The sequence below is a fragment of the Janibacter terrae genome, from assembly GCF_039636765.1.
Taxonomy (GTDB): Bacteria; Actinomycetota; Actinomycetes; order Actinomycetales; family Dermatophilaceae; genus Janibacter; species Janibacter terrae.
The window spans coordinates 1,972,581-2,028,220 of record NZ_CP144167.1; the positions used below are offsets into that span (position 1 = coordinate 1,972,581).

At 72.9% G+C, this 55,640-nt stretch carries 56 protein-coding genes (2 of these 56 cut by a window edge); 38 read left to right on the forward strand and 18 right to left on the reverse strand.

The genetic code is table 11. The annotated features are described in order from the left end of the window. The 4 genes in view from qcrB to ctaE are tightly spaced (at most 50 nt apart) and all read right to left on the reverse strand, a layout consistent with a single transcriptional unit that may run on beyond the window. On the reverse strand, positions 1-394 hold the 5' portion of the coding sequence (qcrB, locus tag V3C34_RS09605; protein WP_068324768.1) for a cytochrome bc1 complex cytochrome b subunit. 1,310 nt of this gene lie to the left of the window's left edge; the window shows 394 of its 1,704 coding nt (coding positions 1-394); it begins with the start codon at positions 392-394; its stop codon lies beyond the left edge, outside the window. Next, complete coding sequence (gene qcrA / locus V3C34_RS09610) at positions 394-1,521, reverse strand: cytochrome bc1 complex Rieske iron-sulfur subunit (RefSeq protein WP_068324766.1); 1,128 nt, start codon at positions 1,519-1,521, stop codon at positions 394-396. Before qcrA ends, qcrB begins: the two co-directional genes overlap by 1 nt. A 37-nt stretch (positions 1,522-1,558) precedes the next feature. Further along, positions 1,559-2,347 (reverse strand): cytochrome bc1 complex diheme cytochrome c subunit, encoded by a 789-nt coding sequence (qcrC, locus tag V3C34_RS09615; protein ID WP_346006888.1) that lies wholly within the window; start codon positions 2,345-2,347, stop codon positions 1,559-1,561. A 50-nt stretch (positions 2,348-2,397) separates the two neighbouring features. Then, positions 2,398-3,000, reverse strand: a complete 603-nt coding sequence (gene ctaE / locus V3C34_RS09620; protein WP_068325427.1) for an aa3-type cytochrome oxidase subunit III — start codon at positions 2,998-3,000, stop codon at positions 2,398-2,400. Between the two features lie 147 nt (positions 3,001-3,147). On the opposite strand from ctaE, the gene V3C34_RS09625 reads away from it, so the two are divergent. Next, positions 3,148-3,606: a response regulator gene (locus tag V3C34_RS09625; RefSeq protein WP_068324760.1), complete on the forward strand. Its 459-nt coding sequence runs from the start codon at positions 3,148-3,150 to the stop codon at positions 3,604-3,606. Beyond that, positions 3,603-4,664 carry an anthranilate phosphoribosyltransferase gene (gene trpD / locus V3C34_RS09630; protein WP_068324758.1) on the forward strand — a complete coding sequence of 354 codons (1,062 nt, stop codon included), beginning with the start codon at positions 3,603-3,605 and terminating at the stop codon, positions 4,662-4,664. Before V3C34_RS09625 ends, trpD begins: the two co-directional genes overlap by 4 nt. Positions 4,665-4,692: 28 nt before the next feature. On the opposite strand, the gene V3C34_RS09635 is transcribed toward trpD, so the two are convergent. After that, the gene (locus V3C34_RS09635; protein ID WP_068325425.1) at positions 4,693-4,971 is read right to left on the reverse strand and encodes an Lrp/AsnC family transcriptional regulator; all 279 of its coding nucleotides are present in this window, start codon (positions 4,969-4,971) and stop codon (positions 4,693-4,695) included. Beyond that, entirely contained in the window at positions 4,968-6,659 is a 1,692-nt protein-coding gene (locus tag V3C34_RS09640) for a DEDD exonuclease domain-containing protein (RefSeq protein WP_346006891.1), read from the reverse strand. Before V3C34_RS09640 ends, V3C34_RS09635 begins: the two co-directional genes overlap by 4 nt. A gap of 63 nt (positions 6,660-6,722) precedes the next feature. Here V3C34_RS09640 and V3C34_RS09645 point away from each other — a divergent pair, with 63 nt between their 5' ends. Next, positions 6,723-7,754, forward strand: a complete 1,032-nt coding sequence (locus V3C34_RS09645) for a DUF2332 domain-containing protein (protein ID WP_082807506.1) — start codon at positions 6,723-6,725, stop codon at positions 7,752-7,754. Positions 7,755-7,828: 74 nt separating this feature from the next. Further along, entirely contained in the window at positions 7,829-8,101 is a 273-nt protein-coding gene (locus V3C34_RS09650) for a hypothetical protein (protein WP_245634694.1), read from the forward strand. A gap of 28 nt (positions 8,102-8,129) precedes the next feature. On the opposite strand, the gene V3C34_RS09655 is transcribed toward V3C34_RS09650, so the two are convergent. Further along, the gene (locus V3C34_RS09655; protein WP_082817026.1) at positions 8,130-9,920 is read right to left on the reverse strand and encodes an AMP-dependent synthetase/ligase; all 1,791 of its coding nucleotides are present in this window, start codon (positions 9,918-9,920) and stop codon (positions 8,130-8,132) included. A gap of 119 nt (positions 9,921-10,039) precedes the next feature. Between V3C34_RS09655 and V3C34_RS09660 the strand changes: the two genes are divergently transcribed. Genes V3C34_RS09660 through V3C34_RS09690 form a run of 7 tightly spaced genes read left to right on the forward strand, consistent with a single transcriptional unit; the run spans position 10,040 to position 14,728 of the window. Continuing rightward, complete coding sequence (locus V3C34_RS09660; RefSeq protein ID WP_068421894.1) at positions 10,040-10,393, forward strand: hypothetical protein; 354 nt, start codon at positions 10,040-10,042, stop codon at positions 10,391-10,393. Positions 10,394-10,403: 10 nt separating this feature from the next. Beyond that, positions 10,404-10,850: an SRPBCC family protein gene (locus V3C34_RS09665; RefSeq protein ID WP_068324748.1), complete on the forward strand. Its 447-nt coding sequence runs from the start codon at positions 10,404-10,406 to the stop codon at positions 10,848-10,850. Positions 10,851-10,857: 7 nt separating this feature from the next. Further along, positions 10,858-11,769 carry a hypothetical protein gene (locus V3C34_RS09670; RefSeq protein WP_346006894.1) on the forward strand — a complete coding sequence of 304 codons (912 nt, stop codon included), beginning with the start codon at positions 10,858-10,860 and terminating at the stop codon, positions 11,767-11,769. Beyond that, the gene (locus V3C34_RS09675) at positions 11,762-12,097 is read left to right on the forward strand and encodes a hypothetical protein (protein ID WP_346006896.1); all 336 of its coding nucleotides are present in this window, start codon (positions 11,762-11,764) and stop codon (positions 12,095-12,097) included. Before V3C34_RS09670 ends, V3C34_RS09675 begins: the two co-directional genes overlap by 8 nt. Then, the gene (locus tag V3C34_RS09680; RefSeq protein WP_346006898.1) at positions 12,094-13,053 is read left to right on the forward strand and encodes an ROK family protein; all 960 of its coding nucleotides are present in this window, start codon (positions 12,094-12,096) and stop codon (positions 13,051-13,053) included. Before V3C34_RS09675 ends, V3C34_RS09680 begins: the two co-directional genes overlap by 4 nt. Further along, positions 13,050-14,024, forward strand: a complete 975-nt coding sequence (locus tag V3C34_RS09685; RefSeq protein ID WP_346006899.1) for an ROK family glucokinase — start codon at positions 13,050-13,052, stop codon at positions 14,022-14,024. Before V3C34_RS09680 ends, V3C34_RS09685 begins: the two co-directional genes overlap by 4 nt. Beyond that, complete coding sequence (locus V3C34_RS09690; RefSeq protein WP_346006901.1) at positions 14,021-14,728, forward strand: endonuclease/exonuclease/phosphatase family protein; 708 nt, start codon at positions 14,021-14,023, stop codon at positions 14,726-14,728. Before V3C34_RS09685 ends, V3C34_RS09690 begins: the two co-directional genes overlap by 4 nt. Before the next feature lie 9 nt (positions 14,729-14,737). Here the strand turns inward: V3C34_RS09690 and V3C34_RS09695 are convergent, their stop codons facing one another. Next, positions 14,738-15,313, reverse strand: coding sequence for a hypothetical protein (locus tag V3C34_RS09695; RefSeq protein WP_068324736.1), 576 nt, complete (start codon positions 15,311-15,313; stop codon positions 14,738-14,740). Positions 15,314-15,377: 64 nt separating this feature from the next. Here V3C34_RS09695 and V3C34_RS09700 point away from each other — a divergent pair, with 64 nt between their 5' ends. The 4 genes from V3C34_RS09700 (at position 15,378) to V3C34_RS09715 (ending at position 19,496) form a co-directional block, all read left to right on the forward strand. Then, entirely contained in the window at positions 15,378-16,193 is an 816-nt protein-coding gene (locus V3C34_RS09700; RefSeq protein WP_346008556.1) for a lysophospholipid acyltransferase family protein, read from the forward strand. A gap of 3 nt (positions 16,194-16,196) precedes the next feature. Next, positions 16,197-17,381, forward strand: a complete 1,185-nt coding sequence (gene macS / locus V3C34_RS09705) for a MacS family sensor histidine kinase (RefSeq protein WP_346006903.1) — start codon at positions 16,197-16,199, stop codon at positions 17,379-17,381. Beyond that, the gene (locus V3C34_RS09710) at positions 17,378-18,061 is read left to right on the forward strand and encodes a response regulator (protein ID WP_068324732.1); all 684 of its coding nucleotides are present in this window, start codon (positions 17,378-17,380) and stop codon (positions 18,059-18,061) included. The genes macS and V3C34_RS09710 overlap by 4 nt, the downstream gene beginning before the upstream one ends. A gap of 109 nt (positions 18,062-18,170) precedes the next feature. Further along, positions 18,171-19,496 (forward strand): class II 3-deoxy-7-phosphoheptulonate synthase, encoded by a 1,326-nt coding sequence (locus V3C34_RS09715; RefSeq protein WP_346008557.1) that lies wholly within the window; start codon positions 18,171-18,173, stop codon positions 19,494-19,496. 33 nt (positions 19,497-19,529) lie between these two features. Here V3C34_RS09715 and V3C34_RS09720 read toward each other — a convergent pair whose 3' ends face one another. Genes V3C34_RS09720 through V3C34_RS09730 form a run of 3 tightly spaced genes read right to left on the reverse strand, consistent with a single transcriptional unit; the run spans position 19,530 to position 23,067 of the window. Next, positions 19,530-19,979 (reverse strand): DUF2177 family protein, encoded by a 450-nt coding sequence (locus V3C34_RS09720; protein WP_346006905.1) that lies wholly within the window; start codon positions 19,977-19,979, stop codon positions 19,530-19,532. Further along, positions 19,979-21,892, reverse strand: coding sequence for a Stk1 family PASTA domain-containing Ser/Thr kinase (gene pknB / locus V3C34_RS09725; protein WP_346006907.1), 1,914 nt, complete (start codon positions 21,890-21,892; stop codon positions 19,979-19,981). Before pknB ends, V3C34_RS09720 begins: the two co-directional genes overlap by 1 nt. A gap of 35 nt (positions 21,893-21,927) precedes the next feature. After that, positions 21,928-23,067, reverse strand: a complete 1,140-nt coding sequence (locus V3C34_RS09730) for a LysM peptidoglycan-binding domain-containing protein (protein WP_346006909.1) — start codon at positions 23,065-23,067, stop codon at positions 21,928-21,930. 160 nt (positions 23,068-23,227) lie between these two features. Between V3C34_RS09730 and V3C34_RS09735 the strand changes: the two genes are divergently transcribed. Continuing rightward, entirely contained in the window at positions 23,228-23,584 is a 357-nt protein-coding gene (locus V3C34_RS09735) for an Rv2175c family DNA-binding protein (protein WP_082807505.1), read from the forward strand. 4 nt (positions 23,585-23,588) lie between these two features. Here V3C34_RS09735 and V3C34_RS09740 read toward each other — a convergent pair whose 3' ends face one another. After that, positions 23,589-24,674 (reverse strand): polyprenyl synthetase family protein, encoded by a 1,086-nt coding sequence (locus V3C34_RS09740; protein WP_068324712.1) that lies wholly within the window; start codon positions 24,672-24,674, stop codon positions 23,589-23,591. Between the two features lie 119 nt (positions 24,675-24,793). On the opposite strand from V3C34_RS09740, the gene V3C34_RS09745 reads away from it, so the two are divergent. The 6 genes from V3C34_RS09745 to V3C34_RS09770 all read left to right on the forward strand — a co-directional run bounded on the left by V3C34_RS09745 (position 24,794) and on the right by V3C34_RS09770 (position 31,901). Beyond that, entirely contained in the window at positions 24,794-25,102 is a 309-nt protein-coding gene (locus tag V3C34_RS09745) for a DUF6504 family protein (protein WP_068324710.1), read from the forward strand. A 10-nt stretch (positions 25,103-25,112) separates the two neighbouring features. Next, the gene (locus V3C34_RS09750) at positions 25,113-25,523 is read left to right on the forward strand and encodes an SAV_6107 family HEPN domain-containing protein (protein WP_346006912.1); all 411 of its coding nucleotides are present in this window, start codon (positions 25,113-25,115) and stop codon (positions 25,521-25,523) included. Further along, positions 25,523-29,266 (forward strand): DNA polymerase III subunit alpha, encoded by a 3,744-nt coding sequence (locus V3C34_RS09755; RefSeq protein WP_346006913.1) that lies wholly within the window; start codon positions 25,523-25,525, stop codon positions 29,264-29,266. Before V3C34_RS09750 ends, V3C34_RS09755 begins: the two co-directional genes overlap by 1 nt. A gap of 68 nt (positions 29,267-29,334) precedes the next feature. Beyond that, positions 29,335-30,114 carry a class I SAM-dependent methyltransferase gene (locus V3C34_RS09760; protein ID WP_068324703.1) on the forward strand — a complete coding sequence of 260 codons (780 nt, stop codon included), beginning with the start codon at positions 29,335-29,337 and terminating at the stop codon, positions 30,112-30,114. A gap of 6 nt (positions 30,115-30,120) precedes the next feature. Further along, on the forward strand, positions 30,121-31,389 hold the full coding sequence (dinB, locus tag V3C34_RS09765; RefSeq protein ID WP_068324701.1) for a DNA polymerase IV: 1,269 nt from the start codon (positions 30,121-30,123) through the stop codon (positions 31,387-31,389). Between the two features lie 80 nt (positions 31,390-31,469). After that, on the forward strand, positions 31,470-31,901 hold the full coding sequence (locus V3C34_RS09770) for a DUF3040 domain-containing protein (protein WP_068421870.1): 432 nt from the start codon (positions 31,470-31,472) through the stop codon (positions 31,899-31,901). Positions 31,902-31,952: 51 nt separating this feature from the next. Here the strand turns inward: V3C34_RS09770 and V3C34_RS09775 are convergent, their stop codons facing one another. Both V3C34_RS09775 and V3C34_RS09780 read right to left on the reverse strand, forming a co-directional pair. After that, positions 31,953-32,468, reverse strand: a complete 516-nt coding sequence (locus V3C34_RS09775; protein ID WP_068421867.1) for a DUF456 domain-containing protein — start codon at positions 32,466-32,468, stop codon at positions 31,953-31,955. Between the two features lie 13 nt (positions 32,469-32,481). Then, positions 32,482-32,706 (reverse strand): DUF7455 domain-containing protein, encoded by a 225-nt coding sequence (locus V3C34_RS09780; protein WP_068324695.1) that lies wholly within the window; start codon positions 32,704-32,706, stop codon positions 32,482-32,484. A gap of 193 nt (positions 32,707-32,899) precedes the next feature. Between V3C34_RS09780 and V3C34_RS09785 the strand changes: the two genes are divergently transcribed. Together V3C34_RS09785 and V3C34_RS09790 are read left to right on the forward strand one after the other, a co-directional pair. Continuing rightward, positions 32,900-35,035 carry a DNA gyrase/topoisomerase IV subunit B gene (locus V3C34_RS09785; protein ID WP_068421864.1) on the forward strand — a complete coding sequence of 712 codons (2,136 nt, stop codon included), beginning with the start codon at positions 32,900-32,902 and terminating at the stop codon, positions 35,033-35,035. 142 nt (positions 35,036-35,177) lie between these two features. Beyond that, entirely contained in the window at positions 35,178-36,620 is a 1,443-nt protein-coding gene (locus V3C34_RS09790) for an APC family permease (RefSeq protein ID WP_068324690.1), read from the forward strand. 147 nt (positions 36,621-36,767) lie between these two features. On the opposite strand, the gene V3C34_RS09795 is transcribed toward V3C34_RS09790, so the two are convergent. Then, a complete protein-coding gene (locus V3C34_RS09795) occupies positions 36,768-39,203 on the reverse strand; it encodes a DNA topoisomerase IV subunit A (protein ID WP_346006918.1) in 2,436 nt (811 codons plus the stop codon). A 131-nt stretch (positions 39,204-39,334) separates the two neighbouring features. Here V3C34_RS09795 and V3C34_RS09800 point away from each other — a divergent pair, with 131 nt between their 5' ends. The 4 genes from V3C34_RS09800 to V3C34_RS09815 are packed head-to-tail and all read left to right on the forward strand — an operon-like array spanning position 39,335 to position 44,475. Then, entirely contained in the window at positions 39,335-42,016 is a 2,682-nt protein-coding gene (locus V3C34_RS09800; RefSeq protein ID WP_068324685.1) for a bifunctional GNAT family N-acetyltransferase/acetate--CoA ligase family protein, read from the forward strand. A gap of 12 nt (positions 42,017-42,028) precedes the next feature. Next, a complete protein-coding gene (locus V3C34_RS09805; RefSeq protein WP_068421860.1) occupies positions 42,029-42,634 on the forward strand; it encodes a DUF5998 family protein in 606 nt (201 codons plus the stop codon). A gap of 4 nt (positions 42,635-42,638) precedes the next feature. After that, positions 42,639-43,784 carry a nucleotide pyrophosphatase/phosphodiesterase family protein gene (locus V3C34_RS09810; RefSeq protein WP_346006920.1) on the forward strand — a complete coding sequence of 382 codons (1,146 nt, stop codon included), beginning with the start codon at positions 42,639-42,641 and terminating at the stop codon, positions 43,782-43,784. 1 nt (position 43,785) lies between these two features. Beyond that, positions 43,786-44,475, forward strand: coding sequence for a thymidine kinase (locus tag V3C34_RS09815; RefSeq protein WP_346006922.1), 690 nt, complete (start codon positions 43,786-43,788; stop codon positions 44,473-44,475). 10 nt (positions 44,476-44,485) lie between these two features. On the opposite strand, the gene sepH is transcribed toward V3C34_RS09815, so the two are convergent. Beyond that, positions 44,486-45,763: a septation protein SepH gene (sepH, locus tag V3C34_RS09820; RefSeq protein ID WP_346006923.1), complete on the reverse strand. Its 1,278-nt coding sequence runs from the start codon at positions 45,761-45,763 to the stop codon at positions 44,486-44,488. A 92-nt stretch (positions 45,764-45,855) separates the two neighbouring features. Between sepH and V3C34_RS09825 the strand changes: the two genes are divergently transcribed. From V3C34_RS09825 to V3C34_RS09855, 7 genes are all read left to right on the forward strand, one after another. Further along, positions 45,856-46,965, forward strand: coding sequence for a ferrochelatase (locus V3C34_RS09825; RefSeq protein ID WP_346006925.1), 1,110 nt, complete (start codon positions 45,856-45,858; stop codon positions 46,963-46,965). 1 nt (position 46,966) lies between these two features. After that, positions 46,967-47,827, forward strand: a complete 861-nt coding sequence (locus V3C34_RS09830) for an inositol monophosphatase family protein (protein ID WP_082817024.1) — start codon at positions 46,967-46,969, stop codon at positions 47,825-47,827. A gap of 131 nt (positions 47,828-47,958) precedes the next feature. Continuing rightward, positions 47,959-48,258 (forward strand): DUF4193 domain-containing protein, encoded by a 300-nt coding sequence (locus tag V3C34_RS09835; RefSeq protein ID WP_068317285.1) that lies wholly within the window; start codon positions 47,959-47,961, stop codon positions 48,256-48,258. 3 nt (positions 48,259-48,261) lie between these two features. Next, positions 48,262-48,744, forward strand: a complete 483-nt coding sequence (gene dut / locus V3C34_RS09840; RefSeq protein ID WP_068324665.1) for a dUTP diphosphatase — start codon at positions 48,262-48,264, stop codon at positions 48,742-48,744. Next, positions 48,744-49,481, forward strand: a complete 738-nt coding sequence (locus V3C34_RS09845; RefSeq protein ID WP_346006928.1) for a DUF3710 domain-containing protein — start codon at positions 48,744-48,746, stop codon at positions 49,479-49,481. The genes dut and V3C34_RS09845 overlap by 1 nt, the downstream gene beginning before the upstream one ends. Next, complete coding sequence (locus V3C34_RS09850; RefSeq protein WP_346006929.1) at positions 49,481-49,846, forward strand: OB-fold nucleic acid binding domain-containing protein; 366 nt, start codon at positions 49,481-49,483, stop codon at positions 49,844-49,846. Before V3C34_RS09845 ends, V3C34_RS09850 begins: the two co-directional genes overlap by 1 nt. Next, the gene (locus tag V3C34_RS09855) at positions 49,839-50,546 is read left to right on the forward strand and encodes a DUF3159 domain-containing protein (RefSeq protein ID WP_346006931.1); all 708 of its coding nucleotides are present in this window, start codon (positions 49,839-49,841) and stop codon (positions 50,544-50,546) included. Before V3C34_RS09850 ends, V3C34_RS09855 begins: the two co-directional genes overlap by 8 nt. 3 nt (positions 50,547-50,549) lie before the next feature. Here the strand turns inward: V3C34_RS09855 and V3C34_RS09860 are convergent, their stop codons facing one another. Both V3C34_RS09860 and V3C34_RS09865 read right to left on the reverse strand, forming a co-directional pair. Continuing rightward, positions 50,550-51,236 carry a potassium channel family protein gene (locus V3C34_RS09860; protein ID WP_068324654.1) on the reverse strand — a complete coding sequence of 229 codons (687 nt, stop codon included), beginning with the start codon at positions 51,234-51,236 and terminating at the stop codon, positions 50,550-50,552. Then, positions 51,236-51,901: a potassium channel family protein gene (locus V3C34_RS09865; RefSeq protein ID WP_068324651.1), complete on the reverse strand. Its 666-nt coding sequence runs from the start codon at positions 51,899-51,901 to the stop codon at positions 51,236-51,238. The genes V3C34_RS09860 and V3C34_RS09865 overlap by 1 nt, the downstream gene beginning before the upstream one ends. Positions 51,902-51,986: 85 nt before the next feature. Here V3C34_RS09865 and V3C34_RS09870 point away from each other — a divergent pair, with 85 nt between their 5' ends. From V3C34_RS09870 to V3C34_RS09880, 3 genes are all read left to right on the forward strand, one after another. Beyond that, on the forward strand, positions 51,987-53,948 hold the full coding sequence (locus V3C34_RS09870; protein ID WP_068423076.1) for an APC family permease: 1,962 nt from the start codon (positions 51,987-51,989) through the stop codon (positions 53,946-53,948). Continuing rightward, complete coding sequence (locus V3C34_RS09875) at positions 53,945-55,246, forward strand: class I SAM-dependent RNA methyltransferase (RefSeq protein ID WP_068324648.1); 1,302 nt, start codon at positions 53,945-53,947, stop codon at positions 55,244-55,246. Before V3C34_RS09870 ends, V3C34_RS09875 begins: the two co-directional genes overlap by 4 nt. 114 nt (positions 55,247-55,360) lie before the next feature. Further along, on the forward strand, positions 55,361-55,640 hold the beginning of the coding sequence (locus tag V3C34_RS09880) for an aconitate hydratase (RefSeq protein WP_068324646.1). It continues 2,528 nt past the right edge of the window; the window shows 280 of its 2,808 coding nt (coding positions 1-280); the start codon lies at positions 55,361-55,363; the stop codon falls past the right edge of the window.

Consider the following 55,640-nt stretch of genomic DNA (forward strand, 5'->3'; position numbering starts at 1 on the left):
CCGCCCAGTGGTGGATCTGGCGGATCAGCAGACCGCCCTTGACGTCGAAGGAGATGTCGAGCGTCGAGGCGTAGGCGCGGGACATGCCGACGCCGTTGAGCGGCGCGTAGCTGCCCTCGTAGACCGTGTGGGCCATGGACGGGTCGAACCAGAAGGTGAGGAAGACACCCGTCAGCATGCAGACGATCATCGAGTACATCGCGATCTCGCCGAGCATGAAGGACCAGTGGTCCGGGAAGACCTTGCGCATGAGGTAGCCGACGCCCTTGGCGGAGCCGGTGCGGTCGTCGATCCATCCGGCGACGCCGCCGACCTTCTTCATGCCGGGGGAGAGGGGGGCCGTGACCGGCGCGTCATCTGCGCGCAGGGCGTCGGCGGGGCGAGTGGTGCTCATCAGGACTCACGCTCCCAGAAGCTCGGGCCAACCGGTTCCTGGAAGGGCTGGTCGGCGATGAGGTAGCCCTCGCTGTCAACGGTGATCTTCAGCTGCGGCAGCGGGCGGCCGGCGGGGCCGAAGATGACCTCGCAGTCGTTGGTGACGTCGAAGGTGGACTGGTGGCAGGGGCAGAGCAGGTGGTGCGTGGTCTGCTCGTAGAGGCCGACCGGGCAGCCGACGTGGGTGCAGACCTTGGAGTAGGCGACGATCCCCTGGTAGCCCCAGTCACGGGCCTTGCGGCCCTGGTCGGTGTTCTGGAAGTCCTGGGGGTCCAGGCGCATGAGCAGGACGGAGGACTTGCTCATCTCGTCGAGCTTGTCGTCCTCGAGCTCGAGCAGACCCTCGGGCTGGATGTGGAAGACCGAGCCGATGGTGACGTCGCCGGGCTTGATCGGGGTGTCCTCCGGGTCGCGGTGCAGGCGGCGCTTCTTGGCCGTCCAGTGCCCGTCCTCGCCCTTCTCGCCGTTCCAGAACGTGACCGACAGGTCGTTCTTGGGCAACGGGCCGAGGGAGCCGACGAGCTGCACGAGCAGCGGCACGGCGAAGAGGCCCATGGCGGCACCGAAGGTGGCCTTGAGCAGCGGACGGCGCGTCAGCTGCGAGGACTCACCACCATCGAGCATCGTGTCGACGAAGCCCTGACGGTCCTCGGCCTGCGAGCGAAGGGGGTGGCGCATCTCGACGGACTCGGCGTCCGGCATGAGCGTCTTGGCCCAGTGCACGGCGCCGAGGCCGATGCCGAGCAGGGAGAAGGCCAGACCGAGGCCCAGGAACAGGTTGGTCGCGCTCATCTCGCCGGTGATCGGGACCCAGACGGTGTCCTCGACGTCGAAGAGGAAGTAGGCGACGACGAAGAGGACCGTGCCGAGGATCGACAGGAGGAACAGGACCGAGACCTGTCGCTCGGCTCGCTTCGCCGCCTTGTCGTCACGGTCGGCGTTGCGCAGCACGTGGGGCGGCAGCCCCGGGTTCGTGAACCGCTCCGGGATACCACCGGAGCCCTGCACGTGGCCCTGGTCGAGGCGCACCGGGTCGGAACCCGTGGGCTCCTCCGGCTGTGCCCCTGTCGGGGTGTGCTCACTCATCTGTTGTCGGTCCTGTCTGTGTGGCGAGTTGTCAGGGTCAGGCGGACTTCTGGCCGAGCCAGACGGCGAAGCCCACGAGGAGGCCGAGGCCGATCGTCCAGGCGAAGAGGCCTTCGGGCACCGGGCCGAGGCTGCCGAGCGGGTTGCCACCGGGGTTGCCGGCCTCCTGTTGGGCCTCGATGTACGCGATGACGTCGCGCTTGTTGTCGGGGGTGAGGTTGGTGTCGTTGAAGACGGGCATGCTCTGCGGGCCGGTGACCATGGCCTCGTAGATGTGCTTGCCGGAGACGCCGGTCACTGCGGGAGCGTCCTTGCCGCGGGTGAGGGCGCCACCGGCGCCGGCGCTGTTGTGGCACATGGCGCAGTTGACGCGGAAGATCTGGCCACCCTTGCCGGGGTCGCCCTGGGAGCCGTCGGTGTACTCGCTGTCGGGGATAGCCGGGCCGGGGCCGAGGGTGGCGACGTAGGCGGCCACGTCGGAGATCTCCTCCTCGGTGAACTTCACCTGCAGGTCGGGCTGGGCCTGGACACCGGGCTCGGTCATCGGCATGCGCCCGGTGCCCATCTGGAAGTCGACGGAGGCGGCGCCGACGCCGGCGAGGCTCGGGCCGACCTGGTCGACGCCCAGGCCGTTCGCGCCGTGACAGGTCGCGCAGTTGGCGACGAAGAGCTTCTTGCCGTTGGCGACGTCGTCAGCGGTGGCGCTGGAGACGGTGGCCTCGGCGTCCTGCGGGGCGACGGCGGCGTAGGCGGTGCCGGTCACGAAGAGCCCCAGCATGATCAGCAGGGCGATCGCCGCGGGGTGGCGACGAGAGAGGGTGGGCATGGAGAGTCCTGTCCTCGTGGTGCGGTTGGGGCGGGGCTGACGCATCGGGATCACCCGAGGAGGTAGATCGCGGCGAAGAGCGCGATCCACACGACGTCGACGAAGTGCCAGTAGTACGAGGTGACGACTGCACCGGTCTGCTGGGCGTGGCTGTAGTTGCGGGTGGTGTACGTGCGGCCGATGATCAGCAGGAAGGCGATCAGACCGCCCGTCACGTGGATGCCGTGGAGGCCGGTCGTCAGGTAGAAGATCGAGGCCCAGGCGTCGGTGTCGATCGACACGCCCTCGCTGACGAGGGTGGCGTACTCGAGAATCTGACCGGAGACGAAGACGGCGCCGAAGATGTAGGTGAGGACGTACCACTCACGCATGCCCCAGCCGGCGACGTTGAGGATCGAGCCGGTCCGCGACTTCTGCCCGTGCTCCGCCCGCAGCACGCCGAGCTGGCACCACACCGACGAGACCACGAGGATCAGGGTGTTGGCGGCCGCGAAGGGGACGTTGAGCAGCTCGCCGTTCTGCTGCCACAGGTCCGGACGCATCCCCCGGACCGTGAAGAAGATGGCGAAGAGCCCGGCGAAGAACATCAGCTCGCTGGACAGCCAGACGATGGTGCCGACGGACACCATGTTGGGGCGGCTGACCGGACCCATCGTGGGGTCGGCGGGCACGTGCCCGGACACGTTTGAAGGCAGAGAAGTTGCAGTGGCCACGGAGCCATTATGTCCCCCTCCCTCCCGGGGTGTGCGCCACCCCCCTCCGCGAGTCTCGTGAGGCACCTCACCGCTACGATCTGGGGCATGACCGGTACCTCCCAGGAGACTCCCTTCGCCCGCGCACAGGACGGCACCGCCGCCGCCACGGGCGTCGTCTCGGTGCAGGTCCTCCTGCACAGCGACAACATCACCACCCGCGACGCCGTGCGCGCCGCGCTCGGGCGCCGCCCGGCCAAGGACGTCGAGATCGCGGGGTGGCGCGAGTGCGCCACGGCCGACGCGGTGATCGAGGCCGTGGAGGCCGGGGGCATCGACCTGCTGATCCTCGACGGCGAGGCAGCCAAGCTCGGCGGACTCGGCCTGTGCCGTCAGCTGAAGTCCGAGGTCCTCGGCTGCCCTCCGGTCCTCGTGCTCACCGGTCGCCCCCAGGACGGCTGGCTCGCGACCTGGTCGATGGCCGACGCCCACGTGCCCCACCCCGTGGACCCGATCGTCCTCGCCGACGCGGTCGCCGGCCTGGCCCGGGGCGTGGCGGCCCGATGACGGGTGCGGGCACCCACACCTGGCCCGTCCTGCTCACGCAGCTCCTCTCCGGTGGTGACCTGAGCTCCGACCAGACCTCGTGGGCCATGAGGGAGATGATGTCCGGCGACGCGGCCCCCGCGCAGATCGCCGGCTTCCTCGTCGCGCTGCGGGCGAAGGGGGAGACCGTCACCGAGCTGCGCGCGCTGGCCGACGTCATGCTCGAGCACGCGCTGCCGATCCAGGTCTCGGGCCCCACGCTCGACATCGTCGGCACCGGCGGCGACATGGTCGGCACGGTCAACATCTCGACGATGTCCTCGATCTGCATCGCCGCGACCGGCGTCCGCGTCGTCAAGCACGGCAACCGCGCCTCGTCCTCCAAGTCCGGCTCGGCGGACGTCCTCGAGGCCCTCGGCGTCAACCTGACGCTGCCCGCGGACGAGGTGGCCGCGATCGCGGGCACGGCCGGGATCACCTTCTGCTTCGCGCAGACCTTCCACCCCTCCTTCCGGCACACCGCGGCCCCGCGCCGCGACCTCGGGGTGGGGACGGCGCTCAACGTCCTGGGCCCGATGACCAACCCCTCGCGCCCGACGTACTCCGTCGTCGGCGTCGCGGACTCGTCCGTGGCGCCGCTCATGGCCGGCGTCTTCGCGCAGCGGGGGACCGATGCCCTCGTCTTCCGCGGGGACGACGGGCTGGACGAGCTGACCGTCGCCGACGGCTCGCACGTGTGGTGGGTCGCCGGGCAGGAGATCCGCGAGCTGCACCTCACCCCGGAGCAGGTCGGGCTGCCCCGCAGCCCGCTCGAGTCGCTCAAGGGCGGTCTGGCGGAGGACAACGCGCAGGTCGCGCGTGATCTCTTCGCCGGGGCACGCGGCCCGGTCCGTGACGCCGTGGTCCTCAACTCCGGGGCCGCGGTCGCCCTCTCTCGGGCCGGCGGGCGGGTCCCGCAGGACCCCGTCGCGGCGATCCGCGCCGGCATGGACGTCGTCGAGGAGGTCCTCGACTCCGGTGCGGCCGCCACCCAGCTCGATCGCTGGGTCGAGGCGACCGCCCGCCCCGCGTCGTCCTAGGGCGACGCGGGGCAGCGGTCGGTCGGGGTCACTCCAGGCCGATGCTGAAGGCCGCGTCGAGGTCGTGCCGGCTGTAGGCGCGGAAGGCGATGTGCGTCGAGGTGTCGACGATCCCCTCGACCTTGTTGAGCCGGCCGGCGATGACCTCGTTGAGCTGCTCGTGCTGGTGGACGCGCACCATCGCGATGAGGTCGGCGTCCCCGGCCACCGAGTAGACCTCGCTGACGCCCTCGAGCTCGGCGACGGTCTCGGCGACCTCGGGGATCCTGGCGGTGTCGGCGTGGATGAGGACGATGGCAGTGATCACGAGGCCCACCCTAGAGCAGGCGCCAGCTCGCCGTGGGCGGCCGCTGCGCCTCCCACGGGGCAGGTCCACTCGCCCTCGATGTCGACCAGGCGGGTGCCCTCGGCCTCGAGCCAGCGCAGGACCAGCTCGGTCTCCTCGGCGAGCGCCCCGGTCCCGGGTGCGGTCGGTGCGGCGACGACCTCGGCGCTGGCCCGCAGCGCCGCGACGTAGGGCATCGGGTCGGCGCCGACGGGGGAGTGCGAGCTGCCGGCGAGCCGGCCGTGGCGCACGCACACGAGGTCCCAGCCGCCGCGCGGGGTACGGCGGGCCGCGACGATCTCCGCCGCCTGCCGCACCGGCGCGGCGCGCTGGGTGCGCGACGCGGCGCGGACGAGGGCCGCGAGCCGGTCGCGCAGCGCGGCCGCCTCCTCGTAGCGCTCGTCCCCGGAGAGCGTGGTCATCCGCTGCCGCACCGCCGCCACGGCCGCGCGGGAGTCGCCGACGAGCACGTCGACGGCCTCGCCGACGGTGACGGCGTACTCGTCGACGCCCACCGCGCCCGTGCACGGGGCCGCGCACCGACCCATGTCAGCCAGGGCGCACGCCGACGTCGGGCGGCGCGGGGAGATGCGCGTCAGGCACTGGCGCAGCGGCACCGCGTCGTGCAGGGCGGCCATCGCGTCCTCGGCGCCGCTCCGCGAGCCGAAGGGTCCGGCGTAGGCCAGGTCGTCCGGCCCGACGCTGCGCACGATCGACAACCGGGGGAAGGCCTCGTCGGTCAGCTTCAGCCACCACACCTTCTCCGGGTGGCGCGAGCGGCGGTTGTAGCGGGGTTTGTGGGCGGCGATGAGCCGCAGCTCGCGCACCTGGGCCTCGAGGGTGGTCGCGCAGACGATCGGCGTCACCTCGGTCGCCAGACGCACCATCTCACCCATGCGTCGGCGCTGCTCGGAGGCGGTGAAGTACGAGCGCACGCGCGAGCGGATGTCGACGGAGGTCCCCACGTAGAGGGCCTCGCCCCGGTCGTCCTTGAAGACGTAGACCCCCGGGGCCGAGGGCAGGCCGTCGGCGAGCACCCGCTTGCGCCGCACCTCGTCGCTCACCCTCGAGGTGTAGGAGCCGAGCTCCTCGAGCGTGTCGACGCCGACGGAGCCGAGCCGTCCGATGAGGCCGTGGAGGACGTCGACCGTCGCGCGGGCGTCGTGCAGCGCCCGGTGGTCCGGCGTCGTCGTCGCCCCGAAGACACGTGCCAGCGTCGCCAGCTTGTGGTTGGGGACCTCGTCCCGGGAGACCACCTGTCGCGCCAGCCGTACCGTGTCGAGCACCTGCGGGGCCGGCCACCGCAGGTCGTGGGCGGCGCACGCGGCCTTGAGGAAGCCGATGTCGAAGCCCGCGTTGTGCGCGACGAGCACCGCTCCCTTCGCGAACTCGAGGAAGCTGGCCACCGCCTCCCCGGTGCGCGGTGCGTCGCGGACCATGGCGTCGGTGATGCCGGTGAGCGACTGGATGAAGGCGGGGATCGGCTCACCCGGGTTGACGAAGGTCTGCAGCTCGCCCAGCTCCACGCCACCGCGGACCTTGACCGCGCCGATCTCGGTGATCCCGCAGTCGCGCGGTGACCCGCCCGTCGTCTCGAGGTCGACGACGACGAAGGTGACCTCGGCCAGTGGTGTGCCGAGATCACCGAGCCTGTCCTGGACGACCTCCATGCCGACGACCGTAGGTGGGGCCACCGACAACCCGGGGGATGCGCGCCGTGGCAGGCTCGTCGCATGCGCACGATGGACGACCTGGAGGACGTGGCCGGGTACTACACGTACTTCGCGCGGCAGGAGGCGAAGGGGGAGTCACCCACCTTCGAGAGGTGGGCGGCGGGCGTGGCCGAGGACCCGACGGTCCTCGACCTGCTGTCCGGGCTGCCGGTGCCCAAGCGCCAGCCCAACCTCGTCTTCGCGGCCGCCCGGTGGCACGGCGCGGTGACGCCCTCGGACTACCCGGTGCTGCGTGAGGTCCTGCTGACCCGCTGGGAGCAGGTGCGGGCCACCGTCCTGGAGCACTCGACGCAGACCAACGAGGTGGGGCGCAGCGCGACGCTGCTGCCCGTGCTCGCCGGGCTGCCCGGCCCGCTCGCCCTCGTCGAGGTGGGCTCGAGCGCCGGGCTGTGCCTCCACCCCGACCGTTGGTCCTACCGGTACGTCGACGAGGCGGGTACCGAGATGGCCCGGCTCGACCCGGCCGAGGGCGTCTCGCCGGTCGTCCTCCGGTGCACCGTGCGCGGACCGGTGCCGCTGCCCCCTTCGCTCCCGCAGGTCGTGCACCGCGGTGGCGTCGACCTCAACCCGCTCGACCCGTCCGACGAGGAGACCGCGGCCTGGCTCGGGACGCTCGTGTGGCCCGAGCACGAGGACCGGCGCGCTCGTCTGGCGGCGGCCTGCCGGGTGGCCGCGGGAGCGCCCGTCGACGTGGTCCGCGGCGACCTGCTCGTCGGGGTGGACGAGGCGGTCGCCCGCGCCCGGGCAGCGGCGCCGGACGCGACCCTGGTGCTCTTCCACTCCGCGGTCATCGCCTACCTCGACGCCGCCGGCCGTCGCCGGTGGTCCGAGGTCGCCACGGCCACGCTCGAGCGGGTGCGGGCGGAGGGCGGCCGGGCGCACTGGGTGAGCAACGAGGGGCCGGGTGTGCTCCCGGAGGTGGCCGCGGGCGCGGGGTGCGGGCCGGCGACGTCGGCCGACTTCTGCCTCGGTCTCGACGGTCGCGGCATGGGCTGGACCCACGGTCACGGTCGTCACCTGACATGGTGCTGAGGAGCGTTGTCGGGGGTCGCTCCTAGCGTGGTCGGTGCCGGGATGGACCCGGTGACGACGAGGAGGTGACGGACATGGCCCGTCGACCCGGAGCACCCCTGACGATCGACTGCGGTACCTGCCCCGTCCAGCACGTCGGCTGCGCCGACTGCATGGTCACGGTGCTCTACTCGCCCGAGGTGCCGGTGGCCGGCGAGGGGGAGGAGATGCCTCTGGACCGCCGTGAGCGGGAGGTGCTCTCCCGGCTCGTCGCGTCGGGGCTCGTCGCGCCGCAGACGGCGACCGGGGCCCGCGCCGTGCGCGAACCCCGGTCCCGGTACGACGACCTGCGCAGCGCCGCGGGCTGAGCCCGGGCCCCCGCGGCCGTGAGGCCGGTCAGCTGCCGTAGAGGCTCTCCACCTCGTCCTCGAAGTCGCGCATGATGATGTTGCGCTTGAGCTTCAGCGACGGGGTGAGGGTGCCGTTCTCCTCGGTGAAGTCCTCGGCGAGGACGGAGAACTTTCGGATCGACTCGGCCTTGGACACGGCCTTGTTGGCCTCGTCGACGGCGCCCTGGATCTCGGCGAGCACGGTCTCGTCGGTGCGGGCCTGCTCGAGCGTGAGCGTGCCCAGGCCGTGGTTGGCGGCCCATCCCGGCAGCATCTCCTCGTCGAGCGTGACGAGCGCGGCGATGAAGGGCTTGCCGTCGCCGACGACGAGGCACTGGCTGATGATCGGGTGCGCGCGCAGCCGGTCCTCGAGCACCGCTGGGGCGACGTTCTTGCCGCCCGCCGTGACGAGGATCTCCTTCTTGCGGCCGGTGATCTTGAGGTAGCCGTCCTCGTCGAGCTCACCGAGGTCGCCGGTGTGGAACCAGCCGTCCTTGATGGCCTCGAGGGTGGCCCCCTCGTTGCCGTGGTAGCCGGCGAGGATGTTCAGACCCTGGATGAGCACCTCGCCGTCATCGGCGATGCGCACGCTCACGCCCGGCAGCGGCGGGCCGACGGTGCCGATCTTGACCTTGTCCGGGACGTTGACCGTCGCGGGGGCGGTGGTCTCGGTGAGGCCGTAGCCCTCGAGGATCGTCACGCCGATGCCGCGGAAGAAGTGGCCCAGGCGCGTGCCGAGCGGCGCGCCGCCGGACACGGCGTACTCGACCTTGTCGCCCATCTTGGCGCGCAGCTTGCTGTAGACGAGCTTGTCGAAGACGGCGTGCTGGACCTTGACCTTGAGCGGGATGCTCCCGGTGTCCTGGCCCTCGGACCAGGCGATGGCCACGTCGGCGGCCCGGGCGAAGATCTTGCCCTTGCCGTCGGCCGTGGCGGTCTCGTTGGCCTTGTTGAAGATCTTCTCGAAGACCCGCGGCACGGCGAGGATGAAGGTCGGTCGGAAGGACTGGAAGTCCTCGAGGATGTTGGCGATGTCGGCGCTGTGGCCCATCCGGCGGTTGGCGACGACGGCGAGGACCTCGATGAACCGGGCGAAGACGTGCGCGAGCGGCAGGAAGAGCAACGTCGACGCGTCGTCCTTGCCCAGCACGGCATCGAGCTTGGCGACCGTGTTCTCCGCCAGGCCGAGGAAGTTGTCGTGCGTCAGCTCGCAGCCCTTGGGCCGACCGGTCGTGCCGGAGGTGTAGATGATCGTGGCGATGGAGGAGCGGCCGCGACCGGCGATGCGCTCGTCGAGCTGCGCGTCGTCCACCCGGGCGCCCTCGACGGTGATCGACTCGAGGTCGCTGTGGTCGATGACCCAGACCTGCTCGATGCCGGGCACCGCGGCGCGGGCCTCCTCGGCGACCGAGGCGTGGTGGGCGGTCTCGACGACGAGGAAGCGCACCCCGGCGTCCTGGGTGATCCACTCGACCTGCTCGGGGGAGCTGGTCTCGTAGATCGGCACGGGCACGCCGCCGGCCATCCAGGTCGCGAAGTCGAGGAGGGTCCACTCGTAGCGCGTGCGGGCCATGATCGCGAGCCGGTCACCCTCGTCAAGGCCCTTGGCGATGAGTCCCTTGGCGAGCGCGCGGGCCTCGTGGTTGAACTGGGAGGTCGTGACGTCGCGCCACGCACCGGACTCCTTGATGGTGAAGGCGACCCGCTGCGGGTCCGTCGCCGCGTTGCGACCCGGCAGGTCCGCCAGGGAGTCGGTGGGGTCGCCCTCGATGAGTCGGGGCATGGAGCTGTCGATCACGGGATCTCCTTCGTTCGGCATCGGTGCACGGACCGGGCACGTGCGGGCCTGCGGCGAGCCTACCCATGCGCCCGGCCGCCCCCGGGGAGAACGGTCGTGACCGTGGCCATACTGGTCCCATGCCCGTCCGCCGCCGCACCGTCGACGTCGTCGACGAGACCTTCGTGCGCGCCGCGCCCGACGTCGTGCGCGCCGCGCTCGACGTCCCCGGCCTCCTCGACGGGTTGTGGCCCGGGCTGCAGCGGGAGGTCGTGCAGGACCGCGGGACGAAGGGGGTGCGCTGGCGGACCGGGGGAGAGGTCGAGGGCCGTCTGGAGATCTGGCTCGAGGAGGGCCACGGCGGCACGATCATCCACCACTACGTCCACGGCGAGCAGCGGGGCGGCCCGTGGCGCTGGACCAGGGCGCACCGCCGCCGGTGGAAGGCCGGCGTCCACGACATCAAGGACCGTCTCGAAGGGCGTACGCGCTAGTCTCCCCACCATGGCCGACAGCACCCGCTCCAGCATCGTCATCGACTCCGCGCCCGGCGAGGTGCTCGACATCATCGCCGACCTCGAGGCGTACCCGGAGTGGGCCAAGGAGATCAAGAACGTCGAGATCCTCACCGAGGACGGCGACGGCTGGCCGGACCAGGCGGTCTTCACCCTGGACGCCGGCGCGATCAAGGACACCTACACGCTGGACTACGCCTGGGAGGTCGACGAGGACGGTGTCGGCGTCGCCTCGTGGACGCTCGTCGAGGCCACGGTGCTCAAGGCGATGGACGGGTCATACACGCTCGCCGCGACCGAGGGCGGCGGCACAGAGGTCAGCTACGCCCTGACCGTCGACGTCAAGATCCCGATGCTCGGCATGCTCAAGCGCAAGGCCGAGAAGGTCATCGTCGACACGGCCCTGCGGGACCTCAAGAAGCGCGCCGAGGGCTGAGGGGGACGTGCGCGCCCACCTCGTCGTCGGCGGGGGCGACCACGGTCCCGCGGTCAGAGACGGGGTGCTCGCCGCCCTTCGCCCCCACCACCACGTCGTCCGGCCCGGTCCGGTCGACCGCCCGGACGACCCCGTGACGACGGCGATCGAGAGCCACCTCGACCGCCTGCTGTCCGCGCTCGACCTGCCCGCCCCGGTCGTCGGGGACCTCGTCGCGGCCGTCCTGCCGTCCGAGCTCTCGGCGCTGCTGCGCCTCGCCCGCGGCATCGAGCAGGCCGGCCTCGCCGGGCACGAGCTCGTCGTCGACCTCGACATCGAGGTGGCCCGGGTCCTCGACGTGCCCCAGCGCGTCGCACGCGCGTGCGCGGCCTTCGTCCCCGTCGTCGCCCGGTGGGAGGTGCTCGTCGCCCCCGAGGGCATCGGCGCCCTGCCGCACCCCGACCGACCGGTGCTCGTGGCTCTACGGGAGGCCGCCCGGCTCCTCGAGCTGCTCGACGCCGCCCTGGCCGACCCGACCGACACGACGATCCACCTCGCACCACCCGAGGGCCCGGTCGGTGCCGCCCGCCGCGCCGACGCCGAGGTGCTCCTGGCCCTCATGGGGCGCACCCTCACCGCCGTGCACCCCAGCGGAGGAGCCGGCGTCGAGCACCTGCCCTCCCCACCGGCCGAGCACGGCGCACGAGTCGAGCGTGGGGCCGGCTGCTGGTACCTGCACCTCGACGTCCCGGGCGTGCGCGCGAGCGACCTCGACCTCGTGCGGCACGAGGACGAGATCGTCCTCGGGTGCGCCGGACGCACCCGCCGCGTGCGGCTGCCCTCGGTGCTGCGCCGCTGCGACATCGACCGCGCCGGGGTCGCCGGCGGTGTCCTCACGCTGACGATGACCCCCGACGAGGCGGTGTGGCCGCGTGGTTGACGACCCGGACCCCTTCGGCGAGGCCCAGGCCGTCGTCGTCCAGCTCCTGCGCGTGCTCGCCGAGGTCGACCTCGACGGGCTCGGCGAGGACCTGCGCCGGCTCGACAACGCGACGAGCCGCCGGGCAGTCACCGGCGCCACGCTCCTCGCCGAGGCCATCACACGCGCCACCCTGGGCGCAGGGCCCGTGGCCGACGCCCTCGGCGTCGAGCTCGGCGCGCCGCCGGAGCACGTGCCCCTGCGCGCCCGGGGTGTGAGGATTCAGGTCCACGACGACGAGCTCACCGCCGGCCGCGCCCGCGCCACCGACCCACGAGGGGACAGATGACCTCCACCACCGCCATCGGCATCGACATCGGCGGGACCAAGATCGCCGGGGCGCTCGTCGGCCCCGACGGGCTCGTCACGCACCGCGTACGGGTCGCCACCCCCGACGACACCGCCGCGATCGTCGACGTGACGGCCGAGCTCGTCGAGACCCTCTCCGCCGCGGCGGACGGAGAGGTCGCCGGCACCGGCGTCGCGTGCGCGGGCCTGGTCGACGGACGCACCGGGAAGGTCTGGTACGCCCCCAACCTGCCCTGGCGCGACCTCGACCTCGGTCAGGAGGTCGGCCGCCGGGTCGGCCGCGCGGTCCTCGTCGAGAACGACGCGAGCGCGGCGGCGTGGGGCGAGTACCGCTACGGCGCCGGCCGCGACTGCGACGACATGGTGCTCGCCACCGTCGGCACCGGCGTGGGGGGTGGCTGCATCATCGGCGACCGGCTGCTGCGCGGGGCCTTCGGCATCAGCGGCGAGATCGGGCACGTGACCCTCGACCCGCGCGGTCCGCGGTGCGGGTGCGGCAACGACGGCTGCCTCGAGGCCTTCGCCTCCGGCACCGCGCTGGAGCGGCGGGCTCGTGAGGTCCTCGCCTCGGGGGTCCCGCAGGCCGCCGCCCTGCGCGAGCGGTGCCGCGGCGACGTCGAGGCACTCACCGGCCAGGACGTCACCGAGCTCGCCCAGCAGGGCGACCCGGCCTGCGTCGAGCTCCTCGCCGAGCTGGGGACGCACCTGGGCCACGGGCTCGCCTCCGTCTGCGCGGTGCTCGACCCCTCTCTGGTCGTCGTCGGCGGCGGGGTCGCCGACGCGGGCGACCTCCTCCTGCGGCCGACCGCGGAGGCCGTGGCCAGCCGGCTCGTCGGGCGGGGTCACCGCCCTTCGCCCCGGGTCGTGCCCGCCACCCTCGGCAACGACGCCGGTCTCGTCGGAGCCGCCACGCTCGCCCGGGAGGCGAACGCATGAGCACGAGCATCGGCATCGACATCGGCGGGACCAAGGTCTCCGGCGGCGTCCTCGACGCGGACGGGCGCATCCTCGTGCGCACCCGCAGGGACACCCCGGACCGCTCCAACGCCCCGGCCGTCGTCGAGGACACGATCGTCGAGGTCATCGAGGAGCTGCTCGGCCTCGCCGACGAGCAGGGGGTCGAGCGCCCCACGACCGTCGGCGTCGGTGCCGCCGGCTTCGTCGCCGCCGACCGGTCGACGGTGGTCTTCGCGCCGCACCTGTCCTGGCGCAACGAGCCCCTGCGCGAGGCCCTCGGCCAGCGCATCGACCTGCCGATCTCCATCGACAACGACGCCAACGCGGCCCTGTGGGCCGAGCACCGCTTCGGCGCCGCCCGGGGCGCCACGCACGCGGTGATGATCACCCTGGGCACGGGCATCGGCGGCGCCATCATCGTCGGCGGGCACCTCGTGCGCGGCCGCTACGGCATCGCCGGCGAGTTCGGCCACATGCAGGTCGTGCCCGGCGGCCAACGCTGCGAGTGCGGCAACCGCGGGTGCTGGGAGCAGTACTCCTCGGGCAACGCGCTCGTGCGCGAGGCCCGCGGCCTCGCGATGGCCAACTCGCCGATGGCCACGGACCTGCTCGCGCACGCCGGCGGTGACCCGGCCTCGCTCACGGGCCCCATGATCACCGAGGCGGCCAAGCAGGGCGATGCGACCGCGACCGAGCTGCTCACCGAGATCGGCCACTGGCTCGGCGTCGGCATCGCCAACCTCGCCGCAGCGCTCGACCCGGAGGTCTTCGTCATCGGCGGCGGCGTGAGCGCGGCCGGGGACCTGCTGCTCGCGCCGGCCCGCGACACCTTCGCGCGCCAGCTCACCGGTCGCGGGTACCGCCCCGCGGCGACGATCGTCGCCGCGCGCTTCGGACCCGACGCCGGGCTCATCGGGGCCGCCGCGCTGGGGGCCGAGGAGCAGGTGTGAGCCTGCGCGTCGCCTCGTACAACCTGCGGGCCCTCCAGGACGACGTCGCGGCCCTGGCCCGGACGGTGCGGGCCATCGACCCGGACGTGCTGTGCCTCCAGGAGGTCCCGTGGATCGGGCCGGTCAACCACCGGATCAGCGACTTCGCCCGGCGCTGCGGCCTCGTCTGGTCCGGGCGCAGCCAGCGCGCGGGGCAGACGAGCGTCCTGACCAACCTGCGCACCAACGTGCTCTCGGTGACCCACCACCCCCTCCCCGCGAGCTCCTGGCGCGACCGGCGCGGCTTCGCGGTCACCCGGGTCGCCCCCTTCGGCCACACCTCCGTCTCGGTCGCGAGCGTCCACCTGGGTCTCGACGCGCAGGAGCGCCTGCGGCACGCCCGGCAGATCATGGAGACGCTCGCGGCGGTCCCCGGGCCGGCGCTGCTCGCCGGCGACCTCAACGAGCAGTCGGACGGTGCCGCCTGGCAGCTCTTCGGCGGGCCGATGCGGCCGGTGAGCCAGCTCGTGCCGACCTATCCGTCGGCCTCGCCCGACCGGGTCCTCGACGTCGTCTTCGCCACGCCGGACGTCACCGTGCTGCCGCACACGGAGGTGCCGTGGGTGTGGGAGGACCTCAAGGCCGGGACCGACCACCGACCCGTCTGGGTCGACATCGAGACCACGCAGCTGCCCGGGGGCGCGAGGACCAGCTCGGGGGAGTGAGCCGCCGGCTCAGACCTGTGCGCCGCGGGTCGGGTCGTCGTCCCGGTCCGGCGGCTGGCGCACGACGAGGCAGGCGAAGCCGCCCACGGTCAGCCCGAGCACGACCCACATCGCCCAGGCGCCGACGTCCGGGCGCACGACGACGAGCCAGATGAGGCCGAGCGGGCCGAGGACGAGACCGAGGATCGCGCCCCAGAAGAGTCGGTCGGTCGTCGGCGGCAGCGGCCGCGGCGGGGGCGGCGTGTAGCCCTCGTCGTCGCCGGCCGAGCCGGGGTCCTCGTCGGACGACAGGAGGGCGTCGGCGACGGAGCTGGTCGGGTCGACGCGCCACGGCACGGGGTGCTGCGCCTCGGGACCGGGTCCCGGGTCGACCTCGGGTGCGGGCTCGGGGGTGCGCGGCCGCAGGGCGTCGCGCACATCGGCGGTGCTCTGCCGGCGCTCGTGCCCGGGCACCTCGTCGGGGACCTCGTCCCACCGCGCGATGATGGACTCGAAGACGGCGTCGACGTCCGGCTCGTCAGGGTGCTGTCGCTCCACCATCACCGTGTCCCGCCCGTCCGTGCCCGCCCGCTCCGTCGCACCCATCCTCGCACGCGCCGCAAGGCCGCTGGCTACCGTAGAGTTCGCTCGATCTGGAGGTGGTGTGACGGTGCTGTACTGGCTGCTGAAGAGGGTCGTCCTGGGACCCGTGCTCAAGGTCCTCTTCCGACCGCGCGTCGAGGGACTCGAGCACGTGCCCGAGCAGGGTGCTGCCATCTTCGCGAGCAACCACCTCTCGTTCTCGGACTCGATCTTCCTGCCGCTCGTCGTCGACCGCCGGATGACCTTCCTCGCGAAGTCGGACTACTTCGAGGGGCCGGGGATCAAGGGGTGGCTCACCGCCGCCTTCTTCCGCGGGGTCGGCCAGCTGCCGATCGACCGCAGCGGCGGCAGGGCCAGCGAGGCCGCCCTGCGTGCCGGGCTCAGCGTGCTGGAGGAGGGCGACTTCCTCGGCCTCTACCCCGAGGGCACGCGCTCGCCCGACGGGCGCCTCTACCGCGGCCGCACCGGCGTCGCCCGCATGGCGCTCACCGCCGGTGTGCCGGTCATCCCCGTCGCGATGATCGACACCGACAAGGCCCAGCCGACCGGCCAGGTCATCCCCAACATCCGGCGCATCGGCGTCAGGATCGGCGCCCCCCTCGACTTCTCCCGCTACGAGGGGATGGAGGGTGACCGGTTCGTCCTGCGCTCGATCACCGACGAGATCATGTACGAGCTCATGCAGCTGTCCGGCCAGGAGTACGTCGACATGTACGCGACGTCGATGAAGGAGAAGCTGCTGACCCGCGCGAGGCGCCGGGCCCGCGCCCTGCAGGACGCTGCCCGCCCCGGGCGGGCCGCGCCGGAGCTCGAGGAGGCCATCGAGCGGGCCGACACCCCCGGCCCCGACCCCTGGGCCGAGGAGAGCCGGGACGGGCTGTAGCCCATGACGCTCGACCCGGGCGCGAGCTCCCTGCGCCGGCACTACCACCCGACGCCGCTCTTCGACAGCGCAGGTGGACGTGGGCTCGCGGTCTACCGATTCGTCTCCCTCGCGTACGCCGCCATCCTCGTGGGCACCCACCGCGAGCACGTCGTGCTGTGGTGGCCGATCATCGCCTTCTTCGGCGTCGCCCTCGCCTGGTCGGTGGTGGCGCCGCTGCTGCCCCGGCCGACGTGGTGGGCGATCGGTCTCGAGCTGACCATCGCCTGCGCCGGCATCTTCCTCACCAGCGAGGTCTACACGCCGGCGCAGGTGAGCGCCGGCATCTCGACGGTGCCGGGGGTCTGGAGCGCCTCCGGCGTCGTCGCGGGCGCGCTCCTGGCCGGGATGCGCGGTGGCGTCATCGCGGCCACCGTCATCGCCGCCGCCAACCTCGTCCAGGCCGAGGAGGCCGGGCAGCTGACCTGGCACAACATCTTCCTGCTGTACATCCTCGGCCTCCTCATCGGTCTGGCCGTCCAGCTGGCCCGCGAGAGCCAGAAGCGTCTCGAGCAGGCGCTCGCCGTCAGCGAGCGGCTCGCCGAGCGGGAGCGCATCGGTCGGGAGGTGCACGACGGCGTGCTCCAGGCCCTCGCGCTGATCCACCGGCGTGGACGGGCGCTCGGGGGCGAAGGGGAGGTCCTCGCCGACCTCGCTGCTGACCAGGAGCGGTCCCTGCGCACCCTCATCACCCGCTTCGAGCCGGCAGCGGGGCAGAACCGTGGGACCGGCGCGGCCGCGGTGACCGACCTCGCGGCCCGGCTCGCCTCCCTTCGCTCCGGGGTGGTGGACGTCGTCCTGCCCGCCGGCGCGGTGCGGGTCGCGGCCGGCACGGCGGACGAGGTCGAGGCAGCCGTCCGCGCGGCGCTCGACAACGTCGCCCGGCACGCCGGGGACGGCGCCCGGGCCTGGGTGCTCCTCGACGCGGACGACCACGGGATCGAGGTCGTCGTCCGGGACAACGGGATCGGGCTGGCCCCCGACCGGCTCGTGCAGGCGGCGCAGGAAGGACGGCTCGGGGCGAGCAGCTCGATCCGCGGGCGCATGCTCGACCTCGGCGGCGACGCCAGCTGGCGCACCCCCGCCGCGGGTGGCACGACGCTCACCCTGACCCTCCCGACCTCGCCCGTGGCAGGCTCCACCCCATGAGCGAGCCCGCCGTCCCCCTGAAGGTCCTCGTGGCCGACGACCACCCGCTGTGGCGGGACGCCCTCGTGCGCGACCTCGAGGAGGCCGGTTTCGACGTCGTCGGCACGGCGGCCGACGGTCCCTCGACGGTGCGCCGCACCCGGGCGACGGTCCCGGACGTGCTCGTCCTCGACCTCAACCTGCCGCAGATGCGCGGCGACGAGGTCTGCACCGCCATCAACGACCTGCCGACGACGGTCCTCATCCTCTCCGCGAGCGGCGAGGAGCACGATGTGCTCGCAGCGGTCAAGGCCGGTGCCAGCGGCTACCTCGTGAAGTCCGCGTCGCCGGCCGAGATCCGCGATGCCGTGGCCGCGACCGGGGCCGGCGAGGCCGTCTTCACCCCCGGGCTCGCCGGGCTCGTGCTCGGCGAGTTCCGGGAGATGAGCTCGCGGGCGCGCGCCGCCCCGGAGCCCACCGCGGCGGCGTCCTCACCGGTGCCCGAGCTCACCGAGCGGGAGACCGAGATCCTGCGGTACGTCGCGATGGGCATGACGGCCAAGGAGATCGCCGCGGACCTCGTCCTGTCGCACCGGACGGTGCAGAACCACGTGCAGAACATCCTCGGCAAGCTCCACCTGCACAACCGGGTCGAGCTGACCCGCTTCGCGATCAGCCGGGGCCTCGACACCCCGGAGTGATCCTGTGCCTCCTGTGCGCCGGCCTGTGCCGTCCTCTGGCTGGACGGGTGCGGGGGCGAAGGGAGCCGCGGCCTATCCTTGTCGGGTGACCACCGCAGTGCCCTCGCCCATGACCGCCGCCTCCATCGACAGCGACCTGCCGGCCGCCCAGCAGCCGAGCTGGCCGGACCGCGGTGCCCTCGACGCCGCCGTGTCGCAGCTGGCGACCTATCCGCCGCTCGTCTTCGCCGGCGAGTGCGACAACCTGCGTGACCGGATGGCTGCGGCCTCGGTCGGCGAGGCCTTCGTGCTCCAGGGTGGCGACTGCGCCGAGACTTTCGTCCACGCCACCGCCGACAACATCCGCGACCGGATCAAGACGGTCCTGCAGATGGCGGCCGTCCTCACCTACGGCGCCGGCATGCCCGTGGTGAAGATGGGCCGGATGGCCGGGCAGTTCGCCAAGCCCCGCAGCAAGGACACCGAGACCCGTGACGGCGTGACCTTGCCCGCCTACCGCGGCGACATGGTCAACGACTTCGCGTTCACCCCCGAGTCGCGCCACCCCGACCCGCAGCGCCTGCTCCGCGGCTACCACACGAGCGCCGCGACGCTGAACCTCGCCCGGGCCTTCACGCAGGGCGGCTTCGCCGACCTGCGCCGCGTGCACGACTGGAACGTCGGCTTCGTCTCCAACGCCGCCAACCGTCGCTACGAGGGCCTGGCCCGCGAGATCGACAAGGCCATGCGCTTCATGGCGGCCTGCGGCGTCGACTTCGAGGCGATGCGGGCCACCGAGTTCTGGTCCGCGCACGAGGCGCTGCTGCTGGACTACGAGCGGCCGATGACGCGTGTCGACTCCCGCACCGGCGACCTGTACGACACCTCGGGGCACTTCCTGTGGATCGGCGAGCGCACCCGCCAGATCGACCACGCGCACCTCGACTTCGTCAGCCGCATCCGCAACCCCATCGGCATGAAGGTCTCCGACAAGGCCGACCCGGACGAGCTGCTGCGGATCATCGACCTGCTCGACCCGCACCGCGAGCCGGGCCGCCTGACCTTCATCACCCGCATGGGTGCGGACAAGATCCGTGCGGCCATGCCGCCGATCGTGGAGAAGGTCCGCGACTCGGGTGCGATCGTCACCTGGATCTGCGACCCCATGCACGGCAACACCTTCGAGTCGGCCTCCGGGTTCAAGACGCGCAACTTCGACGACGTCGTCGACGAGGTGCGCGGCTTCTTCGAGGTGCACCGCTCGCTCGGGACCGTCCCCGGCGGCCTGCACGTCGAGCTCACCGGCAACGACGTCACCGAGTGCCTGGGTGGAGCCGAGCGGATCCTCGACGAGGACCTCAACAAGCGCTACGAGAGCGTCTGCGACCCGCGCCTGAACCACCAGCAGAGCCTCGAGCTGGCCTTCCTCACCGCGGAGATGCTCGGCGAGGTCTGAGCCGTGAGTGCCGGGGGGCGCGCCCCCCGGCACTCACCGGCCCGGTCGTCCGCCCCGGCACACGAGCACGGCGACGACCGACGCCGTGCTCGTGAGCACCCCGCCCCACAGGGTGTCGGCGACGGAGACCACCACCGGCCAGCCCTCGAGGACGGCGAGGTTGGTGAACCCGAAGGTCGCGTAGGAGCAGACACCGAGCAGTGCGCCGCGCACGAGCGCGGTGCGCACGGAGCGCGCGTCGAGCGCCGGAGCGACGACGAGCGCGGTCGTGCCGATGACGTACACGACGTAGAAGACGGCGGCGGCCCACGCCACCACCGGCTGGGCGAGACGCCCCCCGAGCTCGGCCTCGTACAGGGGGCCGGCGACCAGCCCGATCCACAGCGCGTCGAGCAGGCCGATGACGAGCGCGACGACGGCTGCCGGCAGCACCCACCGGCGCACCGGTCCCGTCCTGTCGGCGGCGGGGTCGTCGGCGGCCATCAGACGACGAGGATCGTGACCGTGGAGCCCTTGGGCGCTGTGCCGCTGCCCGGGCGGGACGCGCGGACCTCGTCGAGCACGCCGCCGAGGAAGGTCTGCACCGAGACCTTGAACCCGGCGGCCTGGAGCTTCTGCGTGGCGGCGGCGCGGCTCAGGCCCTCGACCTGCGGGACCGTCACCATCTCGGGGCCCTTGGACACCGTGAGCGTCACGGTCTCGCCGCGGGTGAGGGTGCCGCTCGCCGGGGCCTGGCTGATGACGCTGTCCTTGGGCACGGTGGTCGACCAGGCGTCGTCGGCGCGGGCGACGTCGAAGCCCTTGCCCTCCAGCGTGCTCGTCGCGGCCGCGGTGGTCTGCCCGACGACGGACGGCACGGGGATCGGCTCGGGGCCCTTGGAGACGACGAGGTCGACCGTGGCGTCGCGCTTGAGCTCGGTGCCGGCCGCGGGTGCGGACGAGACGACCTCGCCGGCAGGGACCTCCTCGTCCCAGGCCTGGGTCGTCGTGCCGGTCGCGAGGTGGCGGCGCTCCAGGTCGGCGGTGGCCTGCGCCGTGGTCCGTCCCTCGAGGTCGGGGACCTCGTACCGCTCGGGCCCGCGGGAGAAGACGACCGTGACGTCCGCTCCCTTCGACAGCTCGGTGCCGGTGGGCGGGTTGGAGGTGATCGCGGCGCCGGCGGGCACGGACTCGTCGAAGGCGCGCTCCTCCGCCAGCCGCAGCTCGTGGGCGCCGAGGGTGGCCTCGACCTCGGTGCGCTCCTGCCCCGCGACGTCGGGGACGAGGACGACGCTGCCGGGGCCCTCCTGGGTCCACCACCAGCCGCCGCCGGCCGCCACCAGCGCGACGAGCAGGAGGGCGACGAGGGCGCCGCGACGGCGCCGCCGCACCCGGGAGGACGAAGGGGGAGTCCCCGCACCTGCCGCAGCGGGCGAGTCCTCGCTCGCCGGCTGCGCGCTCGGCCTCGCGATCGCACGTGTGTGGGAGGGGCGCGGGTGCGCCACCGTGGCGGCCGCGCCGGCGGACGCGCGCTCCGTCGGTGCGCGGCGGTGGTCCAGCTCGTCAGGGGTGAGGTCGGCGCGCACGCGCTGCACCTCGGCGAGGTAGGCGCCCGCGTCGCGGGGTCGCTCGTCGGGGTCGCGGTGGGTCGCGAGCGCGACGAGGTCGTCGAGCCCTTCCGGCAGCCCGGCCACGCGCTCGGAGGGCGCGGGGACGGAGCCGTGCACGTGCTGGAAGGCGACGTGGATCGGCGACTCGCCGGCGACGGCGCGCTGCCCGGTGAGCAGCTCGAAGAGGATCAGGCCGGCGGCGTAGACGTCGCTGCGGGCGTCGGCGATGCCCCGCTCGACCTGCTCGGGGGAGAGGTAGGCGACGGTGCCGAAGAGCACGCCGTCGTCGGCGGTGGTCGTCTGCGAGGTGACGGCGCGGGCGAGCCCGAAGTCCGCGACCTTGATCGGGCCCCGGTCGGGGATCAGGATGTTCTCGGGCTTGACGTCGCGGTGGATGTAGCCCGCCTCGTGCGCGGCGGCGAGCCCGGTGAGCACGGCCTCGATGATGTCGAGCGCGGCACGCGGGGTGAGCGCGCCCTCCTCGTCGAGCACGGCACGGGCGGTGCGTCCCTCGACGTACTCCATCGCGAGGAAGACCCGCCCCCCGTCCTCGCCCTGGTCGAAGACCGGGACGACGTTGGGGTGGCTGAGCCGGGCGGCCGAGCGCGCCTCGCGGCGGAAGCGGGAGACGAAGGTCTCGTCCGCGGCGAGGTCGCGCCGCATGACCTTCAGGGCGACCTCGCGGTCGAGGCGGGTGTCGGTGGCCAGCAGGACCGTCGCCATGCCGCCGTCGGCGATGTGCCGCAGCACCCGGTACCTGCCGTCGACGAGCTCGCCGACGAGGGGGTGCGCGGATGCGGTGGTCATCCTCGAAGTCTAGGTTCGACCCCGACGAACGTCCGTCACATCCGGCTTCGGAGTGCCTTGACGTTGGCGACGTACTGCTTGGTGTCGCTGTACATGCCGTTGCGCTGCACCGAGGCGAGGCCCTGGTAGTAGCCGGCGATGGCGTCGGAGGTCGAGCCGGCCTGCTGGGTCAGGGTCTTCAGCAGCAGCACGCCGGCGGTGATGTTGTCGTCGGTGTCGAGCAGGTCGAGCTCTCGCCCGGCCATCTGGGAGGCCCAGTCGCCGGAGCTCGGGATGACCTGCATCGTGCCGACGGCGTTGGCGACGGAGACCTGCCGCTGGTCCCAGCCGGACTCCTGGTAGGAGATCGCGAGCGCGATCGAGGGGTCGAGGCCGTGCTGGCGGGAGATCCGGGTGATCTTGCGACGGACCTCCTCGCGGCTCGGGACGGAGCGCTCCGCCAGGGTCGAGCGGTTGCGCTCGGCCGCGGCGACGATCTCGTCGGGGTAGGTGCGTCCGGCGAAGGTGTTGGCCGAGGTCTTCTGCGGGCTCGCGGGCCGCGCGGCTGTACCGGTGACGAGCAGCCGGGTGCCGGGGTGGATGAAGTCGTCGGTCGAGACGCGGTTGAGCTTGGCCAGGCGGGCGAGGCTCATGTCGTAGCGCGCGGCGATGCCGGAGAGGGTCTCGCCGGAGCGCACGGTGTGGCGGCTCGTGGGACGGCCCGCCGACCGCTTCGCCGGCTTGGCGGCGGTGCCGGTGACGCGCAGCGACTGGCCGGGGTGGATGAACCCCTCGCCGAGGTCGTTGAGCGAGCGCAGCCGGTCGACGCCCATGCCGTGGCGGGCGGCGATGCCGCTCAGCGTGTCGCCGCTGCGCACGGTGTAGGCGCGGGTCGAGCCGGAGCGCTGCGGTCGCGAGGACGAAGGGGAGGACGCGCCCGAGCCGCGGCCGGGCACCGTGAGCCGCTGGCCCGGGTGGATGAACTCGTCGGCGGACAGGTGGTTGCGCGAGAGCAGCGCCCGGACGGAGACGCCGTAGCGGGCGGCGATGTCATAGGCGGTCTCGCCGTCACGCACCGTGTGGTGGCGGCCGTGGACGGCGGACGAGGCGCTGGAGTGGGTGCTGGTCTCGGCGGTCAGGTCGATCGCCGGGGCCACAGGGGTGGCCGGGACGGGGACGAGCAGCGGAAGGACCACGATGACTCCTGGGTCGGGGGGTGTTCAGGTGCGTGTGTGACCTGTGTGGCGGGTGTGGCGGAAGTGTTTGGCGTCTCGACGGTACCGAAGATCTTCCCGGGGCGCCGGACGAGACCGGGGCGCGTCCCCCTTCGTCACGGGCGGTGACACACTGGCCGACGTGAACGAGACGACCTCCACCGACACCTGGCTGACCCTCCCCGACCTCGCCGAGCAGCTCGGCGTGCGCATCTCCGAGGTGCGCCGCTGGCTCGACGAGCGCCAGCTCGTCGCCGTGCGTCGCGGCGAGCGCAAGGTGCTCTCGGTCCCGGCCGCCTTCATCGGCGAGGACGGGCCGCTGCCGGAGCTCGCCGGGACCTTCACCGTCCTCGCGGACGGGCGCTTCAGCGACGACGAGATCGTCGAGTGGATGTTCGCCCACGACGAGACGCTGCCCGGCGGGACGACCCCGATCGAGGCGATCCGCGCCGGCTTCAAGACCGAGGTGCGGCGCCGGGCGATGGAGGAGGCGCTCTAGCGCCTCAGGTGGCCCGGGCGGTCGTGACGTCGACGAGGTCGGCGAGGACCGTGCGGGCCGGCTCGCTGACGCCGGTCGCGTCGGCGAGGGCCGCGCGGGCGGCGTCGGCGCCGGCGGTGATGTCGGCCTCCACGCCGTCGAGCGCGCCGGTGTCGACGAGCAGCTCGCGAAAGGCCCCGACCTCGTCGCCCGTGAGGTCGGGTGCCCCGAGCCACTGGTCGATCCTGGTCGTCATGACGTCGTCGGCCCCGGCGAGCGCCCGGGCGATGAGCACGGTGCGCTTGCCCTCGCGCAGGTCGTCGCCGGCCGGCTTGCCGGTGACGTCCGGGTCGCCGAAGACGCCGAGGACGTCGTCGCGCAGCTGGAAGGCCTCGCCGAGAGCCAGGCCGTAGCGCGAGAGCGCCGCGAGGTCGGTCGCGGACGCGCCGCCGGCGGTGGCGCCGATGAGCAGGGGGTGCTCGATGGAGTACTTGGCGCTCTTGTAGCGGATGACCTGCCGGGCGGCGGCGACGCGCTCGTCGTCGTCGAGCCGCTGCCAGGGGCGCATCGAGGTGACGATGTCGAGGAACTGGCCGCCCATGAGCTGGCCGCGCATCCGCTCGAAGACCGGACGGGCGGCGGTGAGGGCCTGCGGGGGCAGGCCGGAGTCGGCGAAGAGGTCGTCGCACCAGCCGAGGCAGAGGTTGCCGGCGAGGATCGCGCCGGCCACGCCGAAGCGGTCCGGGTCGCCGTGCCAGGCGCGGTCGGCGTGGGAGCGGGCGAGCGCGCGGTGCATCGCGGGCCGACCGCGCCGGGTCTCGCTGTCGTCCATGACGTCGTCGTGGATGAGCGCCGCGGCCTGGAAGAGCTCCATCGAGGCGGCGAGCGAGACCGCGCCGTCGTGGTCGTCCTGCCCGGCGGCGCGCCAGCCCCAGTAGGCGAAGCCGGCGCGCAGGCGCTTGCCGCCGCGCAGCAGGGTGCGCACGGGCGCGGTGAGGTCGACGACGTCGGGGCCGACCTCGGCGAGCTCGCTCTCCCAGCGGTCCAGCTCGGCGTCGATCCGGTCCTGGACCCGCGAGCGCAGGTCATCCCGGTCCAGCGGGTGCGGCACGTGTGCTCCAGTGGCGAGGGGGACAGGGCTGGACCCAGCCTACGTGGCGGGGGTTGACGCGCTGTCGGGACCTCGGTCTATCATTGTTCGAACAGGTGTTCGAGGACGAAGGAGTGGTCATGGTCAGGCGCGTCGAGGAGACCATCGAGGTACGGGTGGGCGAGACCTCGCCGGAGCAGTTCCTGTGGAGGGGGCGGCTGTACCGGGTGACCGAGGTCGTCGACCACTGGCAGGAGCGGCACGCGTGGTGGCGCTCGAGCGGTGGGCAGCCGCTGGCGCAGGTGCCGCTCGCCCGGGAGGTGTGGCGGGTGAGCGCCCAGCGCGGCCGGAGCAGCTCGCCCGGCGTCTACGACCTGGGCGTCGACAGCGCAGCGGGTGACGGCGCGTCCGTCGCCGGCGGGTGGCTGCTCCTGCGGACGCAGGACTGAGGTGGGGGTGATGGCCGCCGTCGCCCTGCTCGCCGCGGCCGGCGAGAGCCTGGCCACAGCGCACATGGCCCGCTCCGTCCCGGGTCGCAGCGCCGGCACCCGGCTCGCCGTGCTCCGCGCCGCCGCGGCCGTGCTGTCCGTGCGCGGCGGGACCGCCGGCAGCGACGGTCCCGTCGACGTGTGGCGCCTGCTGCCGCGGGTGGCGCCCGAGCTGACCGAGTGGGCGGACTTCTTCGCGACCGTCCTGCCCGAAGGGGGCGCCCACCCCGGTCACGGCGCGTCCGGGCCGATGTCGGTCCGGCAGGCCGACGACCTGCTGCGCCAGGGGGAGGAGTTCGTCGACCTCGTCGCGGGGATCCTCGGGCTGCCGCCGGTACGCGTCACCGGCGATCTCGTCGCGATCACCGGGGGTGGGGCCTGATGGGCTTCGCCCACCTGCACGTGGCGTCGGGGTTCTCCCTGCGTCACGGCACGACACCACCGGAGTCGCTCGTGGCCCGGGCGGCCGAGCTCGGGCAGCCCGCCCTCGCCCTCACCGACCGCGACGGCCTCTACGGGGCGGTGCGCTTCGTGCGGGCCGCGACGGCCGCGGGCATCGCGCCGGTCCTCGGGGTCGACCTCGCCGTCGACGGAGGGGGCCGGGCCCCCGCCCGCGGCCGCACCCCGGTGCGCGGCGGTGCCGAGGTCGACCCGCGGCACCCTCGCGTCACCGTCCTCGCCCGGGGGGCCGGGGCGGGCGTGCCGCACGGGGTCGGGTGGGCGCGGCTGTGCCGGCTCGTCAGCGAGGTGCACCTCACGGGGGAGCGCGGTGAGGCCGTGGCCACGCCGGCGATGATCACGCGGCACGCCACCGCGCCCGGACCCGAGGAGCCCGCCCCGCTGCTCGTGCTCCTCGGGCCGACCTCCGACGTCGGGGCCGCGCTGCTCGCCCGCCGGCCCGACATCGCCCGGCAGCGCCTGCGGGCCTGGCAGCAGGCCCTGCCCGCCGGTGCGCTCGCGATCGAGGTCGTCGACCACGGCGGTCCGCCGGGCACGCCCGCCTCGACGGGCCACGCCGCCCACCTGCTGGGCCTCGCCGACGCGTGCGGCGTCCCGGCCGTGCTCACCGCGGCCGTGCGCCACCTGCACCCGCAGGACGCGAGCACCGCCGACGTCCTCGACGCGACCCGCCGGCTCGTCGTCCTCGACACCCGGCACCTCGACCGGGTGACGACCGCCGGGCACCTCGCCGACGACGCGACGATGGCCGCGTCCGCCCACCGGGTGGCCACGGTCCTCGGGGGCGGCGCCGGCGGGTGGTCCTGCGCGAGCCCCGCCGAGCGGGCGGCGGCGCTGCTCGACGCGACGGTCGCCACGGCGCTGGCCTGCGCCCAGGACGGGCGCAAGGACATCGGCATCGGCCGCGTGCACCTGCCCGAGGCGCACGTGCTCGGGCTGCGGCCGGACGAGGACCCGCAGGCGGTCCTCGCGCAGCGCTGCCGGGCGGCGATCGGCGCGCGCTACCCGGACGCGTCGCCGTCGCTGCTGCGACAGGTCGAGGAGCGGCTCGCCGACGAGCTCGACGTCGTCGCGGCCCTCGGGTACCCGACCTACTTCCTCACCGTCGCCGAGGTCGTCGACCTCATCGTCGGGGCCGGGGTTCGGGTCGCCGCCCGCGGCTCCGGCGCCGGCAGCCTCGTCAACCACCTGCTCGGCATCAGCGCCATCGACCCGATCCGGCACGACCTGCTCATGGAGCGCTTCTGCTCGCCGCTGCGGGCCGAGCTGCCCGACATCGACATCGACGTCGAGTCCGCGCGGCGCACCGAGATGTACGAGCTGATCCTGCAGCGCTTCGGGCGCGACCGGGTGACGTGCGTGTCGATGATGGACACGTACAAGGCGCGGCACGCGATCCGGGACGTCGGCGCGGCCCTGGGGGTCCCCCCTTCAGAGGTCGACGAGATCGCCAAGGCCTTCCCCCACATCCGGGCCAAGGACGTGCGCTCGGCGATGGCCGAGCTGCCCGAGCTGCGCACCCGCAGCCTCGACGCGGGCCGGCTCTCGACGCTCTTCGACCTCGTCGAGCGGCTCGACGGACTGCCGCGGCACATCGCGCTCCACCCGTGCGGCGTCGTCCTGTCCGACGGTGGCCTGCTCGACCGCACGCCCGTGGAGTCGAGCTGGCTGGGCTTCCCGATGAGCCAGTTCGACAAGGACGACGTCGAGGCGCTCGGGCTGCTCAAGCTCGACGTCCTCGGCATCCGGATGCAGTCGGCGATGGCGCACGCCGTCGGCGAGGTCGAGCGGGTCACGGGGGAGCGGATCGGCCTCGACGACCGCGAGGACGTACCGCTCGACGACCCGGCCACCTTCGCGATGATCCGCACGACCCGCACGCTCGGGTGCTTCCAGATCGAGAGCCCGGGGCAGCGCGAGCTCATCGGCAAGCTCGCGCCCACGGTCTTCGACGACCTCATCATCGACATCTCGCTCTTCCGTCCCGGCCCGGTGAAGTCGGACATGATCCGCCCCTTCCTCGAGGCCCGGCACGGGTGGAGCCGGCCGCAGTTCCTCCACGACCGGCTCGTGCGCGCGCTCGCCGAGACCGAGGGCGTGGTCGTCTTCCACGAGCAGATGCTGCGGATCATCTCCGAGACGAGCGGTGCCACGCTCGCGCAGGCCGACGAGGTGCGGCGGACCATGGGCAGCCCCGACGGGCAGGCCCGCATCGAGGCGTGGTGGCGTCCCGCCGCAGCCGCGCGCGGCTACCCGCCCGAGGACGTCGACCGCATCTGGGCGGTGCTCGCGGCCTTCGCCTCCTTCGGGTTCTGCAAGGCGCACGCCGCGGCCTTCGCCATGCCGACCTACCAGTCCGCCTGGCTCAAGGCGCACCACCCGGCGGCCTTCCTCGCCGGCGTCCTCACCCACGACCCCGGCATGTACCCCAAGCGGCTGCTGCTCGAGGAGGCGCGCTCGCTCGGGGTGAGCATCCTCGGCGTCGACGTCAACGCGAGCACGGGGGAGTACCGCATCGAGCGCGCCCCCGTGCCCGGCCGGGTGCCGGACGACCCGGACCTGCCCGACGGCTCGGCCTGGGGGATCCGCCTCTCGCTCGCGGACGTCAAGGGCATGAGCGAAGGGGAGGTCGCCCGCGTCGTCGCCGGCGCGCCCTACGACTCGCTCGCGGACTTCTGGCAGCGGGCGCGGGTCTCGCGGCCGGTCGTCGAGCGGCTGGTCCTCGTCGGGGCCTTCGACTCCGTGCACGGGACCGGCGCGGGCCGGGGCGGTCCGGGGCTCGGCAGCCGCGGCCGGCTCACCCGGCGCGACCTGCTGCTGCACGTCGCCGAGCTCGACCGGTGGTCACGGGCGACGGCGACGGGACGCTCGCGGGGAGGCGGTCGTGGCCCGTCGCGTCGGGCCGGGACGCCCGCGTGGGCGGCGGGGCAGCCGGGGGCGCAGCAGGTGCGCGCCACGACGACGGTCACCCCCGTCGCGAGCCAGCTGACCCTCGACCTCGGTGACTCCCCGGAGCTCGGCGAGGGCGTCGGGCTGCCCGAGATGACCGTCCCCGACCAGGTGGGCGCCGAGCTGGAGATCCTCGGGCTCGACGCATCGCGGCACGTCATGGACTTCTACGCGCCGATGCTCGAGGCGCTCGGGGTGACCCGCAGCGCCGACCTGCTCTCGGTGCGCAGCGGCGCGCAGATCCTCGCCGCGGGGGTCAAGGTCGCGACCCAGACCCCGCCGATCAGGTCCGGTCGGCGGGTCGTCTTCCTCACCGTCGACGACTCGACCGGCCCGGTCGACGCGACCTTCTTCGAGGACGTCCAGGGGCCCTACGCGGCGACGATCTTCCACTCCTGGCTGGTGCTCGTGCGCGGCACGGTCCGCCGGGCCGGCCCGCGCGGGGTCTCGGTGCTCGCCTCCGGGGCGTGGGAGCTGTCGACGCTGTGGGAGGCCTGGCAGTCCGGTGGGCTGGCCGCCGTCCACGCCGCGCTCGACGAGGCCGACGACCTCGCGCGGGCCCGGGACGCCGCGCACCAGCAGCCCGCCGGGCACCGGGTGCTCGTCCACGCCTCGGGGTTCCGGCAGTCGCCGTGGGCCGACATCCGCCCCGCAGGCACCGGCGTGGAGCCCCCGCGCAAGCTGTGGCACTCCTCGCCGGGCAGCTCTGGCCACTGAGCTGCAGGACCGGGCGGGGCACCGGCGGGGCGAAGGGGGTGTCGCCCGCGCCGACTAGGGTTGGGGCCATGAACGACGAGCGAGCATGGCGCCGTGGCGGCAGCGGGGTCGAGGGCAATGTCCGGACCGCCGCGATCTGGGCGCAGGTCCGTGAGCTCAGCGCGTCCCGGCAGCGCGAGCTCTCCCGCCCACTGCGCGTCCTCGACCTCGGGGGTGGCACCGGCGGCATGGCCGTCGCGCTCGCCGAGCACGGTCACACGATCACCGTCGTCGACCCGAGCCCCGACGCCCTCGCCTCGATGCGCCGCCGGGTGGCCGAGTCCGACGCCGGCTCGCGGATCAGCGCGCTGCAGGGCGACGCCGACACCCTCCACACCATCATCGAGCCCGGCAGCATCGACCTGCTGTGCTGCCACGGCACCCTCGAGTACGTCGAGGACCCCGGGGCCACGCTCACCCGCATCGGCGAGGTCCTCGCCCCGGGCGGGCACCTCTCGCTCGTCACCGCCCAGCGCGTCGCGGCGGTCATCGCCCGCGCCATCGCCGGCCGCTTCGACCAGGCCCGGGCAGCGCTCACCAGCCCCGAGGGCCGCTGGGGTGAGGACGACCCGGTGCCGCGCCGCTTCGACCGCGCCGACCTCGGCGAGATGCTCACCCGCGCCGGCTTCACCACCCTCGAGGCCCGCGGAGTGCGGCTTTTCAGCGACCTCGTCCCGAGCACCTTCGTCGACACCGACGCCGACCGGCAGGCCCTGCTCGAGCTCGAGGAGCTCGCCGCGCAGGACGCCGGCCGCACCGGTCTCGCCGCGCTCGGCGCGGCGGTGCACCTCATCGCCCGCCGCGACTGAGAGCCGATGAGCCGGCGTCAGTACCGGCCCCCGCCACGGGTCGGCCAAGGTCCCCCGGACGACACGGGGTGCACGGTCCTGCACGTCGACATGGACGCCTTCTACGCGTCCGCGTCGCTCCTCGCCCGCCCCGAGCTCGTCGGGACCCCGGTCATCGTCGGCGGCGGCACCCGGGGCGTCGTGCTGTCGGCGACCTACGAGGCGCGCGCCTTCGGCGTCACCTCGGCGATGCCCATGGGTCGTGCCCGTCGGCTCTGCCCGCAGGCGACGATCCTCACCCCCGACCACGAGCTCTACGCGCGGATCTCCGCGGCGGTGATGGCCACGTTCGCCGACATCACCCCCTTCGTCGAGCCGTTGAGCCTCGACGAGGCCTTCCTCGACGTGGCCGGGGCGGTGCGTCTCATGGGCCCGCCCGCGACGATCGCCCAGCGGATCCGCGACACCGTCGCCGACGAGCAGGGGATCACCTGCTCCGTCGGCGTCGCCAGCAGCAAGTTCGTCGCCAAGCTCGCCTCAGGGCTGGCCAAGCCCGACGGGCTGCTCGTCATCCCGGCGGCCGAGGTCGTCACCTTCGTCCAGCAGCTGCCCGTCGGCGCCCTGTGGGGGGTGGGGGACAAGACGGAGGAGGCCCTCGCCCGGCTCGGGCTCAAGACCGTCGCCGACATCGCCCACACCCCGCGCTCGACCCTCGTGCGCGCCCTCGGCGAGGCGACCGGCAACCACCTGCACGACCTCGCCTGGGGGCGGGACCCGCGCTCGGTCGAGCCGGTCCGCCGCGAGCGCAGCATCGGCAACGAGCGCACCTACGACCACGACGTCGACGACCCCGAGGTCGTCCACCGCACCCTGCTCGCCCTCGCCGACAAGACCGCCTCGCGCCTGCGTGCCGCCGGGCTGGTGGGGCGGACCGTGAGCATCAAGGTGCGCTTCGCGGACTTCACGACGATCACCCGCTCCCGCTCCCTGCGCGATGCCACCGACGTCTCCCGAGACATCGCCGCGCTGGCCCGCGAGCTCTACGACGCCCTCGGGCTGCAGCGTGCCCGGGTGCGGCTCGTCGGGGTGCGGGTCGAGCAGCTCTCCGATGCCTCCGCGACCCCGGTCCAGGTGGCCCTCGACGAGCCGGAGCACGGGTGGCGCGAGGCGGACCGGGCCGTCGACCGGGCGAGCGCACGGTTCGGCGCGGGCAGCGTGCGACCGGCGAGCCTCATCTCGGATCGGGAGCGGCGAGGACGCCCACCTATCGCAGGGCGTGGCGGGGACATATCATGAGAGGGACCACGGTGGTTTCTCCTCCGTGGGACATCGCGGGCCCCAGGCCCGCCCGACGTCAGGCTGGTAGGGAGGTCACCGTGGCGCTGTCGGAGCGCGAGCGGCAGATGCTCGAGGAGATGGAAGAGGCCATCCGGGCCGAGGACCCCCGTTTCGCCTCGCAGATGAACGGCGCGCACCCGGGTGGGAGTGATCGTCGTCGGATCGTCGTCGGGGTCATCGGTGCGCTCGCCGGGCTCGGACTCGTCCTGCTCGGCATCAACACCAACCTGTGGGTCGGCGTCGCCGGCTTCGTCCTCATCGTCGCCTCGGTCGCGCTGGCCTTCGCGCCCGGGTCGTCACGCCCGCGCGCGGGCCTCGGGGTCGTCGGGGCGGATGGCTCAGTGCAGCACCACCGCACGCTGCGCGGGCACGGGGCGAAGGGGAGGCGCAAGTCGGCCGGGCAGGCCACTTTCATGCAGCGGATGGAGCAGCGGTGGGAGCACCGGCGCCAGCAGGGCCAGGGCTGGTAGAGCCGGCAGGTTGGTAGAGCCGGCAGGTTGGTGGTGCCGGTGGGCAGGGCCTCAGTGGGCGACGATGCCGCCGACCCACACCACCGCGACGAGTGCGGCCGTCGCCAGCTCGATGCCCATGCTGTGCAGGACGCCGCGCAGGGCGGCCTTGGTCGCCTGCCAGGCGCGGTCGAGCTCTCGGTAGCGCAGGTACTCGGCAGCGAAGACACCGACGACGAAGCCGATCGGCAGGCCGACGCCCGGGATGACGAAGAGGCCGATGATCGCGCCGACGACGCCCAGGGCGAGCGTCAGCCCGCCGACTCCGTCACGCTTCATCCGGCGGCCGGGGAGCAGGAGCTGCAACGCGACACCCAGGGCGTACAGCGCCAGGACGATGCCGAAGGTCACCCAGGCCGTCGCGCCGCCGGTCTCGGTGGCCCAGAGCAGGACCGCCGCCACGCACAGCAGCAGGCCCGGCAGGACCGGGACGACGATGCCGAGGACGCCGACGACGTAGATCGCGACAGCCACCCACAGGACCCAGGAGGTCGGGTCGGGGGCGGTCTGCGAGACCGTGGTCAGCACCGGGGGCGGTGGATCAGCGCTCGTCTGCCGGGGCCGAGGCAGGGGTGCTCTCGTCCAGGCGCTCGCTGTGGTCGTCGATCTCGGCGAGGTCCTTCAGCGCCGGCAGGTGCTCGCGGCCGTGGTGCGCGCAGAAGAGCAGCTCGCCGCCGGCGTGCAGGCGGGCGCGCACGTAGGCCTTGGCTCCGCAGCGGTCGCAGCGGTCGGCTGCGGTCAGGGGGCTGGCCAGGGTCGCGTTCACGTGGTGCCTCTTCTCTTGCGTAGATCGTGGACGTCCGGGTCAACAGTCAAACATGCCAAACCCTTCCCGGGCAGCACCCTTTCCGCGTGGCGTGACGCAACCGACACCGTGAGCGAGCCTGCGCGGCGCTGTCGGGACCGCGGTTTACGCTGCGAGGAGCCCACCTCCCCGACGACGAAGGACCGGCCACCTCGTGCCTCCGGCAGCCACCACCGCCAAGAAGACCGCCAGCAGCAAGTCGGTCCAGGACTACTCCGCGCACCACCTGCAGGTGCTCGAGGGTCTCGAGGCCGTGCGCAAGCGGCCCGGCATGTACATCGGCTCGACCGACCAGCGCGGCCTCATGCACTGCATGTGGGAGATCATCGACAACGCGGTCGACGAGGCGCTCGGCGGCCACGGCGACCGCATCGAGGTCATCCTCCACGGCGACGGCTCGGTCGAGGTCCGCGACAACGGCCGCGGCATCCCCGTCGACATCGAGCCGCGCACCGGTCTCACCGGCGTCGAGGTCGTCTACACCAAGCTGCATGCGGGCGGGAAGTTCGGCGGCGGCTCGTACACCGCCTCCGGCGGCCTCCACGGCGTCGGCGCCTCCGTCGTCAACGCCCTCTCCTCCCGCCTGGACGTCGAGGTGGACCGCGGAGGCAAGACCTACGCGATGAGCTTCCGCCGCGGCGAGCCCGGCACCTTCTCCGACGTCGCGGGGGCGAAGGGGGTCAAGTCGCCCGACCACGACTTCGTCGCCTACGACAAGGGCAGCGAGCTCGAGGTCATCGGCAAGGCCGGGCGCGGCGTCACCGGCACCCGGGTGCGCTACTGGGCCGACCCGCAGATCTTCCTCAAGGGCGCCGAGCTCGACGGCGAGGCCCTCGCCGCGCGCGCCCGTCAGACCTCCTTCCTCGTGCCCGGCCTCACGCTCGTCGTGCGCGACGCGCGTGGCGACGAGCCGGTCGAGGAGGTTTTCCACCACGACGGCGGCATCAGCGAGTTCGTCGAGTTCCTCGCACCGGACGCGCCGGTCACCGACGTGTGGCGGCTCGAGGGCACCGGCACCTTCACCGAGACCGTGCCGGTCCTCGACGCCAAGGGACACATGACCCCCACCGACGTCGAGCGGGAGTGCGGTGTCGACATCGCGGTACGCTGGGGGACCGGGTACGACGCCAAGGTCTCCTCCTTCGTCAACATCATCGCCACGCCGAAGGGCGGCACGCACGTCGCGGGCTTCGAGCAGGCGCTGCTCAAGGTCTTCCGCAAGCAGCTCGAGGTCAACGCCCGCAAGCTCAAGGTCGGCAACGACAAGGTCGACAAGGACGACATCCTCGCGGGCCTGACCGCTGTGGTCACGGTGCGTCTGGCCGAGCCGCAGTTCGAGGGGCAGACCAAGGAGGTGCTCGGCACCAACGCCGTGCGCTCCATCGTCACCAAGGTCGTGGAGACCGAGCTGACGAGCCTGCTCACCTCGACCAAGCGCGCCGAGAAGCAGATGGCCGGCCAGCTGCTCGACAAGGTCGTCGCCGAGATGAAGTCGCGGATCTCGGCGCGGCTGCACAAGGAGACCCAGCGCCGCAAGAACGCGCTCGAGACCTCGTCGCTGCCGCCGAAGCTGCGCGACTGCCGCAGCACCGACGTGGAGGCCACCGAGCTCTTCATCGTCGAGGGCGACTCGGCGATGGGCACGGCCAAGGAGGCGCGCAACAGCGAGTTCCAGGCGCTGCTGCCGATCCGCGGCAAGATCCTCAACGTGCAGAAGGCCGCCGTCGGGGACATGCTCAAGAACGCCGAGTGCGCCTCGATCATCCAGGTCATCGGTGCCGGCTCCGGGCGCAGCTTCGACGTCGACGCCGCCCGCTACGGCAAGGTCATCATCATGACCGACGCCGACGTCGACGGCGCCCACATCCGCACCCTGCTGCTCACGCTCTTCTTCCGGTACATGCGTCCGCTCGTCGAGGCCGGCAAGGTCTTCGCGGCCGTGCCGCCGCTGCACCGCATCGAGGTGGTCAACCCGGGCTCGAAGAAGAACGAGCTGATCTACACCTACTCCGAGGCCGAGATGCGCAAGAAGCTCGCCTCGTTGGGCTCCCGCGGCAAGAACATCAAGCAGCCCATCCAGCGCTACAAGGGCCTGGGGGAGATGGACGCCGACCAGCTCGCCGAGACCACGATGGACCCCCGCCACCGGATGCTGCGCCGGGTGACGACGGCCGACCTCGAGGCCGCCGAGGAGGTCTTCGAGCTGCTGATGGGCAAGGACGTCGATCCCAGGCGCGACTTCATCGTCTCCTCGGCGGACCAGCTCGACCGGGAGCGCATCGACGCCTGACCGGGGCTACTCCCTTCCCGGACGGCGTCACGATTGCGACCGATCTCGGCGCGTCGGAGCGTCAGTGGTTGCACGAGACGGTGGCGTGGGTCACGGTTAGGGGATTGGTACGCACCAGCGTGCCCCGACCCAGGGAGGACCCATGACCGACGTCGCCACCTCGGACCGCGACGCAGGCGAGGAGCCCACCGAGCTCAAGCGGGTCATGGGACCCAGGCTCCTGCTGCTCTTCATCGTCGGCGACATCCTCGGTACCGGTGTCTACGCCCTGACCGGCGATGTCGCCGCGGAGGTGGGCGGGGCCGCGTGGGCTCCCTTCATCGCGGCCTTCGTCGTGGCCACCATCACGGCACTGTCCTACCTCGAGCTCGTGACGAAGTACCCGCAGGCCGGCGGTGCCGCGACCTTCGTGCACAAGGCCTTCGGCCTGCACTTCGTCACCTTCATCGTCGCCTTCGCCGTCATGTGCTCCGGCATCACCTCGGCCTCGACAGCCTCCAGCGCCTTCGCGGGCTTCCTGCGGGACGGTCTCGGTGTGGGCTGGGAGGACGGCTCAACGCCGCTGCTGCTCATCGCCCTCGGCTTCATGACGATCATCGCGCTCATCAACTTCCGGGGCGTGGGCGAGAGCGTCAAGGCCAACGTCGTCCTGACCTGCGTCGAGCTCTCCGGCCTCCTGCTCATCATCTTCGTCGGCCTCTACGCCGTCACCCAGGACAAGGCCGACTTCTCCCGGGTCGTCGTCTTCGAGAGCGCGAGCGACAAGAGCGTCTTCATCTCGATCTCCATGGCCACGGCCCTGGCGTTCTTCGCGATGGTCGGGTTCGAGGACTCCGTCAACATGGCCGAGGAGACCCACGAGCCGTCCAGGATCTTCCCCAAGGTCATGCTCTCGGGTCTGGCGATCACCGGCATCATCTACGTGCTCGTCTCGATCACCGCCGTGGCGCTCGTCCCGGTCGACCAGCTCGTCGGTGGCGAGAAGTCCGCGCTCACCCAGGTCGTCGCGACCGGTGCCCCCGGCCTGCCCTTCGACAAGATCTTCCCCTTCATCGGGATGTTCGCTGTCGCCAACTCCGCCCTGATCAACATGCTCATGGCCTCGCGCCTCGTCTACGGCATGGCCCGGCAGGAGGTCCTGCCCCCCGGCATGGGACTGGTGCACAAGAAGCGCCGGACGCCGTGGGCCGCGATCATCTTCACGACCCTCGTCGCGTACGGGCTGATCACCTACGTCGTGCTCGGCAGCGACAGCCCGGTCGTCAAGCTGCTCGGGGGCACCACGGCGCTGCTGCTGCTCGCGGTCTTCACCGTCGTCAACATCGCGGTGCTCGTGCTGCGCCGCGAGCCGGTCGGCCACCAGCACTTCCGCACCCCGACGTTCATGCCGATCCTCGGAGCCCTCACCTGCGCCTTCCTCGTCGGCCCGTGGGCCCGCAGCGAGGAGCAGCAGGAGCAGTACGTCATCGCCGGCGGCATGCTGGCGCTCGGCGTGCTGCTGTGGGTCGTCACCTGGTTCCTCAACCGCGCGCTGTACGCGAAGAAGACGTTCATCCGCGACCCGGAGCACATCGACCACGAGTGAGCCGCACGGCGAAGGGGGCGGGGCCGGATCACCGGCCCGCCCCCCTTCGTCGTGCCGGGAGGTCTGCATTGCCCTAGGGGAATGCACCATCGTGACGTCGAGACCGTGCATTGCCCTAGGGGAATGCAGTCTCGGGGGTGGTCAGCGTCAGAGGGAGCCGATGCCGCCGATCACGGCGGTGGCGGGGGTGCCGGAGCCGTCGCGGCGCCCCTCCGCCTCCGGGAGGGTGATCGCGACGCCGTTGGGCTGGGCGGCGCGAGCGCCGGAGCGGCCGACCCAGGCCGTGGTCAGGGCGTCCTCGCCCTTGAGGAACCTGTGGGCGCGCACGCCCCCGGTCGCCCGGCCCTTGCCCGGGTACTCGTCGAAGGGGGTGACCTTCCACGAGCCGGGGTCGGTGCCGGGCAGCGCGGCGGAGGAGCCGGAGACGGTGACGACGATGTTGTCGTAGTTGAGGTCCACCGCCCCGAAGAAGACGACCTGCGCCCCGTCGGTCAACCGGACGCCGGCCACGCCGCCGCCGCCGCGGCCCTGCGGCCGCACGTCGCTGGCGGGGAAGTGCAGCAGGCTCGCCTGGCTCGTGACGAAGACGAGCTCCTCCTCGCCCGTGGTCAGCTCGACGGCCCCGACGACGCGGTCGCCGTCCTTGAGCGAGATCGCCTCCCAGGAGCTGCCCCTGGGGTAGTCGGTGCCCACCCGCTTGACGACGCCGTGGGCGGTGCCGAGCGCCAGGCCGGGGGAGTCGGGCGACAGGCTCATCAGGGTCAGCGGGGCCTCGTCGCCGGGCAGGTCGACGTAGGCCGCGAGCGGTGCGCCGCCGGAGAGGTTGGGGGCGCCGTTGGAGGGCGGCAGGGTGGGCAGCTCGAGGGCGCCCAGGCGAACGACCCGGCCGGTCGAGGTGACGACGGCGACCTCGCCGCGCGCGCTCGTGCGGACCGCGGCGACGATCGCGTCGTGCTTGCTGCGGCCGCCCTCGCGGCTCAGCGGCTCGTCCCCGCTCGTGCGCGCGAGGAGCCCGGTGCTCGACAGCAGGACCCAGCACGGGTCGTCGGCGACCTCGAGCGGGGACGTCGCGGTGGCCGGGGCACCCGCGGACTCGAGCAGCACCGTGCGACGCGGGTCGCCGTGCTCCTTGGCGACGGCGGCCAGCTCGGAGGAGATGAGGCGGGTCATGACCTTGGGGTCGCCGAGGATCTCCTCGAGCTCGGCGATCTGCTCGAGCAGCTCGCCCTGCTCCTTCTCCAGCTCGAGCCGGGAGAACTTCGTCAGGCGGCGCAGCTGCAGGTCGAGGATGAAGCTCGCCTGCACCTCGGACAGGTCGAAGACCGCCTGCAGGCGCTTCCGGGCGATCGTCGCGTCGTCGCTGGAGCGGATGACCTGGATGACCTCGTCGATGTCGAGGATCGCGATGAGCAGGCCCTCGACGAGGTGCAGCCGCTCGCGCCGCTTGGCGAGTCGGTACTCGCTGCGGCGGCGCACGACGTCCCGCCGGAAGTCGACGTAGACGGTGAGCAGCTCCTTCAGCCCCATGGTCCGGGGCTGGCCGTCGACGAGCGCGACGTTGTTGATGGAGAAGGAGTCCTCCATCGGCGTGAGCTTGTACAGCTGCTCGAGGACGGCGTCGGGGTTGAAGCCGTTCTTGATCTCGATCACCAGCTGCATGCCCGAGACGCGATCGGTGAGGTCCTTGACGTCGGCGATGCCCTGCAGCTTCTTGGACTGGACGGCGTCCTTGATCTTCTCGATGACCTTCTCGGGGCCGACGAGGTAGGGCAGCTCGGTGACGATGATGCCCTGGCGGCGGGGTGAGACCTTGTCGATGCGGGTCGTCGCCCGGGTGCGGAAGCTGCCGCGCCCGGTGAGGTAGGCGTCCCGGATGCCGTCGAGCCCGATGATCCGCCCGCCACCGGGCAGGTCGGGGCCGGGGACGAACTTCATGAGGTCGTCGAGGCTCGCGTCGGGGTGGGTCAGCAGGTGCCGGGCGGCACCGACGACCTCGACGAGGTTGTGCGGGGGCATGTTGGTCGCCATGCCGACGGCGATGCCGGTCGTGCCGTTGACGAGGAGGTTGGGGTAGGCGGCGGGCAGGACCTCGGGCTGGAGGAGCTGGTCGTCGTAGTTGGGGACGAAGGGGACGGTGTCCTCACCGAGCCCGGTGACCATGAGCAGCGCGGCCGCGGCCATGCGGGCCTCGGTGTAGCGGCTCGCCGCGGGGCCGTCGTCGAGCGAGCCGAAGTTGCCGTGGCCGTCGACGAGGGGCAGGCGCATCGAGAAGGGCTGGGCGAGGCGCACGAGCGCGTCGTAGATCGCGGTGTCGCCGTGGGGGTGGTACTTGCCCATGACCTCGCCGACGACGCGGGAGGACTTCACGTGGCCGCGCTCGGGTCGTAGGCCCATCTCGCTCATCGAGAAGAGGATCCGTCGGTGCACCGGCTTCAGGCCGTCGCGGGCGTCGGGGAGGGCGCGAGCGTGGATCACCGAGTAGCTGTACTCGAGGAAGGCATTGCGCATCTCGTCCGCGACGTCGATGTCGACGATCCGCTCGGGGGCGTCGGCGGGCGGAGTGGCGGCAGGACGGCGGGCCATGCGGGTGGGGGGCTCCTCGTGGGGATGGTGCTCGAACCGTCCCATCCTCCCCCCTTCGTCCCCGTACGGGCGGCACCGACACACGTGGGGGACCGACCACGCCGCACGGGAGCCCGTGGCAGGATTGAGCCATGACCGAGCTCCCCGCGGGCTACCCGGTGCTGGCCGAGGCCGATGTCGTCCTGCGCGACGGCTCGGTGTGCCGGCTGCGGCCCATCAGGCCCTCCGACGCGGACGCCGTGCGCCGCTTCCACGCCGGGCAGTCCGACGAGTCGATCTACCTGCGCTTCTTCGCGCCGATGCGCAACCTCAGCGACCGCGACGTCAAGCGGTTCACCGAGCTGGACTACCACGACCGCATGGCGCTCGTGGCGACGATCCGCGACGACATCATCGGCATCGGCCGCTACGACAGGGTGAGCGAGCACTCCGCCGAGGTCGCCTTCAACATCTCCGACCACTACCAGGGCAAGGGGATCGGCTCGGTCCTGCTCGAGCACCTCGCGGCGATCGCGCAGTCGCACGACATCACCGCCTTCGAGGCCGAGGTCCTGCCGCACAACCGCAAGATGCTGCGCGTCTTCTCCGACGCCGGCTACCAGGTCACCCGCCACCTCGAGGACGGCGTGGTGTCCGTCCACTTCGACATCGAGCCGACCGCGGAGTCGCTGTCGGTGCGCTTCGCCCGCGAGCACCGCGCCGAGGCGCAGAGCGTGCGGGCCATGCTCCACCCGCAGTCGGTCGCCGTCGTCGGCGCCAGCCGGCGCGAGCGCGCCATCGGCCACCAGGTGCTCAAGCAGATCCTCGACGGCGGCTTCACCGGCGCGGTCCACGCGATCAACCCCGAGGCCGGCGAGATCCTCGGTCTGGACGCCGTCCGGTCGGTGGGCGAGGTCGAAGGGGGAGTGGACCTGGCCGTCATCGCCGTCCCGGCGGAGCGGGTCCCGCGGATCGTCGGCGAGTGCGCGGCGGCCGGCGTCAAGACCCTGCTGATCATCTCCTCCGGCTTCGCGGAGGTCGACGAGCACGGCGCCCGGATGCAGCAGGAGGTGCTGCGGCTGGCCCGCAGCAACGGCATGCGCGTCGTCGGGCCCAACTCCTTCGGCCTCATCAACAACGACCCCGCGGTGAGCCTCAACGCGACCCTCACGTCGGTGATCCCGCGACCCGGCTACCTCGGTCTCTTCTCGCAGAGCGGCGCGCTGGCCATCGCCAACCTCGACTCGGCCGCCCGCCGCAACCTCGGCATCTCGGTCTTCGCCTCCGCCGGCAACCGGGTCGACGTCTCCGGCAACGACCTCATGCAGTACTGGGTCGACGACGAGCGGACCCACGCGGTCGGCCTCTACCTCGAGTCGATGGGCAACCCGCGCAAGTTCTCGCGCATCGCCCGCCACCTCGCCACCAACAAGCCGGTCATCGTCGTCAAGCCGGCGTCTGCGGGCTACGGCGCCCCTCCCGGGCACAAGGTGCGCAAGCCCAAGGTCAAGCAGCACGCCTTCGCGGCCATGCTCGAGCAGGCCGGTGTCATCCACTGCGAGAACGTCCACCAGATGTTCGACGTCGCCCAGCTCCTCGTGCACCAGCCGCTGCCGGCCGGTCGCCGGGTGGCCATCGTCGGCAACTCCAGCCAGCTCGCGGCGCTGTGCGCGGACAACGCCACCGAGCGCGGGCTCGAGGTCACCCACGGGCCGGTGGCCGTGCGCACCGAGGCGACGGCCGCGGAGTTCCGCGAGGCGGTCGGTGCGGCCTTCGCCGACCCCGAGGTCGACTCGGTCGTCGTGTGCTTCATCCCGCCGGTGGGTGCGCTCGACCAGGAGGTCGTCGAGGCCCTGCGCGAGGCCGCCTCCACCTCCGACAAGCCCTGCGTCGCCACCCTGCTCGGCATGCGCGGTGTCGACATGGCCGGCGACCCAAGCTTCCTCCACGAGCTCGGCGAGTTCCCCGACGACGCCCCGCGGCAGGCGGTGCCGCTGTACGCCATGCCCGAGGAGGCCATCCGGGCGCTCGCGGCCGCGACCGACTACGGCGCCTGGCGCGACAAGGACAAGGGCGAGACCGTCGTGCGCGAGGGCATCGACCGCTGGGCGGTGCGCCACCTGCTCGACCGGGTCCTCGAGGAGGACCCGGAGGGCCGTGCGCTCACGACCGACGAGGCCCATGAGCTCCTCTCCGCGTACGGCATCCAGGTGTGGCCGCGGATCGAGGTCGACAGCGTCGAGGAGGCCGTCGCCGCCGCGGAGCAGGTCGGCTACCCGGTCGTCGTGAAGTCGCTCTCGCCGCTCGTCCGGGGCCAGGCCGTGCTCGAGGGCATCCGTGTCGACCTGCCCGACGCCGACGCGGTGCGGGTGGCCTACGAGACCCTCGACCGTCGGCTCGCCCCGATGGACGCCAACTACCTCGTCGTGCAGCGCATGGCCGGTCCCGGCGTCGCGACCGTGCTGTCGACGATCGAGGACCCGCTCTTCGGGCCCGTCGTCTCCTTCAGCATCGCCGGTGCCCCGACCAAGCTGCTCGACGACATCGCCTACCGCATCCCGCCGCTCACCGACGTCGACACCCGCGAGCTCATCCAGGACATCAAGACCGCGCCGCTGCTCATGGGGCACGGCGGCGCCGCCCCCGTCGACCTGGCCGCGCTCGAGGACGTCCTCGGCCGGCTGTCGGTCATGTCCGACGACTTCCTCGAGCTGTCGTCCGTCGAGCTCAACCCGGTCATCGCGCACCCGAGCGGGGTGACCGTGCTCGGGGCAGACATCATGATCACGCCGGCCCACCGGCGCATCGACCCCGACGCGCGGAGCATGACCTGAGGCTGGGGCACAATGGCGAGCATGCCCGCTCCTTCCGACCTCACGGCCATCACGCTGCCTGACGAACTCACCGCCGACATCGAGCGCGCCGGCTACTACCCGGCGCTCGTCGCGGACGTCATCAAGGCGGCCGTGGGTGCAGAGGAGGTCCACGGGCACCTGGTGCACCAGGAGACGACCTTCGACCAGGACACGGTCCGGCGCCACATCACCGTCTTCGCCCGGACCGCGTCCCGACTCGTCATCGCACACGCCGACGACTACCCCGACCACTTCTCGGGTGCCCAGGAGATCGCGACGGCGACGACGGAGTGCATCCCGCTGTCGTCGGTGCGTGGCGTCATGCTCACCCACGTCGTCGGCGACCCCTCGAGCTATGTCCCCGGCTCGCTCGGCCGCGAGCTGACGCTCACCGTCGGCTGGGGCGCGGTCAGCCGCGTCGACCTGCTCCCCGCCCAGTGCTCCGACCCGGACTGCGACGGGGGCGACCACGGCTACGAGGGCACGGTCACCAGCGACGACATCGCGCTGCGGATCAGCGCCGAGGCCGAGGGCCGGACGGCGCTGGACCGGGCCACCGAGTTCGCCAGGGACCTCTCGGCGAGCATCGGGCGCTGACGTCGTGGGCGCGACGCCGCTGCTCGTGACCACCCCGCGCCTCGACCGGCTCCTGCCCGCCGTCGCCACCAGCCTGGCGGTCCCTGCGCTGGCGAAGGGGGGAGACCGCCCCCTGCGGCCCGCCCGCCGGTCCGTCGTCGTCCTCGTCGACGGTCTCGGCGCCCAGCTCCTCGCGCGCCGGGCCGGGCACGCCCCCTTCCTGCGCGGGCTGCTGCAGCAGCCGGACGCCGCGATGACCCTCGACTGCGGCTTCCCGTCGACCACGGCGACGTCGATGGGCACCTTCGGCACCGGCGCGCTCGCCGGCACGCACGGCCTCGTCGGCTACGAGGCCTACGACCCCGAGACGGACACCGTCTTCAACGAGCTGTCCTGGGAGGACGGGCCCGAGCCGCACCGCTGGCAGCCCGCCCCGACCGTCTTCGAGGCCGCGGACGCCGCGGGCGTCGCGGTGACCCGCATCGGTCCGGGCTACTTCGACGGCTCCGGGCTCACCGAGGCGGCGCTGCGCGGTGGTCGGTTCGTCGCCGCCCGCAGTCTGGCCGCCAGGGTGGACGCGACGGTGACCGCCGTGCGTGCGCAACCACGCTCGCTCGTCTACCTGTACTGGGGCGACCTGGACAAGATCGGCCACGTCCACGGCTGCGACTCGCAGGAGTGGGTCGCCGAGCTCGAGGAGGTCGACGCCCAGCTGGCGCGCCTGGCCGCGCTGCTCCCCGCGGACACCTCCCTGCACATCACCGCCGACCACGGGATGGTCGACGTGCCGCTCGACGCCCGCCCGGACATCGCGACCGATGGCGAGCTCGACGCCGGGGTGCGGCACGTCGCGGGCGAGCCCAGGTGCGTCCAGCTGCACGTGCGCCCCGGGGCCCTCGACGACGTGCTCGCCACTTGGCGGGCCCGGCTCGGGCAGGACGCCCTCGTCCTCACGGCGGACGAGGCCATCGCCGCGGGGTGGTTCGGGACGGTGAGCGAGACGGTGCGGCCGCGCATCGGTGACGTCATCGCCGCCATGACCGGCCCGACCGCCGTGCAGGACTCGCGCCGGCACCGACCGGAGCTGCGCGCCCTCCTCGGTGTCCACGGCTCGATCACCGCGGACGAGGTCGCCATCCCGTGGCTGGCGCTCGACGCCCGGGAGCAGTGACGTGGCCGAGCTGACCTTCTTCGCGGGGACGATGGACTGCGGCAAGTCGACCCTCGCGCTGCAGATGGACCACAACCACCGGGCCCGCGGACGCGTCGGGCTGGTCTTCACCCGGCTCGACCGCGCGGGGGAGGCCCGACTGTCCTCCCGGCTCGGGCTCGACGTCCCTGCGATCGAGGTCACCGAGGACCTCGACTTCTGGGAGACCGTCGTCGGGCACCTCACCGCAGGCGGTCGCGTGGACCACCTCATCTGCGACGAGGCGCAGTTCTACACGCCGGGTCAGGTCGAGCAGCTCGCCCGGGTCGTCGACGAGCTCGACATCGAGGTCTTCGCCTTCGGCATCACGAGCGACTTCCGCACCGAGCTCTTCCCCGGCAGCCGTCGGCTCATCGAGCTCGCGGACCGCACGCAGGCCCTGCAGGTCTCGGCGCTGTGCTGGTGCGGCCGCCGGGCGACGCACAACGCCCGGGTCGTCGACGGCGTCATGGTCGTCGAGGGCGACCAGGTGGTCGTCGGTGACACGGCCCCGGTCGAGCCCGGGGCCGCGGAGCCGGAGGTCGAGTACGAGGTCCTCTGCCGCCGCCACCACATGCGCCGGATGAACTCCGTCGCCGCGCAGGCGGCCGCGCTCTCCGCCGATGTGCTGCCCTTCGACCTCGACGCCTGCCCGGTCCCGCCGCCGGGCTGACGAGCCGCGCTCAGTCGCGCGTCGTCCCGAACATCACGTCGTCCCAGCTCGGCACCCTCGGGCGTCCCTTGCGACCGCGCGCGCCCTTGCCCGCGTCGCTCGTGTCGTCGGCCGGCGCGTCGTCCCCGGACGTCGCCTCGGGCTGCGTCTTGGTCTTCGGCTCTGTGGTCTTCGGCTCGGTCTCCGGCTGCGCCTTCGCAGCAGCGGTCGCTGCCGGTTCCGCGACGGCCTCGGGCTCGGGCTCGGGTACGACCTCGGCCACGGGCTCGGCCTCGGGCTCGGGATCCGCGGTCGGCATGGGCGTGGCCACCTGCTCCGGCTCGGCCTTCATCTCGGCGGCCGGGGCTTCCTCGTCGCGCTCCTCCGGCTCCGGCCCAGCGGCAGCGGGTGCGGGCGCGGGTGCAGGCGCGGCGGACGGGGCGAGGGTGGCCCCCTTCGCCTCCTCGAGGTCACGCGGGTGGGTGCCGCGTGCGGGCGGGGGGACCTCCTCGGCGGTCTCGAGCGGTAGCGGCTCCTCGGTGGACGTCGGTCCGGCCTCGGCGCGCGGTTTGCGCCGCCCGCCGCGACGACGGTTCTTGGCGCCCGAGTGCTCGCGCATCGAGGTGACGAGGTCGTCGGTGCCGACGCGGGTGGTGCGCTCGACCTTGGTCTCCTCGACCTCGACGTCGAAGACCGCGGTCGGGCGGTGCACGGCGGTCGGGACCGGGCCGGACGGGGTGTCGGCCTCGGAGAGCCACTTGGCCTCGTCGTTCCGGGCGACGACGCTCATGCCGGCGAGGTCGAACCACCACGTCGCCGTGCGCTCGCGACCGCCGGCGGCGAAGGTCGCGGACACCGTCCACTGGCCCTCCGCGTCGCGGGAGGCGTCCCACAGCACCGACGACGCCTCGACGCCGCGCCCGGTGAGCCGCGTCGCGGCGCGCTGCGCGAGCGTCTCGGGGGAGCCGGCCTGGTTGGTGCCGCGCAAGCGGACGGCCTGGGCGCGCGAGGCGACGTGCTCGCGCTCGGCGAGCACCGGACCCTCGAAGCGGGCGATCTTGTCCAGGTCCCACCCCGTGCGCGCGGAGACCTCTTCGGCGGATGCGCCGGCCCGGATCATCGCCTGAACCTCGGCCGGGCGCACGTTGTTGTCGATGGCGATCTGCAGCTGACCCAGCCTGGGTCGGTCCCGCCGCGCGGCGGCACGCAGCGGCTCGTCGATCCGCAGCCGGAACTCCTCGCCGGTGTCGTCGGTCACGACGAGGTGCTCACCGTCGTCGTGCACCCCGATGAGTCGTAGGTCGCGCATCACAGATCCCTCTCGTCCAGCCGTACTGCCACGACTCTGCCACCTGCCCGGGGGGATCCGGCAACGCACACGCCGCGCGTTACCTTGTCTGCATGCCCAACGATTCCTCCGAGCACCCCCTCAGCCCCTATGACGGCGTGCTGCTCCAGTCCTTCGGTGGTCCGGAGGGGCCGGACGAGGTCCTGCCCTTCCTCCGCCGCGTCACGGCCGGGCGGGGTGTGCCCGACGAGCGCCTCGTCGAGGTCGGCTCCCACTACGAGCGCGTCGGCGGCGTCAGCCCGCTGCCCGCCCTCAACCGTCGGCTCGTCGCCGACCTGACCGCCGAGCTGGCGGCCCGCGAGTGCCCGCTGCCGGTCGTCCTCGGCAACCGCAACTCCGCCCCCTTCGTCACGGACGCGCTCGACGAGCTCCAGGCGAGGGGTGCCCGGCGGGTCCTCGTCGTGCCGACCAGTGCCTGGCGCAGCTACTCCTCCTGCCGCCAGTACCGCGAGGGCCTGGCCGACGCGGTCGACGGGAGGGACGGGCTCGTCCTGGACAAGGTCCGACCCTTCGGTGAGCTGCCGGGGTTCGTGGCGACCGTCGCGCGCGACACGGTCGAGGCGGCCCGCGCCGCGGTCGCCGACGTCGGTGCCGATGCCGTCGCCCTGCTCTACGTGACCCACTCCATCCCGGACGCGATGGACGAGACCTCCGGGCCGGGTGATGGTGACGGGCGCGCCTACTCGGGCGACCAGGCGGAGGCCGCCGCGGCGATCACCGCCGAGGTCGACGCGGTCCTCGGCACCGACCTGCCCGCGGGCCTCGCCTTCTGCTCGCGCTCGGGCTCCCCGCGCACCCCGTGGCTCGAGCCGGACGTCAACGACCGCCTGCGTGAGCTGGCCGACGAAGGGGTGCGCCACGTGGTCGTCGTGCCGATCGGCTTCGTCTCCGACCACATGGAGGTCACCCACGACCTCGACTTCGAGGCCGCCGCGACGGCCGAGGAGGTCGGCCTGGACATGACCCGCGTCGCGACGCCGGGCACCGACCCCGCCTTCGTCGCCGGTCTCGTCGACCTGATGCTCGAGCGTGCCGCCCAGGCCCGCGGCGAGCAGCCGGTGCGAGCGACCTGGCGCGACCTCGACTCCCACCCGGCCGTCTGCCCCGTCGGGTGCTGCCCCAACCTGCGCGAGGCCCGCCCCGCGCTCTGCGGGTCGGACTGACGTGGACCGGCTGCCCGCCGGCGTCGACCCCGCCGAGCTCGCCGACATCGCCCTGAAGGTCGCCGTGGAGGCGGGTGTGCTCGTCGTCGACGACCGCCCCCGCGACCTCGGCGTCGCCGAGACCAAGTCCTCGGCGACCGACGTCGTCACGGTCATGGACCAGCGCAGCCAGGACCTGCTGCTGCGCCGGCTCGGGGAGCTGCGCCCGCAGGACGGCTTCCACGGTGAGGAGCGCGGCGCGCGGACCGGTACGTCCGGGATCACCTGGGTCGTCGACCCGATCGACGGCACGGTGAACTACCTCTACGAGATCCCTGCCTATTGCGTCTCCGTCGCCGCGGTCCTCGGCGACCCCTCGGTCGACGGGGCGTGGCGCCCGGTCGCCGGCGCCGTCGTCAACCCGCTGACGGGGGAGCGGTACACCGCCGCCCTCGGTGGGGGCGCGTGGCACCGTGTCGGGGACGGGCCGGCGCAGCGGCTCACGGTCGCCGACACCTCCCTCGACCAGGCGCTGTGCGGGACCGGCTTCGGCTACGACGCCGACCGACGGGCGTGGCAGGCCGCGGTGCTCACCCACGTCCTGCCGAGAGTGCGCGACATCCGCCGGATCGGCAGCGCCGCGCTCGACCTGTGCCGCGTGGCCGACGGGAGCCTCGACGTCCACTACGAGCGCGGTCTCAACCCCTGGGACATGGCCGCCGGGTGGCTCGTGGCGACCGAGGCCGGTGCGGTCGTCACCGACCTCGACGGTGGTCACCCGCGGGCGGGGTTCACGGTGGCCGGGCCGCCGGCCGCCCAGGGCTCGCTGCGCACCCTGCTGCGGTCCGCCGTGGAGCAGGTCGGACCCGAATCGGCCCGTTAGCGCGGAACGAGGTGGCGTCCCGCCGGTGGATGGGGCACAATCCGGCGCGCCGGGCACAAATTCAGCACCTGCTGCGTTGATGACGGCGCACGACCCACACTGCCCCGCTGACCCCCAAGGAATCAGGAGAGATGGCGACCGATTACGACGCCCCTCGCAAGACCGACGACGACCTGTCCGAGGACTCCATCGAGGAGCTCAAGTCCCGTCGCGGTGACGCGACCTCCGCAAACGTCGACGTCGACGAGACCGAGATGGCCGAAGGCTTCGAGCTGCCCGGCGCCGACCTCTCCGGTGAGGAGATGTCGGTGCGGGTCGTCCCGCGCCAGGCCGACGAGTTCACCTGCACGAGCTGCTTCCTCGTCCACCACCGCAGCCAGCTGGCGAGCGACGGCAAGAACGGCCCGGTCTGCACCGAGTGCGCTGCGTGACCCGTGGCTGACGGACCCCGTCAGGTCGCGGTACCGGTGCAGCTGCTGCACCGGCACGCCGTCGTGCCCGCGTACGCCAAGCACGGCGACGCGGGCGCGGACCTCAGCTCCGTCGCGGAGCTGACCCTCGAGCCCGGGGAGCGGGCCCTCGTGCCCACCGGGGTCGCGCTCGCGCTGCCCCACGGGTGGGTCGGCCTCGTGCACCCGCGCTCGGGACTGGCCGCGCGCCACGGGATCTCGGTCGCCAACGCCCCCGGGACCGTCGACTCCGGCTACCGGGGCGAGGTCCTCGTCAACCTCGTCAACCTCGACCCTCGGGAGTCCTTCACGGTGCGGGTCGGCGACCGGATCGCCCAGCTCGTGCTCCAGCAGGTGGGCGAAGGGGAGTTCCTCCCCCTCGATTCGCTTCCACCCAGCCCACGGGGCGAGACTGGACATGGATCAAGTGGGGGCTTCGGCCCACCCTCGAGGACAGGACGAGAGTGATGTTCGGGCGCAAGAAGAAGACTGCCGATGCCGACGTGGCGTCGACCGAGCAGGACACGACCACGCAGACCGCGGCCACGAGCGAGCCGGGGTCCTCGTCGCAGCCGCTGACGGCCGGTCCGCACGACATCTCCGACGTCGCTGACACGAGCACCCGGGTCGACCTGGGTGCCCTGCACCTGACGCCCGCGCCGGGCACCGAGCTGCGGCTCGAGGTCGACCAGAAGAACGACGAGGTCTCGGCCGCCCAGGTCGGCGACGACCACGGCGCCGTCCAGCTGCAGGTCTTCGCCGCCCCCCGCTCCTTCGGCATCTGGGACGAGATCCGCGAGGAGATCGCCGAGATGATCGGCGGCAACGGGGGCACCGTCGAGGAGGTCACCGGCCCCTTCGGCACCGAGCTGCGCGCCCGGCTGGCCCAGCCCGGACCCCAGGGACGCACCGTCTTCGCCCCAGTCGTCTTCGCCGGCGTCGACGGGCCGCGCTGGTTCCTGCGCGCCGTGTACTCCGGCGCCGCCGCCGTCGACGAGTCGGCCCGGGCGGCCCTCGACGAGGTCGTGCGATCGGTGGTCGTCGACCGCGGCGAGGAGCCGCGCGCACCGCGCGAGATGCTGCCCCTGACCATGCCGAGCACCCAGCGCGCGGCGCGCCCCGCCGCGGACGAGCCGGCCGACGCTCCCGTCGAGGACGACCTCAGGCCCTTCGAGCGCGGCCCCGAGATCACCGAGGTCCGCTGATGTCCGCCCTGCTGCGACGACTGGTCGACCTCACCCGGTCCGACGACGACCTCGCGGCGGGGGAGCTGCGCGAGGCCGCCCACGCCCACGGCTGCCGGCCCATCACCGACGAGACCGACCGCGAGGTGGTCACCGTGGCGGGCACGATCACTGCCGTCACGCTGCGCCCGCGGGCCACGGTCCCGGCCCTCGTCGCCGACCTCTACGACGGGTCGCACACCGTGCAGCTCGTGTGGCTCGGACGACGCAGCATCCGGGGGATCGACCCGGGGGCCTACCTCAAGGCCAGCGGGCTCATCTGCCGTCCCGAGGGGGAGCCGACGATCTACAACCCCGCCTACGAGCTGCTGACCCACCATGGCTGAGAGCGCCGGCGTCTCGATGCCGGTGCACCCGACGGTCGAGGCACTCATCCGCCATCGCCTCGGCGAGGCGCTCGGGGGGTTGCGCGGCTCGATCGAGACCGCGTTGCCGATGCTCGTCTTCGTCATCGCCTGGGCCGGGACGACGGACCGCGCCATCTCGCTCGGCTCGGCCGGGGCCGTGACGGCGGTGCTCGCCATCGCCCGGCTCGTGCAGCGGCAGACGCTGCAGTTCGTCCTCGGCTCGCTCGTCGCGACCGGCCTCGCAGCCTTCTTTGCCCTGCGCTCGGGGCAGGCTGAGGACGCCTTCCTGCCCGGCATCCTCACCTCGTGCGCCTACCTCGTCGGCTCGCTGCTCTCGGTCGTCGTGCGGTGGCCGGTCGTCGGGATCATGGTCGGCGTGGCCGACCAGGCGGCCGTCGCCGCGGGCGACCCCTTCCGCTGGCGGCGCAACGACGCCGCCGTGCGGGTCTGCACACGCCTGACGCTCGTGCTCGTCGCGGTCTACGTCATCCGCGTCGGGATCATGGGTCCGCTCTACCTCGCCGACAACCTCGCCGGGCTCACCGTGGCCAAGGTGCTCCTCGGCTGGCCCCTCTGGGCCGGAGCCGTGGCGGTCATGGGCGCGATGCTCCTCAAGGGACACACGCCGATCGACCCCGACGACGAGCTCGTCCAGCCGGTCGACGTCCGCCGCGCCTGACCCTCAGGGGGCAGGACGCCGGCGCGCCTTGGCGCCCGGCCGCAGCATCGCCTCGAGCTCCGGCTCGGCCTCGGCGGTCGTGAGGAGCAGCAGCTCGTCGTGCGCCTCGAGCGAGTCGTCCGCCGTCGGGCCGAAGGGCCGGCCGTCCCGGATGATCCCGACGAGCAGCGTGTCCGCCGGGAAGGTGATGTCGCCGACGCGCCGACCGACGTTGGGGTTGTCCGCCGGGAGGGTGATCTCGGTCATCGACGCGCTGCCCTGCTGGAAGTCGAAGATCCGCACGAGGTCACCCACGCTGACGGCCTCCTCGACGAGCGCCGTCATCAGGCGCGGTGTCGAGACGGCGACGTCGACGCCCCAGGACTCGTCGAACATCCACTCGTTCTTCGGGTTGTTGACGCGCGCGACCGTGCGCGGCACGCCGAACTCGGTCTTGGCGAGCAGCGAGACGACGAGGTTGGCCTTGTCGTCACCGGTCGCGGCGACGACGACGTCGCAGCCCTGGATCTCGGCCTCCTGGAGGGTCGAGATCTCGCAGGCGTCCCCCGAGAGCCAGCTGGCCTGCGGCACCTTGGCGACCCGGGCCTCGTCGGCGTCCCGGTCGATGAGCAGGATGGCGTGGTCGTTCTCGAGCAGCTCCTTGGCGATGGAGCGGCCGACCGACCCGGCACCGACGATGGCGACGCGCATCAGATCTCCTCCGTGGGGGCGGCGTCGAGGACGCGCTCGACGTCGTGGACGCGATCACGTGGGATGACCAGGTGCACGAGGTCGCCTTCCTGGTGGACGGTCTCGGGCGAAGGGAGCATCCCCTCGCCGAGTCGGGTGATGTAGGCGACCCGCGACCCGGTCGCCTCCTCGAGCGAGGTGAGGCGGCGGCCGACCCACGCGGGGGAGACGTGGATCTCGGCGACGACGAGTCGCCCGGAGGCATCGGTCATCTCGGGGGCCTGGCCCTGGGGGAGCAGCCGGCGCAGCACCTGGTCGGCGGTCCACCGGACCGTCGCGACCGTGGGGATGCCGAGGCGCTGGTAGACCTGCGCGCGGTCCGGGTCGTAGATGCGCGCGACGACGTGCTCGACGCCGAAGGTCTCGCGGGCCACCCGGGCCGCGAGGATGTTGGAGTTGTCACCGCTGGAGACGGCGGCGAGGGCGTAGGCCTGCTCGACCCCCGCCTGGACCAGGGTGTCCCGGTCGAAGCCGACGCCGGCGACCCGGCGGCCGCTGAAGTCGCTGCCGAGGCGGCGGAAGGCCGCGGGGTCCTGGTCGACGACCGCGACGTCGTGCCCGATGCGTTCGAGTGAGCGGGCGAGCGAGGCGCCGACGCGGCCGCAGCCCATGATGACGAAGTGCACGGGACGACGGTACCCCCGGGAGCAGGCCTACACTCGCGTGGTGTCTTCCGGACGACTCATCAAGCGCGTCCTCGTCGGCCGCGCCATGCGCAGCGATCACCTCGGCGAGACCCTGCTCCCCAAGCGCCTTGCGCTCCCCGTCTTCGCCAGCGACGCGCTCAGCTCCGTCGCCTACGCCCCTGACGAGATCCTGCTGACCCTCGGCCTGGCCGGTGGGGCGCTGGCGATGACCCACTCGTGGCCCGTCGCGCTCGCCGTCGTCGCCGTCATGGTGGTCGTCGTCGCGAGCTACCGCCAGAACGTGCACGCCTACCCCTCCGGGGGCGGCGACTACGAGATCGCCAGCACCAACCTCGGCCCCCGGGCGGGTCTGACGGTCGCGAGCGCCCTCCTCGTCGACTACGTGCTCACGGTCGCGGTCTCGATCTCCTCGGGCGTGCAGAACGCCGCGGCCGCCTTCGCCTGGTTGCGTGGCCACGAGGTCCTGGCCGCCGTCGTCCTCATCGCGGCGCTCACCGCGATGAACCTGCGCGGCGTGCGCGAGTCCGGCACGGCCTTCGCCGTCCCCACCTACCTCTTCATGCTGTCGGTCCTCGCGATGGCCCTCGTCGGCATCGTGCGTCGCACGACCGGCACCCTACCGTCGGCCGAGAGCGCCTCCCTGACGCTGGCGCCCGAGCCGGGGATGGAGCAGCTGGGCACACTGGCGATGGCCTTCCTGCTGCTGCGTGCCTTCAGCTCCGGCGCGGCGGCCCTGACCGGTGTCGAGGCGATCAGCAACGGTGTCCCGGCCTTCCGCAAGCCCAAGAGCAAGAACGCGGCGACGACCCTGCTGCTCATGGGCGCCGTCTCGGTGACGATGCTGCTGTCGATGATCGCGCTCGCCAGGTGGACCGGCGTCAAGATCGCCGACGACCCGGCCCAGCAGCTGCTCCGGGACGGTGTGCCGGTCGGTGACGGCTACGAGCAGCACACGGTCATGGCCCAGGTCGCGACCGCCGTCTTCGACGGCTTCCCTGCGGGCGTCGTCATCGTCTCGATCGTCACCGGCCTGATCCTCGTGCTCGCCGCCAACACCGCCTTCAACGGCTTCCCCGTGCTCGGCTCGATCCTGGCGCGTGACGGCCTCCTGCCCAGGCAGCTGCACACCCGGGGCGACCGGCTCGCCTTCTCCAACGGCATCATCCTGCTCGCGGGCGCGGCGGGGTCCCTCGTCATCATCTTCGACGCCAGCGTCACCCGGCTCATCCAGCTGTACATCGTCGGTGTCTTCGTCTCCTTCACGCTCAGCCAGACCGGCATGGTGCGGCACTGGAACCGCCACCTGGCGGTCGAGAAGGACCGGGCAGAGCAGCGGGCGATGCTGCGCCGTCGGGCGATCAACGCCGTCGGTGCCGCGATGTCCGGCACGGTCCTCGTCGTCGTCATCCTCACGAAGTTCATGCACGGCGCCGGGTTCGCCATGGCGGCCATGGCCGTCCTCTTCGTCCTGATGAGCGCGATCAGCCGCCACTACCAGCACGTCAGGGAGGAGCTCGCCGTGCCGGAGGGGGACACCAAGCACCAGCTCCTCCCCTCGCGCGTCCACGCGATCGTCCTCGTGAGCACGATCCACCGGCCCACGCTCCGGGCGGTCGCCTACGCTTCCGCGACGCGCCCCTCCCGCCTCGAGGCGGTGACGGTCGACGTCGACCACGAGGCGACCAAGGCCCTGCAGGCCGAGTGGGACCGGCGGGGGATCCCCGTGCCGCTCAAGGCCCTCGACTCGCCGTACCGCGAGATCACCCGGCCGGTCGTGGACTACGTCAAGTCGATCCGCTCGGGCAACCCGCGTGACCTCGTCGTCGTCTACATCCCGCAGTACGTGCTCGGCCACTGGTGGGAGCAGGCCCTGCACAACCAGTCCGCGCTGCGGCTGCGCAGTCGGCTGATCTTCACCCCGGGTGTCATGGTGTCCTCGGTGCCCTGGCAGCTCGCGAGCTCCGAGGGTGCCGAGGACAAGATGGACGGCCCGGTGGCCGGCGACGTGCGACGAGGTGGACTGTGACGAGTGCGGACGAGCTCACGACGGGCGACGAGGTGGAGGTCGAGGTCGGGCCGGTGGCCCACGGCGGCCACTGCGTGGCGCGGTACGAGGGGCGGGTCGTCTTCGTGCGGCACTCCCTGCCCGGTGAGCGGGTGCGCATCCGGGTCACCGAAGGGGGGCCCGGCGACCGCTTCCTGCGCGCCGACGCCATCGAGGTCCTTCAGGCCTCGCCGCACCGGGTCCCGGTGCGCTGTCCCGTCGCCGGACCCGGTGGGTGCGGCGGCTGCGACTTCCAGCACGTCTCCACCGCGTACCAGCGCGAGCTCAAGGCCGACGTCGTCGCCGAGCAGCTGCGCCGCCTGGCGGGGGAGGAGCGCCCGGTCGTCGTCGAGCCCCTCGACGACGACGACGGGCTGCGCTACCGCACCCGGGTCGAGTTCGCGGTCGCCGACGGGGTGGTCGGCCTGCGCCGGCACCGCAGCCACGACGTCATCCCGGTGACCGGGTGCCCGATCGCCGTGCCGGACGTCGACGCGGCGCTCGCGGAGACCCTCGCCGAGCTCGCGGTCGCCCCGTCGCAGCTGCGCGGCATCAGCGCCCTGGACGTCGTCGCGGCGTCGGGCGAGGCCGACACGGTCGTCGTCGAGGTGCCGACGGACCAGCCGACGCCGCCCATCGACATCACCGAGGTCGTGCGCACCGACGCGGGGGAGCGCGCGATGGGCGTCGACGCCCGCGGCTTCTGGCAGGTCCACCGCGACGCCCCGCGCGCCTTCGTCGAGACCGTCCTCGCCGCGGCCGGTGTCCGCGAGGGCGAGCGCGTGCTCGACCTCTACAGCGGCGTCGGCCTCTTCTCCGTCCCCCTCGCCGAGGCCGTCGGCCGGGACGGCCAGCTCGTCGCCGTCGAGTCCGACCGGCGCGCGGTGGACCACCTGCGCGACAACCTCGCCGGCCACCCCTGGGCGCTCGTCGTGCCGGGCCGGGTGGACGACCTGCTCGGTGTGGCCCGCAAGGGCCGTCGTCGCGGGCCGCGCCGGCCGGCGCGCTCCGACCTGCTGCCGCCGAGCGCGGACGTCATCGTCCTCGACCCGCCCCGCACGGGGGCCGGCCGCGAGGTCGTCGCCGCGCTCACCTCCCTTCGTCCCCGCCGCCTGGTCTACGTGGCCTGCGACCCGGCGGCCCTCGCCCGCGACACCGCCTACCTCGCCGACCTCGGGTACGCGCTGGTGGGCCTGCGCGCCCTGGACGCCTTCCCGATGACCCACCACGTCGAGTGCATCGCGACCTTCGAGACGAAGGGGGAGGACGCGCAGCCGTGACGTGCGGCCGGGTTTGCGCAAGAGTGGCAGGGAGCGGCGGGCGGCCCCGGGGCCGTCGACGCCCTGTGATAGTTTTATCTTGACGTCAAGATAACCACGACAGAGGAGTCGACTGTGGCCAGTGCGAACACCTTCAACGCCAAGGACCAGCTCACCGTCGGTGACGAGTCCTACGAGATCTACCGGATCGACGCCGTCGAGGGGTCCAAGGACCTGCCGTACAGCCTCAAGGTCCTGCTGGAGAACCAGCTGCGGACCGAGGACGGCGAGAACGTCACCGCCGATCACATCACCGCGCTCGGGTCCTGGGACAAGGACGCCCAGCCGAGCACCGAGATCCAGTTCACGCCCGCCCGCGTGATCATGCAGGACTTCACGGGCGTGCCCTGCGTCG

What these genes read in the sequence shown, in the direction of transcription:
- qcrA (WP_068324766.1), bottom strand. Translation starts at nt 1,521, where the DNA reads ATGAGTGAGCACACCCCGACAGGGGCACAGCCGGAGGAGCCCACGGGT.
- qcrC (WP_346006888.1), bottom strand. Translation starts at nt 2,347, where the DNA reads ATGCCCACCCTCTCTCGTCGCCACCCCGCGGCGATCGCCCTGCTGATC.
- ctaE (WP_068325427.1), bottom strand. Translation starts at nt 3,000, where the DNA reads ATGGGTCCGGTCAGCCGCCCCAACATGGTGTCCGTCGGCACCATCGTC.
- V3C34_RS09625 (WP_068324760.1), top strand. Translation starts at nt 3,148, where the DNA reads ATGACCGGTACCTCCCAGGAGACTCCCTTCGCCCGCGCACAGGACGGC.
- trpD (WP_068324758.1), top strand. Translation starts at nt 3,603, where the DNA reads ATGACGGGTGCGGGCACCCACACCTGGCCCGTCCTGCTCACGCAGCTC.
- V3C34_RS09640 (WP_346006891.1), bottom strand. Translation starts at nt 6,659, where the DNA reads ATGGAGGTCGTCCAGGACAGGCTCGGTGATCTCGGCACACCACTGGCC.
- V3C34_RS09645 (WP_082807506.1), top strand. Translation starts at nt 6,723, where the DNA reads ATGCGCACGATGGACGACCTGGAGGACGTGGCCGGGTACTACACGTAC.
- V3C34_RS09650 (WP_245634694.1), top strand. Translation starts at nt 7,829, where the DNA reads ATGGCCCGTCGACCCGGAGCACCCCTGACGATCGACTGCGGTACCTGC.
- V3C34_RS09660 (WP_068421894.1), top strand. Translation starts at nt 10,040, where the DNA reads ATGCCCGTCCGCCGCCGCACCGTCGACGTCGTCGACGAGACCTTCGTG.
- V3C34_RS09665 (WP_068324748.1), top strand. Translation starts at nt 10,404, where the DNA reads ATGGCCGACAGCACCCGCTCCAGCATCGTCATCGACTCCGCGCCCGGC.
- V3C34_RS09680 (WP_346006898.1), top strand. Translation starts at nt 12,094, where the DNA reads ATGACCTCCACCACCGCCATCGGCATCGACATCGGCGGGACCAAGATC.
- V3C34_RS09685 (WP_346006899.1), top strand. Translation starts at nt 13,050, where the DNA reads ATGAGCACGAGCATCGGCATCGACATCGGCGGGACCAAGGTCTCCGGC.
- V3C34_RS09695 (WP_068324736.1), bottom strand. Translation starts at nt 15,313, where the DNA reads ATGGGTGCGACGGAGCGGGCGGGCACGGACGGGCGGGACACGGTGATG.
- macS (WP_346006903.1), top strand. Translation starts at nt 16,197, where the DNA reads ATGACGCTCGACCCGGGCGCGAGCTCCCTGCGCCGGCACTACCACCCG.
- V3C34_RS09710 (WP_068324732.1), top strand. Translation starts at nt 17,378, where the DNA reads ATGAGCGAGCCCGCCGTCCCCCTGAAGGTCCTCGTGGCCGACGACCAC.
- V3C34_RS09715 (WP_346008557.1), top strand. Translation starts at nt 18,171, where the DNA reads ATGACCGCCGCCTCCATCGACAGCGACCTGCCGGCCGCCCAGCAGCCG.
- V3C34_RS09720 (WP_346006905.1), bottom strand. Translation starts at nt 19,979, where the DNA reads ATGGCCGCCGACGACCCCGCCGCCGACAGGACGGGACCGGTGCGCCGG.
- pknB (WP_346006907.1), bottom strand. Translation starts at nt 21,892, where the DNA reads ATGACCACCGCATCCGCGCACCCCCTCGTCGGCGAGCTCGTCGACGGC.
- V3C34_RS09745 (WP_068324710.1), top strand. Translation starts at nt 24,794, where the DNA reads ATGGTCAGGCGCGTCGAGGAGACCATCGAGGTACGGGTGGGCGAGACC.
- V3C34_RS09750 (WP_346006912.1), top strand. Translation starts at nt 25,113, where the DNA reads ATGGCCGCCGTCGCCCTGCTCGCCGCGGCCGGCGAGAGCCTGGCCACA.
- V3C34_RS09755 (WP_346006913.1), top strand. Translation starts at nt 25,523, where the DNA reads ATGGGCTTCGCCCACCTGCACGTGGCGTCGGGGTTCTCCCTGCGTCAC.
- V3C34_RS09760 (WP_068324703.1), top strand. Translation starts at nt 29,335, where the DNA reads ATGAACGACGAGCGAGCATGGCGCCGTGGCGGCAGCGGGGTCGAGGGC.
- dinB (WP_068324701.1), top strand. Translation starts at nt 30,121, where the DNA reads ATGAGCCGGCGTCAGTACCGGCCCCCGCCACGGGTCGGCCAAGGTCCC.
- V3C34_RS09790 (WP_068324690.1), top strand. Translation starts at nt 35,178, where the DNA reads ATGACCGACGTCGCCACCTCGGACCGCGACGCAGGCGAGGAGCCCACC.
- V3C34_RS09795 (WP_346006918.1), bottom strand. Translation starts at nt 39,203, where the DNA reads ATGGCCCGCCGTCCTGCCGCCACTCCGCCCGCCGACGCCCCCGAGCGG.
- V3C34_RS09800 (WP_068324685.1), top strand. Translation starts at nt 39,335, where the DNA reads ATGACCGAGCTCCCCGCGGGCTACCCGGTGCTGGCCGAGGCCGATGTC.
- V3C34_RS09805 (WP_068421860.1), top strand. Translation starts at nt 42,029, where the DNA reads ATGGCGAGCATGCCCGCTCCTTCCGACCTCACGGCCATCACGCTGCCT.
- sepH (WP_346006923.1), bottom strand. Translation starts at nt 45,763, where the DNA reads ATGCGCGACCTACGACTCATCGGGGTGCACGACGACGGTGAGCACCTC.
- V3C34_RS09825 (WP_346006925.1), top strand. Translation starts at nt 45,856, where the DNA reads ATGCCCAACGATTCCTCCGAGCACCCCCTCAGCCCCTATGACGGCGTG.
- V3C34_RS09835 (WP_068317285.1), top strand. Translation starts at nt 47,959, where the DNA reads ATGGCGACCGATTACGACGCCCCTCGCAAGACCGACGACGACCTGTCC.
- V3C34_RS09845 (WP_346006928.1), top strand. Translation starts at nt 48,744, where the DNA reads ATGTTCGGGCGCAAGAAGAAGACTGCCGATGCCGACGTGGCGTCGACC.
- V3C34_RS09850 (WP_346006929.1), top strand. Translation starts at nt 49,481, where the DNA reads ATGTCCGCCCTGCTGCGACGACTGGTCGACCTCACCCGGTCCGACGAC.
- V3C34_RS09855 (WP_346006931.1), top strand. Translation starts at nt 49,839, where the DNA reads ATGGCTGAGAGCGCCGGCGTCTCGATGCCGGTGCACCCGACGGTCGAG.
- V3C34_RS09860 (WP_068324654.1), bottom strand. Translation starts at nt 51,236, where the DNA reads ATGCGCGTCGCCATCGTCGGTGCCGGGTCGGTCGGCCGCTCCATCGCC.
- V3C34_RS09870 (WP_068423076.1), top strand. Translation starts at nt 51,987, where the DNA reads ATGCGCAGCGATCACCTCGGCGAGACCCTGCTCCCCAAGCGCCTTGCG.